Source organism: Isoptericola sp. NPDC056605 (genome assembly GCF_042792795.1).
Taxonomy (GTDB): domain Bacteria; phylum Actinomycetota; class Actinomycetes; order Actinomycetales; family Cellulomonadaceae; genus Isoptericola.
On the sequence record NZ_JBHTVT010000008.1, the window covers coordinates 1 to 41,283 of the forward strand.

The 41,283-nt window shown below is 75.7% G+C and carries 34 protein-coding genes; 13 read left to right on the forward strand and 21 right to left on the reverse strand.

All coding sequences use genetic code 11. The annotated features are described in order from the left end of the window. Window positions 1-224: 224 nt before the first annotated feature. From ACFQ8Y_RS10020 to ACFQ8Y_RS10040, 5 genes are all read right to left on the reverse strand, one after another. Complete coding sequence (locus ACFQ8Y_RS10020; protein ID WP_430585356.1) at window positions 225-764, reverse strand: regulatory protein RecX; 540 nt, start codon at window positions 762-764, stop codon at window positions 225-227. 283 nt (window positions 765-1,047) lie between these two features. Then, on the reverse strand, window positions 1,048-2,169 hold the full coding sequence (recA, locus tag ACFQ8Y_RS10025) for a recombinase RecA (protein WP_430552607.1): 1,122 nt from the start codon (window positions 2,167-2,169) through the stop codon (window positions 1,048-1,050). A 158-nt stretch (window positions 2,170-2,327) separates the two neighbouring features. Further along, window positions 2,328-3,257 carry an MBL fold metallo-hydrolase gene (locus tag ACFQ8Y_RS10030; RefSeq protein WP_430585357.1) on the reverse strand — a complete coding sequence of 310 codons (930 nt, stop codon included), beginning with the start codon at window positions 3,255-3,257 and terminating at the stop codon, window positions 2,328-2,330. Continuing rightward, a complete protein-coding gene (locus ACFQ8Y_RS10035; protein WP_430585358.1) occupies window positions 3,254-5,317 on the reverse strand; it encodes an alkaline phosphatase family protein in 2,064 nt (687 codons plus the stop codon). The genes ACFQ8Y_RS10030 and ACFQ8Y_RS10035 overlap by 4 nt, the downstream gene beginning before the upstream one ends. A 48-nt stretch (window positions 5,318-5,365) precedes the next feature. Continuing rightward, window positions 5,366-5,599 (reverse strand): DUF3046 domain-containing protein, encoded by a 234-nt coding sequence (locus tag ACFQ8Y_RS10040; protein ID WP_430552604.1) that lies wholly within the window; start codon window positions 5,597-5,599, stop codon window positions 5,366-5,368. Window positions 5,600-5,824: 225 nt separating this feature from the next. On the opposite strand from ACFQ8Y_RS10040, the gene ACFQ8Y_RS10045 reads away from it, so the two are divergent. Both ACFQ8Y_RS10045 and ACFQ8Y_RS10050 read left to right on the forward strand, forming a co-directional pair. Further along, window positions 5,825-10,861, forward strand: a complete 5,037-nt coding sequence (locus ACFQ8Y_RS10045; RefSeq protein WP_430585447.1) for a DEAD/DEAH box helicase — start codon at window positions 5,825-5,827, stop codon at window positions 10,859-10,861. Window positions 10,862-10,870: 9 nt separating this feature from the next. Next, window positions 10,871-11,674: a DNA-formamidopyrimidine glycosylase family protein gene (locus ACFQ8Y_RS10050; RefSeq protein WP_430585359.1), complete on the forward strand. Its 804-nt coding sequence runs from the start codon at window positions 10,871-10,873 to the stop codon at window positions 11,672-11,674. A gap of 122 nt (window positions 11,675-11,796) precedes the next feature. Here the strand turns inward: ACFQ8Y_RS10050 and ACFQ8Y_RS10055 are convergent, their stop codons facing one another. The 3 genes from ACFQ8Y_RS10055 to pgsA form a co-directional block, all read right to left on the reverse strand. Beyond that, on the reverse strand, window positions 11,797-12,144 hold the full coding sequence (locus tag ACFQ8Y_RS10055) for a helix-turn-helix domain-containing protein (protein WP_430552602.1): 348 nt from the start codon (window positions 12,142-12,144) through the stop codon (window positions 11,797-11,799). Between the two features lie 246 nt (window positions 12,145-12,390). Then, entirely contained in the window at window positions 12,391-12,945 is a 555-nt protein-coding gene (locus ACFQ8Y_RS10060) for a CinA family protein (RefSeq protein WP_430585360.1), read from the reverse strand. After that, window positions 12,942-13,544, reverse strand: coding sequence for a CDP-diacylglycerol--glycerol-3-phosphate 3-phosphatidyltransferase (pgsA, locus tag ACFQ8Y_RS10065; RefSeq protein ID WP_430552601.1), 603 nt, complete (start codon window positions 13,542-13,544; stop codon window positions 12,942-12,944). The genes ACFQ8Y_RS10060 and pgsA overlap by 4 nt, the downstream gene beginning before the upstream one ends. Window positions 13,545-13,618: 74 nt before the next feature. Here pgsA and ACFQ8Y_RS10070 point away from each other — a divergent pair, with 74 nt between their 5' ends. Further along, on the forward strand, window positions 13,619-14,917 hold the full coding sequence (locus tag ACFQ8Y_RS10070; RefSeq protein ID WP_430585361.1) for a CapA family protein: 1,299 nt from the start codon (window positions 13,619-13,621) through the stop codon (window positions 14,915-14,917). A 9-nt stretch (window positions 14,918-14,926) separates the two neighbouring features. On the opposite strand, the gene ACFQ8Y_RS10075 is transcribed toward ACFQ8Y_RS10070, so the two are convergent. After that, complete coding sequence (locus ACFQ8Y_RS10075) at window positions 14,927-17,749, reverse strand: DNA translocase FtsK 4TM domain-containing protein (protein WP_430585362.1); 2,823 nt, start codon at window positions 17,747-17,749, stop codon at window positions 14,927-14,929. Between the two features lie 77 nt (window positions 17,750-17,826). Continuing rightward, a complete protein-coding gene (locus ACFQ8Y_RS10080) occupies window positions 17,827-18,240 on the reverse strand; it encodes a hypothetical protein (protein ID WP_430552598.1) in 414 nt (137 codons plus the stop codon). Between the two features lie 96 nt (window positions 18,241-18,336). On the opposite strand from ACFQ8Y_RS10080, the gene ACFQ8Y_RS10085 reads away from it, so the two are divergent. Continuing rightward, the gene (locus ACFQ8Y_RS10085) at window positions 18,337-18,918 is read left to right on the forward strand and encodes a TetR/AcrR family transcriptional regulator (protein WP_430565147.1); all 582 of its coding nucleotides are present in this window, start codon (window positions 18,337-18,339) and stop codon (window positions 18,916-18,918) included. A 23-nt stretch (window positions 18,919-18,941) separates the two neighbouring features. On the opposite strand, the gene add is transcribed toward ACFQ8Y_RS10085, so the two are convergent. The 5 genes from add to ACFQ8Y_RS10110 form a co-directional block, all read right to left on the reverse strand. Next, window positions 18,942-19,985: an adenosine deaminase gene (add, locus tag ACFQ8Y_RS10090; protein ID WP_430585363.1), complete on the reverse strand. Its 1,044-nt coding sequence runs from the start codon at window positions 19,983-19,985 to the stop codon at window positions 18,942-18,944. A 31-nt stretch (window positions 19,986-20,016) separates the two neighbouring features. Then, on the reverse strand, window positions 20,017-20,589 hold the full coding sequence (locus ACFQ8Y_RS10095; protein WP_430585364.1) for a DUF4328 domain-containing protein: 573 nt from the start codon (window positions 20,587-20,589) through the stop codon (window positions 20,017-20,019). Window positions 20,590-20,899: 310 nt separating this feature from the next. Next, window positions 20,900-22,585 (reverse strand): ribonuclease J, encoded by a 1,686-nt coding sequence (locus ACFQ8Y_RS10100; protein WP_430565051.1) that lies wholly within the window; start codon window positions 22,583-22,585, stop codon window positions 20,900-20,902. 22 nt (window positions 22,586-22,607) lie between these two features. After that, entirely contained in the window at window positions 22,608-23,546 is a 939-nt protein-coding gene (gene dapA, locus ACFQ8Y_RS10105) for a 4-hydroxy-tetrahydrodipicolinate synthase (RefSeq protein WP_430549935.1), read from the reverse strand. 43 nt (window positions 23,547-23,589) lie between these two features. Further along, the gene (locus ACFQ8Y_RS10110) at window positions 23,590-24,129 is read right to left on the reverse strand and encodes an AAA family ATPase (protein ID WP_430585365.1); all 540 of its coding nucleotides are present in this window, start codon (window positions 24,127-24,129) and stop codon (window positions 23,590-23,592) included. 84 nt (window positions 24,130-24,213) lie between these two features. Between ACFQ8Y_RS10110 and ACFQ8Y_RS10115 the strand changes: the two genes are divergently transcribed. The 5 genes from ACFQ8Y_RS10115 to ACFQ8Y_RS10135 all read left to right on the forward strand — a co-directional run bounded on the left by ACFQ8Y_RS10115 (window position 24,214) and on the right by ACFQ8Y_RS10135 (window position 29,742). Further along, complete coding sequence (locus ACFQ8Y_RS10115; protein ID WP_430585366.1) at window positions 24,214-25,680, forward strand: NAD-dependent succinate-semialdehyde dehydrogenase; 1,467 nt, start codon at window positions 24,214-24,216, stop codon at window positions 25,678-25,680. 48 nt (window positions 25,681-25,728) lie between these two features. Then, complete coding sequence (locus tag ACFQ8Y_RS10120) at window positions 25,729-26,439, forward strand: AzlC family ABC transporter permease (RefSeq protein WP_430585367.1); 711 nt, start codon at window positions 25,729-25,731, stop codon at window positions 26,437-26,439. Further along, window positions 26,436-26,756, forward strand: coding sequence for an AzlD domain-containing protein (locus tag ACFQ8Y_RS10125; RefSeq protein WP_430549931.1), 321 nt, complete (start codon window positions 26,436-26,438; stop codon window positions 26,754-26,756). Before ACFQ8Y_RS10120 ends, ACFQ8Y_RS10125 begins: the two co-directional genes overlap by 4 nt. Before the next feature lie 38 nt (window positions 26,757-26,794). Beyond that, entirely contained in the window at window positions 26,795-27,304 is a 510-nt protein-coding gene (locus ACFQ8Y_RS10130; RefSeq protein ID WP_430585368.1) for a GNAT family N-acetyltransferase, read from the forward strand. A gap of 110 nt (window positions 27,305-27,414) precedes the next feature. Then, window positions 27,415-29,742 carry a glycoside hydrolase family 3 C-terminal domain-containing protein gene (locus ACFQ8Y_RS10135; RefSeq protein WP_430585369.1) on the forward strand — a complete coding sequence of 776 codons (2,328 nt, stop codon included), beginning with the start codon at window positions 27,415-27,417 and terminating at the stop codon, window positions 29,740-29,742. A 71-nt stretch (window positions 29,743-29,813) separates the two neighbouring features. On the opposite strand, the gene ACFQ8Y_RS10140 is transcribed toward ACFQ8Y_RS10135, so the two are convergent. Continuing rightward, window positions 29,814-30,449 carry a TetR/AcrR family transcriptional regulator gene (locus tag ACFQ8Y_RS10140; protein ID WP_430549928.1) on the reverse strand — a complete coding sequence of 212 codons (636 nt, stop codon included), beginning with the start codon at window positions 30,447-30,449 and terminating at the stop codon, window positions 29,814-29,816. Window positions 30,450-30,628: 179 nt separating this feature from the next. Between ACFQ8Y_RS10140 and ACFQ8Y_RS10145 the strand changes: the two genes are divergently transcribed. From ACFQ8Y_RS10145 to ACFQ8Y_RS10160, 4 genes are all read left to right on the forward strand, one after another. Then, window positions 30,629-31,939, forward strand: a complete 1,311-nt coding sequence (locus ACFQ8Y_RS10145) for an MFS transporter (RefSeq protein ID WP_430565055.1) — start codon at window positions 30,629-30,631, stop codon at window positions 31,937-31,939. After that, on the forward strand, window positions 31,939-33,807 hold the full coding sequence (locus tag ACFQ8Y_RS10150; protein ID WP_430585370.1) for a glycoside hydrolase family 3 protein: 1,869 nt from the start codon (window positions 31,939-31,941) through the stop codon (window positions 33,805-33,807). Before ACFQ8Y_RS10145 ends, ACFQ8Y_RS10150 begins: the two co-directional genes overlap by 1 nt. A 51-nt stretch (window positions 33,808-33,858) precedes the next feature. Beyond that, a complete protein-coding gene (locus ACFQ8Y_RS10155) occupies window positions 33,859-35,049 on the forward strand; it encodes an MFS transporter (protein ID WP_430549925.1) in 1,191 nt (396 codons plus the stop codon). Between the two features lie 96 nt (window positions 35,050-35,145). Next, complete coding sequence (locus ACFQ8Y_RS10160) at window positions 35,146-35,733, forward strand: hypothetical protein (RefSeq protein WP_430585371.1); 588 nt, start codon at window positions 35,146-35,148, stop codon at window positions 35,731-35,733. On the opposite strand, the gene ACFQ8Y_RS10165 is transcribed toward ACFQ8Y_RS10160, so the two are convergent. From ACFQ8Y_RS10165 to rpsO, 5 genes are all read right to left on the reverse strand, one after another. Next, complete coding sequence (locus ACFQ8Y_RS10165; RefSeq protein WP_430549923.1) at window positions 35,711-36,187, reverse strand: tetratricopeptide repeat protein; 477 nt, start codon at window positions 36,185-36,187, stop codon at window positions 35,711-35,713. The genes ACFQ8Y_RS10160 and ACFQ8Y_RS10165 overlap by 23 nt on opposite strands. Next, window positions 36,184-36,957 carry a 4-hydroxy-tetrahydrodipicolinate reductase gene (gene dapB, locus ACFQ8Y_RS10170; RefSeq protein ID WP_430585372.1) on the reverse strand — a complete coding sequence of 258 codons (774 nt, stop codon included), beginning with the start codon at window positions 36,955-36,957 and terminating at the stop codon, window positions 36,184-36,186. Before dapB ends, ACFQ8Y_RS10165 begins: the two co-directional genes overlap by 4 nt. 74 nt (window positions 36,958-37,031) lie before the next feature. Continuing rightward, window positions 37,032-38,360 carry a M16 family metallopeptidase gene (locus ACFQ8Y_RS10175; protein ID WP_430585373.1) on the reverse strand — a complete coding sequence of 443 codons (1,329 nt, stop codon included), beginning with the start codon at window positions 38,358-38,360 and terminating at the stop codon, window positions 37,032-37,034. Between the two features lie 7 nt (window positions 38,361-38,367). Continuing rightward, window positions 38,368-40,602 (reverse strand): polyribonucleotide nucleotidyltransferase, encoded by a 2,235-nt coding sequence (locus ACFQ8Y_RS10180; RefSeq protein ID WP_430585374.1) that lies wholly within the window; start codon window positions 40,600-40,602, stop codon window positions 38,368-38,370. 209 nt (window positions 40,603-40,811) lie between these two features. Beyond that, window positions 40,812-41,081, reverse strand: a complete 270-nt coding sequence (gene rpsO / locus ACFQ8Y_RS10185) for a 30S ribosomal protein S15 (protein WP_429762254.1) — start codon at window positions 41,079-41,081, stop codon at window positions 40,812-40,814. Between the last annotated feature and the right edge of the window lie 202 nt (window positions 41,082-41,283).

A 41,283-nucleotide genomic window follows, 5' to 3' on the forward strand; every position in this document is an offset into this window, starting at 1 on the left:
CGCCCCGGGGACCCCCAGCGGGGCCCCGGGGCACCCGCGCCCCCCCTGCCGCGCCGCCACCCCCGCGGGTCCCCGGCCCGCCGCCCCCCCCGCCCGTTACGGGCGGCGGGGGGCGACGTCGTCGAAGTGCCTGCGCGTGAGGTCCAGGTGGGTCCGACTCCGTGGCTGACACGACCGTCGGACGACGTCACGCGTGCCGGCAGGACCCGTGAGATGGGTGCCGGTCAGTCCTCCACACCGGGGTAGTCGTCAAACTCGTCCTCGCCCTCCTGCGCGAGGGCGTCGCGCACGACGCCGAAGGAGACGCCCGTCGCATAGCCCTTGCGCCCGAGCGCCCCGACCGCGCGGCGCACGCGCACGTCGCGGTCCAGCCCACGGGTGCGCGCCACGTGCTTGCGGGCCAGGGCCAGGGCCGCCGCGCGCTCGTCGTCGGGGTCCACCTGCTCGAGGGCGTCCGCGGCGGTCTCCTCGGCGATGCCGCGGCGGCGCAGCTCCATCGCCAGCGCGCGCCGCGAGAGCCCCCGCTCGGCGTGCCGCGTCCGCACCAGCATGTCGGCGTACGCGGCGTCGTCGACCAGCCCTACCTCGTCGAACCGGTCGAGCACCGGCCCCACGACGGCCTCCGGGTAGCCCTTGCGCGCGAGCGACTGCTCGAGCTCCGCGCGGCTCTTCGGAGCGGCCGTGAGGATGCGCAGCAGCGTCTCGCGGGCCTTCTCCGTCGCGTCCTCGACGGTCAGCTCGCCGGCCTCGAGACGCTCCGCCACCGTGCGGCGCGGCTGTCGCCGGCGTGACCTCCCGCCGTCCTCCGCGCCGTCCTCCGGGCCGTTGTCCGAGCCGGTCCCGGGGTGGTCCGCCCAGCTGTCGTGTGGCCGCGCCGAGCCACCCTGACGGCGGCCGCGACGCTTCCCCACGCCGCGACCGCCCGGGGCAGTATCCCCCGACGTCATGCGAGCCCTCCCTCGGCGGCCACGACGAGCACCGTCCCGGTCGGGGCGGCGCTCACCCGAGCGAGCGCGACCCGAACGGTGCCGGAATCGGCGGCGCCCGTCAGAACGGCGCCTTCTTGCCCTTGGCGCCCGCCTTGGCGGCCGCCGGTGCCGGGTCCACGCTCAGCCCGGTCGCGGAACCCGCGGCCCCCTCGACGGGAGCCTCTGCCGCGGGGGCGTCCAGCTTGGCGCCGACGCCGAGCTTCTCCTTGACCCGCTTCTCGATCTCGTTCGCCAGGTCGGGGTTGTCGCGCAGGAACGCCCGCGCGTTCTCCTTGCCCTGGCCCAGCTGGTCGCCCTCGTAGGTGAACCACGAGCCGGACTTGCGCACGAAGCCGTGCTCCACGCCCATGTCGATCAGGCCGCCCTCGCGGGAGATGCCCACGCCGTACAGGATGTCGAACTCCGCCTGCTTGAACGGCGGCGCCATCTTGTTCTTGACCACCTTGACGCGGGTCCGGTTACCGACCGCGTCCGTGCCCTCCTTGAGGGTCTCGATGCGGCGGATGTCCATGCGCACCGAGGCGTAGAACTTCAGCGCCTTGCCACCGGTGGTGGTCTCCGGGGAGCCGAAGAACACACCGATCTTCTCGCGGAGCTGGTTGATGAAGATCGCCGTGGTGCCCGACGCGCTCAGCGCGCCGGTGATCTTGCGCAGCGCCTGCGACATCAGGCGGGCCTGGAGGCCGACGTGGCTGTCGCCCATCTCGCCCTCGATCTCGGCCTTGGGCACGAGCGCGGCGACGGAGTCGATGACGATGATGTCCAGCGCGCCGGAACGGATCAGCATGTCCGTGATCTCCAGCGCCTGCTCGCCGGTGTCCGGCTGCGAGACCAGCAGGGCGTCGGTGTCGACGCCGAGCTTCTTGGCGTACTCCGGGTCCAGCGCGTGCTCGGCGTCGACGAACGCCGCGATGCCGCCGGCCCGCTGGGCGCTGGCGACGGCGTGCAGGGCGACGGTGGTCTTGCCGGAGGACTCCGGGCCGTAGATCTCCACGACGCGGCCGCGCGGGAGGCCGCCGATGCCGAGCGCGATGTCCAGCGCGATCGAGCCGGTGGGGATGACCTCGACGGGCGCACGACCCTCGTCGCCGAGGCGCATGACCGAGCCCTTGCCGAAGCTGCGGTCGATCTGGGCGAGCGCGGCCTCGAGTGCCTTCTCGCGGTCTGCCGTTGCGGGCATGTCGGTCACCTTTGCGTTCTGGGCGCGGCGGCTGCGCGCCGGCGTTCGTGGCTGCGTGCTCATGTTGTCGTCGACCGTACGTGCCGCCACCGACACGGTCGGGGCGGTCCGTCACGGCTGTGGAGGACGACTTCCGAGGACCCTCCTGGGGGCAGACTCTACCCGAACACGTGTTCGAGGCCGTCGTCGTCCCCGGGCGTGTCGCGCCACGTGCCGCCGGGTTGCAGGACCACCACGCGCACGTCCGGCGCCGCCCGGCGGCACGCCGCCGCGAAGGCCTCCCCGGCATGGTCCATCCACCCGCGCGGCAGGTGCTGCCCGCCCGGCACGTGCAGCGTGCCCCAGTGCACCGGGACCGCCACCCGCGGGCGGACCTCCGCGCACACCTCGGCGGCGCCGCGGGGGCCGAGATGGCCGCCCGAGAGCCGCGGGCCCCAGCCGGACACGGGTACGAGGGCCACGTCCACCCGCCCGCCGGCCAGCTCGCGCACCCGCCCCATGCCCGCGTGGTGCTCGGTGTCCCCCACGGCCCACACCGTCGTGCCGCGCCCGCGCACCAGGTGCCCGCTCGCGGCGTTCGGGCGGTGCGGCATCGGCCGGTCACCGTGCACCGCGGCGGTCAGGCGCACCTCCACGCCCGCGACGTCGTGCCAGTCGCCGTGCTGCGGGACGTGCTGCGCGGCGTGGTGCGCGGCGTGGTGCGCGGCGTCGCGGCCGGGCGGGTGGCCCGCCGCGGGGGGCAGGTCGAGGCCGACGCCGCGCAGGCCCTTGCCGCGCAGCCAGCGGGCGTTGGCGGGCGCCGTGAGCACCGGCACGTCGCCGAGCAGCCGCAGCGAGCCCAGCTCGGCGTGGTCGTGGTGCAGGTGGGACAGCAGGGCGGCGTCGGCGCCCCGCCAGGCGTCCGTGTCCGGACGGTCGCCCCGGCGCCGCAGGAGACCCGCATGCCGGCGCAGCAGCGGGTCCGTCACGAGCCGGGCGGTGCCGCCACCCGCGCGCGGGACGTCGAGGACGACGGTCGAGTGCCCGAGCCACGTCACCCGGAGCCCCGACGGGCCGGCGGGGTCGCGCCCTCCCGGTGCCCCGGTCACGGGCCCTCCCGCAGCCCCAGGGCGGCGAGCCACGCCACGAGCCGGCGGTGCACCGCCTCGGCGCCAACCAGCACGCGCGCGCCGTCCACGTCCTCGCGCTCGTCGTCGGGCACGACGAGGTCGGCGGGGTGCAGCAGCAGCGCCTCGCTCTGCGCGCCGCCGAGCCCTCCGTGCGAGCCCACGAGCCCCTCGAGCGCGTGCACCCGGCCCATCGGGCCGACCGCCGAGACGACCACCAGGTCGCCGGCGTCCTCCAGCCCGGCGACGCGCAGCAGGTCGGCGCGGGCCCGCGAGCCGTAGCCGGCCAGGGGGTCCCGGCCCGTCACACGGCCGGTCGCGAGCTCGTGCGAGCCGAGCCGCCCGCGCGCCACCGGTCCGTGCGCGCCGTGGACCACGACGAAGCCGACGGCCGGCGACTCGACCAGGCCGGGCACGAGCGCGGGCCATCGGGCCGCCACCTCCGCGGCCGACCGCCGGCGCGGCTCGCGGCAGAACCACACCATCCCGAGGTTGCCCGACCCGATCACCTCGACCTCGGGCAGGTCCGTCCGGACGGTGTCGCGGTCCGGTCCGACCAGGAGCTGGCCGTCGCCGTCGCCGTCCCGGCGCAGCGCGTGCAGCGCGGTATTCGCCGGGCCCCACGCCTCGCCGTCCGCCCGGTCGCCCCGCGCCGGGGCGGGGATCGCCATGAGCCGGTGCACCTCGTCGGCGAACGACCACCCCACGACCTGCTCGAAGGTGGCCCCCAGGGACTGCCCGTGGTCCGACACGACCACCGTGCGGTAGCGGCGCGGGGCGCCGCGCGCGATCTCCTCCCACAGCCCGACCACCCGGTCGAGCCCCTCCAGCGCGCGCAGCGCCTCCGGCCGCAGGGGGCCGGCGTGGTGCGCGATCTCGTCGTAGTCGACGAGGTCCACGCACACCACGGGCGCGCCGCGCACGAGCTGCTCGGCCACGAGCGAGGTGTTGAGGTCGCGCAGCAGCACGTTGGTCACCGCCCGCAGCACCGGGTACCAGCCCCGCCGCGCCACGCGGGGACGCACCCCGCGCACCACCTGCTGCCACCCCTGGTACACCTCCTTCAGCGCCTCGCCGACCGTGCCGGCCACCGCCCGCACGAGCACGAACGGGCTGGAGAAGAAGCGGACGAACAGCTGGCCGGGACCCAGACCCTCCGCCGCGCGGCTCATCACGAGCAGGCTGGTCGGCGCGTCGCCGGAGAACATCGTCGACACCGCCACCCCGCCGTCGGCGAGCAGCCCGCGACCGTCGGAGGCCGACCGCTCGACCTCGGCGGCGTCCGCCGGACGGTTCGTCACCACCAGGCGACCGAGCCGCCGCGACCACCAGCGGAAGGCCGGGACGGCGTCGGTGGTGCCGTGGAGCAGGCCGAGGGTGCTGGCCGGGGTGGTGCACGGGACGCGCGCCCACCACGACTCGAGCCGGTGGCTGCCCGACCCCAGCCAGCGCTCCATCGTGGGCACGAGCCCCGCCTCCAGCGCGTGGTCGAGCGTCGGGCGGGCCACGCCGTCGAGCATGACGACGAGCACGCCCGGGGGCCGGTCGTCCGCACCGCCGTCCCCGGCGTCGTCCCCTGCGTCGTCGCGATCGGCCCGGCGCGGGAGACCGGCGCGCCGGCTGGCCCGGCCCAGCAGGTCGCCGACGACGTACGCGTTGTCGCGCGCCCCGACCACCCAGTGCCCGCAGGCCATCACCACCGCGGCGACGAGGAGCACGGCGAGCACGTCCGCCCACGCGTCGCTCGTCACGCCCGGGAGCAGCGTCAGCGCGGCCCAGACGACCAGCACCTGCGCGGCCAGGCCGAGCAGGAGCGCCACGACCGCCCCGCCGGCGCGCGCGAGTCGCCGCAGCGGTGCCCGCAGCAGCGCGTCGCCGAGGCCCACCACGAGCGCCGCGAGCAGCACGTCCCACGGGGACGTCACGCGCACGCCGTCGACCAGGGCGATCGCGACCCCGAGCCCGGCGGCCGTCGAGACCAGGGACCAGAGGGCGGCGCGGACGTCGACCACCGTCACGAGCGGGGGCCGGTGGTCGCGCATGGCGCCATGATGCACCGCCCGCCCGACGTCGGCCCGGGCGCCGGGCGGTCAGCGGGCGGGCGGCGCCTGGCGGCGGTCGTCGCGACCCCAGCGGTCCGGCTCGGGGACGTCGAGCGCGTCGCACAGCGCGTGCCAGACGTCGCGGGGCTCCAGCCCGGCCTCGAGCGCCTCGGCAGGGGTGCGGCCGTCGAGGCGCGGCAGCACCTGCTCGCGCACGAGGGCGCGCCCGTAGGCGGGCCCGAAGACCTCGTCGACCAGCTCGGCGAACTCGCGATAGCGCACGCCCCCAGCCTCGCACGGCCGGGAGGGTCGCCGGCACGCCGGACGCCGCGACCGGCGGCGCGCAGGGCCGCGCAGTGCCGCCTCGCCCTGCGGGCTGTCGGTGCTCCCTGCCAGGATGACGACGTGGTCGTCCCCCCGTCCGGCGTTCCCGCCGACCCCGCCGCCGACCCCGCCGCCGACCCTGCCGCCGACTCTGCCGCGGGGCACGACGGCGGGCACGACGGCGTGCTCGCGCGGTTCGGCCCCGCCACCCGCGCCTGGTTCGCCGGGGCGTTCGCGGCGCCGACGGCGGCGCAGGCCGGGGCGTGGGAGGCGATCAGCTCCGACCGGCACGCGCTCGTCGTCGCCCCGACCGGCTCCGGCAAGACCCTGGCGGCGTTCCTCTGGGCGATCGACCGGCTCACCACCGCGCCGCCGCCCGAGCGCGCCCGACGCTGCCGGGTGCTCTACGTCTCCCCGCTCAAGGCCCTCGCCGCCGACGTGCAGCGCAACCTGCGCTCCCCGCTGGCCGGCATCCGGCAGGCCGCCGCCCGCGGGGGGCTCACGGTCGAGGAGGTGACCGTCGGCGCGCGCACGGGCGACACGCCCGCCTCGGAACGCCGCGCGTTCGCCACCCGCCCGCCGGACGTGCTGGTCACCACCCCCGAGTCGCTCTTCCTCGTCCTCACGTCGCAGGCGCGCGCGGGCCTGGCGGGCGTCGAGACCGTGGTCCTGGACGAGATCCACGCGGTGGCGGGCACCAAGCGCGGCGCCCACCTGGCGCTGAGCCTCGAGCGCCTCGACGAGCTGCTGGACCGGCCGGCGCAGCGGATCGGGCTGTCCGCCACGGTGCGCCCCGCGCAGACGGTGGCCGAGTTCCTCGCCGGCCACCGCACGCCCGAGGACGGCGGCCGGGAGGTCGTGGTCGTGCAGCCCGAGGCCACCAAGAAGTGGGCGATCGACGTCGTCGTGCCCGTGCCCGACCTCGCGGACCTCGACTCCGGCGGGGTGCCGGACCCGACCGCCCCGCAGCCGGCGACCCCGGGGCCGGCCCCGGGCCACGGCGGAGGGCCGGGCGACGAGGAGGTGGACCTCACCGGCGACGCCGCGTCCCCGCTGCGCCGCGCCTCCGTGTGGCCGCACGTCGAGGAGCGGGTCGTCGACCTGGTCGCCGACCACCGCTCCACGCTCGTCTTCACGAACTCCCGCCGGGGCGCCGAGCGGCTCACCGCCCGGATGAACGAGATCTGGACCGAGCGCTCCGGGGTCGACCTCCCCGAGCCCGGCACGCAGTGGCCGGCGCAGACCCAGGGGCAGTCGGGCGCCTCGGTCGGCCTCCCGGACGGCGACGGCGCCCCGGTGCTCGCCCGCGCGCACCACGGCTCGATGAGCCGCGTCGAGCGCACCCGCACCGAGTCGGACCTCAAGGCGGGGCGGCTGCCGGCCGTCGTCGCGACGTCGTCCCTCGAGCTCGGCATCGACATGGGCGCCGTGGACCTGGTGGTGCAGGTCGGGGCGCCGCCGTCGGTCGCGAGCGGGCTGCAGCGCATCGGACGTGCCGGGCACCAGGTGGGCGCGGTGTCGCACGGCGTCGTCTTCCCGACGTTCCGGGGCGACCTGGTGCCGGCCACCGTGGTGGCGCAGCGCATGCGCGCGGGCGAGATCGAGCACCTGCACGTCCCGGCCAACCCGCTGGACGTGCTCGCCCAGCAGGTGGTGGCGGCCCTCGCGACGGACGACTGGCAGGCCGACGACCTCCTCGCCGCGTTCCGTCGGGCCCACCCGTTCCGTGCCCTCGGCGACGCGACGTGGCGGGCCGTGCTCGACATGCTCGCCGGCCGCTACCCCAGCGAGGAGTTCGCCGAGCTGCGCGCCCGCATCGTGTGGGACCGCGCCACAGGCCGCCTGTCCGGGCGGCCCGGCGCGCTGCGGCTCGCCGCGACCAGCGGCGGCACCATCCCCGACCGCGGGCTGTACGGCGTCTACCTCGCCACGGAGGCGCCGACGGCGGGCGCGCCGGCGGAGGGGGGCGGCGCGGCCGACCGGCCCCGCGGCGGGAAGCGCGTGGGCGAGCTGGACGAGGAGATGGTCTACGAGTCGCGCGTCGGCGACACGTTCACCCTCGGCTCCTCGACCTGGCGCATCGAGGAGATCACGCCCGACCGCGTGCTGGTGACCCCCGCGCCAGGCCTGCCCGGGCGCCTGCCCTTCTGGAAGGGCGACTCCCCCGGTCGTCCCGCGGAGCTGGGCCGCGCGGTGGGCGCGTTCGTCCGCGAGACCGACGCGCTGCTGGCCGACGACGAGGAGCGCGGCACCGCGCGCGGCCGGGACGTGCTGCGCGACGCCGGGCTCGACACCTGGGCGGCGGACAACCTCGCCGCGTACCTGGGCGAGCAGCGCCGCGCGACGGGGCGGCTCCCCGACGACCGCACCGTGGTGGTGGAGCGGTTCCGCGACGAGCTGGGCGACTGGCGCGTCGTGATCCACTCCCCGTTCGGGGCGCCCGTGCACGCGCCGTGGGCGCTGGTCGTCGCGGCGCGCCTGCGCGCGCGGTACGGCACGGACGTCGCGGCCATGCACGCCGACGACGGGATCGTGCTGCGGCTGCCCGACGCCGGCGACTCCGGCTGGGACCTCGGCGGCCCCGGCTGGGGCGGGTCCGACGGCACCGGGCACGGCACGGCGGGGCACGGCGACGCGCCGGCGGTCACCGCCGAGGACCTGCTCGTCGACCCGGACGAGGTCCTCGACGCGGTGCGCGAGGAGCTCGGCGGCTCGGTGATGTTCGCCGCGCGGTTCCGCGAGGCCGCGGCGCGCGCGCTGCTCCTGCCCCGCCGCCGCCCGGACCGGCGGCAGCCGCTGTGGCAGCAGCGGCAACGGGCGTCGCAGCTGCTGCAGGTGGCGTCGCAGTTCCCGGACTTCCCGATCATGCTCGAGGCGGCGCGGGAGTGCCTGCGCGACGACTTCGACGTCGCGGCGCTCACCGAGCTCATGCGCAACCTGCAGGGCGGCCGGGTGCGGCTGGTCGAGGTCACCACCTCGACGCCGTCCCCCTTCGCGCAGGCGCTGCTGTTCGGCTACACCGCCCAGTTCCTCTACGACGGCGACGCGCCGCTCGCGGAGCGGCGCGCGGCCGCGCTGTCCCTGGACCCGGACCTGCTGACGGAGCTGCTCGGCGAGCAGGGCGCCACCCCGCTCGCGGACCTCCTCGACCCCGGCGCCGTCGAGCGCACCGAGGCGGAGCTGCAGGCGCTGGCGCCCGACCGTCAGGCGCGGGACGCCGAGGGCCTGTGGGACGTGCTGCGGCGCACCGGGCCGCACCCCCTCGGCGCCCTGCGGGACCGCACCCGCGAGGACGCGCGCGCCCGGGTCGGCGAGTGGCTGGCCGACCTGGAGGGCGCCCGCCGCGTCCTGCGGGTCCGGGTCGGGGGCCACGGGGGCGACGACGCCGAGCAGTGGGCGGTGGTCGAGGACGCCGGCCGGCTGCGCGACGCGCTCGGCGTGGCGCTGCCCGTCGGCGTCCCCGAGACCTTCACCGAGCCGGTGCCCGACCCCCTGGGCGACCTCGTCCGACGCCACGCCAGGACGCACGGCCCGTTCCCCGCCGCGGACGTCGCACGCCGCTTCGGCCTCGGCATCGCGGTCGTGACCCAGGTGCTCGCGCGGCTGGAGGCGGCGGGCGCGGTGGCGCGCGGGGCGCTGCGGCCGTCCTCGCTGGGCGGCACGGGCGACGAGTGGTGCGACCCGGAGGTGCTGCGCACGCTGCGGCGCCGGTCCCTCGCCGCGCTGCGCGCCGAGGTCGAGCCGGTGGAGCCGGAGTCGCTCGGCGTCTTCCTCCCGCGCTGGCACGGGATCGGCACCCGGGTGGGCGGCGCCGGGTCGGGCGGCGGCACGCTGCGCGGCGCGGACGGGGTGCTCCGCGCGGTGGAGCAGCTCTCGGGGGCGGCCGTGCCGGCGTCGGCGCTCGAGACGCTCGTGCTGCCCGCCCGCGTCTCCGACTACTCCCCCGCGGTGCTCGACGAGCTCACCACCGCCGGCGAGGTGCTCTGGTGCGGGCACGGCCGGCTCCCGGGCTCGGGCGGCGGCGACGGCATGGTGAGCCTGCACCTGGCCGACGGCGCGCCGCTCACGCTGCGCGACCCGGACCCGGTGGACGAGGGCGGCCCGCTCGACAGCGACCTGCACCGGGCGGTGCTCGACCTGCTCACCGGCTCGGGCGGGTACTTCCTGCCCCGCCTCGCGGAGCTCGCGGACGCGGGCCAGGCGGCGACCCTCGACGCGTTGTGGGACCTGGTGTGGGCGGGCTGGGTGACGAACGACCGCCTGGGTCCGCTGCGCGAGTCGCTCGGCGGGTCCACGCGGCGCGGGGCCAGGCAGGGCGGCGGCGCGCACCGCGCTCCCGCCGCACCCGGCCGGGCCCGCCCGGTGCGCCCCTCCCGCTTCGGGCTCGCCCGTCCGACGTCGGCTGCCGCCGTGCCGCGCACCGGTGGCGGGCGATGGTCCGCGCTGCCGGCCGTGGAGCAGGACCCGACCGTGCGGGCGCACGCCCTCACCCAGGTGCTGCTGGAGCGGCACGGCGTCCTGACGCGCGCGGCGGCGCCCGCGGAGGGCGTGACCGCCCGCTTCCGCGACGTGTACCGGGTGCTCCGGGTGCTCGAGGAGCGCGGGGCCGTGCGGCGCGGATACTTCGTCGAGGGCCTGGGCGGCTCGCAGTTCGCGCTGCCCGGTGCGGTCGACCAGCTGCGCACGGACGCCGCCGACCGCGCCCGGGCCCGGGACGCGCTCGTCGAGAGCTCGGGCGGCGCCGGTGGCGGCCGGGTCGAGCCCGGTGCCGTCCTCCTCGCCGCGACCGACCCGGCCAACCCGTACGGCGCGGCGGTCGCCTGGCCGCGCACGGCGTCACCGAACGCGGCGTCACCGCGCGCGTCGTCGTCCGGCGCCCGCGTCCCGGGTCCGGGGGACGACGGCGCGGGCTCGCACCGCCCGGGGCGCAAGGCCGGCGCCGTCGTCGTGCTGGTCGACGGCGAGCTGGTGCTGTTCGTCGAGCGGGGCGGGCGCACGGTGCTGTCCTTCGGCCGCGGAGACGCGGGCGACGGCCCTCGGCTCGCCGCCGCGGCCCGCCTGCTCGTGGCCGAGACGCGCGCCGACCGGCTGGGGCGCGTCACCGTGCAGCGGGTCGACGGCGTCCCCGCGCTCACCGCGGCCCGCGACCGGACCCCCGCCGCGGCCGCGCTGCTCGACTCCGGCTTCGGCGTGACGCCGCGCGGCCTGCGCCCGGCCTAGGCTCCGACCGTGCCCGAGGGAGACGTGCTGCGCCTCACCGCCGAACGGCTGGGCGCCGCGCTGCGCGGCACACCTCTGGTGCGCGCGGACCTGCGCTGGCCCTCGGCGGCGGGCGTGGACCTCGTCGGGGCCACCGTCCGCGAGTCGGTCGCGTACGGCAAGCACCTGCTCACCCGGTTCGACGACGGCCGCACCCTGCACACCCATCTGCGGATGGACGGCTCCTGGCGGGTGTACCGCACGGGGGCCCGCGAGGCGGCCGGTCGCTCCCCCGCCGTCCGCGCCGTGCTGGCCACCGCGTCGTGGACCTGCCTCGGCCTCCGGCTCGGCATGCTCGACGTGCTGCGCACCCGTGACGAGCCGCGCCTGCTGGGTCACCTGGGCCCCGACGTCCTCGCCGACGACTTCCCGGATCGGGTCGACGAGGGCGCGCTCCGGCTCGCCGCGGACCCCGCGCGTCCGCTGTGCGTCGCCCTGCTCGACCAGCGCACCGTCGCCGGGCTCGGCACCATCTGGACGGCGGAGTCGCTGTTCGCCACCCGGCGGTGGCCGTGGACCCCCGTCGGCGACCTGGACGGCGACGCCCGCCGTGCGCTGCTCCTCACGGCCCGGCGCCTCATGGCGCGCAGCGTCGAGACGGGGCGACGCTCCGGGCTGGGGGCCGTCGAGCTCGCCGTGCACGGGCGGCACCACAAGCCGTGCCGACGCTGCGGGACCCCCGTCGCGTTGGGCAGCACCAGCGGCCCGGGCAGCCGACCGGACGGGGGCGAACGGGCGATCTACTGGTGCCCGACCTGCCAGGCCACGCCCTGAACGTCCCCCTTTTCACCCGGGTACACACAGATCCGGCCCCGCGGGCAACGCCCGCGGGGCCGGATCTGTGGATCTGGAGCAGCTGTGGATCTGAAGCTGTGGGTCCGAGTGGTGGGTCCTGGTCAGCCGACCGGTGCGAGGTCTCCTCGCATCGACTCGGCGTCGCGCGGCTCGCCGGCACGGCTGAGCAACCCGGCGTAGACGTCCGCCGGGATCGTGTCGGGGATGTGCAGGCCCTCGGCCACCGCGATCCGGTCGCTGACCTCACGCAACACGAGGGACATCGGTACGTCGAGCGCCTCGCAGATCGACGCCAGCAGCTCCGACGACGCCTCCTTCTGCCCGCGCTCCACCTCGCTCAGGTATCCGAGCGAGACCCTCGCTGCGGACGACACCTCACGCAGGGTGCGCCCCTGGCGCTGCCGCGCGTCGCGCAGCACGTCGCCGATCTCACGTCGCAGTACGACCATCTCGCGCCCCCTCTCCGTGTCCGATCGTCCCGGCACCGGACCGGTCGTGACCGGGTTCCTCGTCCGTCCTGTCGTTCCCCTGGCTGCAGGGGTGGCACTACCGTACCGCGCGCGCGGCATGCCCGGCCTGGTGTGGCGCGCATCGAGACGGCTTCGTGCCCTGTCGGTCATCACACCCTTCGCAACGCGGGCACCCGGGGGCTTGTTCCCGCGGTCACGACCCGCGACAGGCTCGTCACGCACCCTTCACAGGCCTGTCGTGCGGCGGGGCGTCGCCGCGGACGCCGGGTCGCCCCAGGCTTCGAGCGCCAGGGTCAGCACGGCCCGCACCACGCCGGACCGCACCTCGGCGCGAGTGCCGGCGAGGTCGAGGCGGAGCACCCGGTCGCCCGCCGGGGTGCTCACGGCGGCGTACGCCTCGCCCGGCGCGTGCCCGTCCTGCGGGTCGGGCCCGGCGACGCCGGTGGTCGCGAGGCCGACGTCGGCGCTCAGCGCCCGGCGCACGCCGGACGCCATCTGGCCGGCGACCCCGGGGTCCACCGGCCCTCGTCGCGCCAGGAGGTCCGGGTCGACGCCGAGCACCGCGGCCTTGAGGTCGGTCGCGTAGGCGACCACGCCGCCGCGCACGACGGTCGACGCCCCCGGCACGTCGACGAGGGTCGCCACGACCAGCCCGCCGGTGAGGGACTCCGCCGCGGCCAGCGTCCAGCCCCGGGCGCGCGCGCCGTCGAGCACCGCCCGCGCGAGCAGCCCCGTCCCCGACTCCGTCGGCGGCACCCGTCCCTCGCCGCCCTGCGTCACGCGGCGGGCCTGGGCCCGGCCTCACGCCGGCCGGCCGCGAGGAGGCGCGCCCCCTGCGCGAAGTAGTCGACCCCGGTCACGACGGTCACCGCGATCGCGGCCCACAGCACGATCCACGCCACGACGTGCACGACGCCGGGGAGGGCCGCCAGGGGCAGCAGGAAGAGCGTGATCGCGACCGCCTGCAGCACCGTCTTCAGCTTGCCGCCGCGCGACGCCGGCATCACGGCGTACCGCAGCACCACCATCCGCAGCACCGTGACGGCCAGCTCGCGCGCGAGGATGACGGTCGGCACCCACCAGGGCAGCTCGCCCAGCGGCCAGCAGAGCAGGATCAGGGCCGCGCCCACGAGCGCCTTGTCCGCGATGGGGTCGAGGATCTTGCCGAGGTCGGTCACGAGGTTGCGCGACCGGGCCAGGTAGCCGTCGACGCGGTCGCTCACGGCGGCGACCACGAACACGCCCGTCGCCACGAGGCGCCAGGTGACGGAGTCGCCACCCTCCATGAGCAGCGTCCAGGCGAACACCGGGACGAGCGCGATGCGCACGAGGGTCACCGCGTTGGCGACGTTCCAGGGCGAGGGCGCTTCGTTGACCACCGACCCACCCTATCGGGGCGACGGGCGTCGGACGCCCGTGGGCCGGCAGGCCGCGCGGGCAGTACTCTCCTCGCGTGCCGCGCCACGCGTCCGACGACGGACGACCCTCACGACGACGTCTCGTCGTCCTCGCCGCGCTGTGCGGTACGGCCCTCGGCGTCGGCGGGGTGCTCGCCGCCGGGGGGCTCGGGGGCGCGGGGACCGCGCCCACCCCTGGCGCGGACGCGCCGTCGGCGGGTGCGTCCCCCGTCCGGAGCCCGTCGCCGACCCCGAGCCCGACTCCCCGGCCGGTCGAGCTCACCCTGCTGGCCGCGGGCGACCTCCTCACGCACGACCCGGTCGTCAGGTCCGCCGGCGGGCCGCGGGACGCCGACTTCACCCCCCTGCTGGACGGCCTCGACGCCTGGGTGCAGGGCGCCGACCTGGCGCTGTGCCACCTCGAGGTCCCGGTGGCGCCGAAGGGCACCGACCCCAGCGGCTACCCGCTCTTCGGTGCGCCCCCGGGGCTGGTGCGCGACCTCGAGGAGCAGGGCTGGGACGGGTGCTCGACGGCCTCCAACCACTCCGTCGACCGGGGCTACGACGGCGTGACCGCCACGATCCGGCGCCTGACCGCCGCCGGGATGGGGTTCGCGGGGACGGCCCGCAGCGCGACGCAGCAGGACGAGCCCCAGCGGTACGTGCTGACCCGCGAGGGCCGGGAGATCACGGTCGCGCACCTGGCCGCCGCCTACGGGCTCAACGGGCTCCCGATGCCCGCGGACGCGCCCTGGGCGGTCGACCTCATCGACGCCCACCGCCTCGTGCGGCAGGCCCGCCAGGCCCGCGACGAGGGCGCCGACGTCGTCGTCGTGAGCCTGCACGCCGGGGTCGAGTACACCGAGACCCTGACCGACCAGCAGGAGGACGTCGTGCGGCGGCTCGCCCGGTCCGGCGAGGTCGACCTCGTCATCGGGCACCACGCGCACGTGCCCCAGCGGATCGACCGCGTGGGCAAGGGCCCCGACGGCGAGGGGATGTGGGTCGCCTACGGCCTCGGCAACCTGCTGTCGAACCAGAGCGCCGCGTGCTGCGACGCACGGACCAGCAACGGCGTCCTGCTCACGGCGACCCTGACCCAGGACACCCCGGACGACCCCGCGCGGGTGACGGGAGTGACCTGGACGGGCACCACCGTGGACATCGGTGGCGGGCACGACGTGGTCGCGCTCCCCGACGCCCTGGACGACCCCGGCACGACCACCCTGTCCGCCGGCGAGCTCGAGGCCCGCGAGGACCGGGTCCGGGACGCGGTGGGCGACGTCGCCCAGGAACGACAGGAACCGCCCGTCGCCACGGGCCCGCCGCCCGAGGTGCTCCCCCGCGACGACTGACCCCGACCCTCAGCGCCAGCCGTTCTCCGGGTCGGTGTCGGCGTCGTCGTGGTAGTCCTTCGCCACGGGCGGGGCGTGCCCGTCGGTGCCGTCGGCGTACGGGTCCGCCGCGCCGCCGTCCGCGGACCCGCCGTCGGCGTCCTGGTCGTACGCCTGCGGCGTCTCGCCGCGGATGAGGGCGAGCGCGGACGGCAGGTCGTCCGGGGTCACCAGCACCTCGCGCGCCTTCGACCCCTCGGACGGGCCGACGATCTCGCGCGACTCGAGCAGGTCCATGAGGCGGCCCGCCTTGGCGAATCCCACCCGCAGCTTGCGCTGGAGCATCGACGTGGAGCCGAACTGCGTGGTCACCACGAGCTCGGTGGCCTGGAGCAGCAGGTCGAGGTCGTCGCCGATGTCCTCGTCCACCTGCTTCTTGGCCGCCGCCGGCGCGGTGACGTCCTCGCGGTAGACGGGCTTGAGCTGCTCCTTCACGTGCTCGACGACGCTGTGCACCTCGGACTCGGTGACCCACGCGCCCTGCACGCGCATGGGCTTGGCCGCGCCCATGGGAAGGAAGAGGGCGTCACCCTGGCCGATGAGCTTCTCGGCGCCCGGCTGGTCGAGCACGACGCGCGAGTCGGCCAGCGACGAGGTCGCGAAGGCGAGCCGCGACGGCACGTTCGCCTTGATGAGACCCGTGACGACGTCCACCGACGGCCGCTGCGTGGCGAGCACCAGGTGGATGCCGGCGGCGCGCGCGAGCTGGGTGATGCGCTGGATCGAGGCCTCGACGTCTCGCGGCGCGACCATCATGAGGTCGGCGAGCTCGTCGACGACGACCAGCAGGTACGGGTACGGGGCGATCTTGCGCTCCGAACCCGGCAGCGGCTTCACCTTGCCCGCCCGGACGGCGGTGTTGAAGTCGTCCACGTGCTTGTAGCCGAAGGTCGCGAGGTCGTCGTAGCGGGCGTCCATCTCGCGGACCACCCAGTCGAGGGCCTCGGCGGCCTTCTTGGGGCTGGTGATGATCGGCGTGATGAGGTGCGGGATGCCCTCGTAGATCGTCAGCTCGACGCGCTTGGGGTCGACGAGCACCAGGCGCACCTGCTCCGGCGTCGCGCGCATGAGGATCGACGTGATCAGCGAGTTGATGAAGCTGGACTTACCGGCGCCGGTCGCGCCCGCGACGAGGATGTGCGGCATCTTCGCGAGGTTCGCGACGACGTAGCCGCCCTCCACGTCCTTGCCCACGCCCATGACCATCGGGTGCTCGGTGCGGCGGGCCGCCGACGAGCGCAGCACGTCGCCCAGCACGACCGTCTCGCGGTCGGAGTTCGGGATCTCGATGCCGATCGCGGACTTGCCCGGGATGGGCGACAGGATCCGCACGTCCGCGCTGGCCACCGCGTACGCGATGTTGTTCGACAGCGACGTGATGCGCTCGACCTTGGTCTTCGCACCGACCTCGACCTCGTACCGCGTGACCGTCGGCCCGCGGGTGAAGCCCGTTACCTGCGCGTCGACGCCGAAGTCCTCGAAGACCTTGGTCAGCGACTCGACCACCCGGTCGTTCGCCGCGGACCGGGTCTTGTGCGGCGCGCCCTTGCCGAGCGACTCCTCGCTGGGCAGCAGGTAGACCGTGTCCCCGTCGAGCATCGGCTGCTCGGCGCGGCCCATCGGCGGCAGGTCGCCGGCGGGCGCGGGGGCGGGCTCGTCGGGCACCACGGCGGCGACCGCCTCGGTGGGCGCGGTCGCGGCGGCGCCGACGCGCTGGGTGGCCTTGCCTCGGCCGGCCTTCGCCCCCTTGCCGGCGGCCTCCTTCTCGAGCGTGGCCGCCTTCTCGAACGCCTCGTCGCCGGCGTACCCGTCCAGTCCGTCGGCGGCGGCCGCCTCCGCGGCACGCTCCGCCTTCGTCCTGCGGGAGCGCTTCTTGCGCGGCGCCGGGTCGGTGCCGTCGTGCCGGGAGACACCCTCGGCGAGCGCGAGCCCGTCGTCGTCCACGGCCTCGTCGGGGCGGTGGTTGCCGGTGAGGCGGTCGTACAGGCCCCGCAGCCGCTCGGGGATGCGGTGCACCGGGGTGGCCGTGACCACCAGGAGCCCGAAGAAGCCCAGGAGCAGGAACAGCGGGACGGCGACCCACTCGGTCAGCCCGGTCACGACCGGGGTCGCGGCCAGGTAGCCGATGATGCCGCCCGCGTCCTGGAGCGCCTCGAAGCCGTCGGACGGGGCCGGGGTGCCCTCCGCGATCGCGACGAGCGCGCACACGGACACGACGACGAAGATCAGGCCGATGGCGACGCGGGAGTTCGCCTGCCCCCGCTCGGGGTGCCGCATGACGCGGAACCCCAGCCACAGGAGCAGCACGGGGACGGCCACGCCGGCCAGCCCCACGGTGCCGGCGACGACGGCGTGCACGACGGTGCCGAAGGTGCCGGAGATCCCCCACCACTCGCGCGCGGCCACGACCAGCGCGAGGGCGATGAGGAAGAAGGCGACGCCGTCTCGGCGGTGCTCGGGTTCCAGGTCTCTTGCTCCCTTGGTGATGCTGCGGGTCAGGCCGCCGATCCCGTGCGCGACGCCCAGGTAGAGGCCGCGCACCGCCCGGACGGGCCACGACTGGCCCGACGGGCCCGACCGTACCGGTCGTCGTGCCGGCTGCTTGCGCGTGCCGGTGCCCCGGCCCGGGCTCCGGCCCGACCCCTTGCCCGACGACCGGGTGGAGGACGACCGGGCGGGCGCGCGCCGGGTCGGGGCGGCCACGGATGCGGTCCGCCCCGTTCGCGAAGTCCCCCGCGCAGTCCCGGTGATCGGGGTCCCGGTGATTCTGCGGGCGGGTGTCCGGGTCGCCATGATGCCCCCACGGTACCCGCGCCACGGGCCACGACGCCGCAGGTCCCGGGCGCGTGTTGCCGCCGCCGGGCGGGCCCTCAGCCGGCTGTGAGAAGCCCCACGGCCAGCGTCACGACGCCGAGGGCGAGGACGACCGCGCCGGCGGGGAGCAGCAGGACGGCCCGGTTCGGCGACGTGCGCCCCGCCCCCACGGCGGAGAGGAAGAAGCCGGCGGGCAGGAGGATCGCGGCGACCAGCACGCCGGTCGCGGCGACCCACCGCCAGACGCCGACGAGGTCCGTCGCCTCGGCCAGGACGACGCAGAGCAGCCCGAGGATGACGAGGACCCCGGCGTGCGCGTGACCCGCCCGGAAGAAGGACGTCTGGAACGGCGTCGCGGGCGCCTTCCCGGTGACCACCTTGACGAGGAACCAGCCGCCGGACTCGATGCCGACCACGGTCAGGAGGACGACCCCCGCGGTGATGCGGGCGGCGTCGGTGAGCTCGAGCACGGGGACCTCCGGTGACGGGGACGGCGTCGGAACGTTTACGAACACTGTTATGGAACACCGTTCGCAAACGCGCGTCAAGGGGTCTACGCTCGCCGCATGGCTCGCCCCCGCCTGCACGACGACGCCCTGCGCACCCGCCTGCTGGAGGTCACCTCCGAAGCCCTCTCCACGGGGGGCGAGCAGGCCGTGACGGTCCGGTCGGTCGCGGCCTCCGCCGGCACCAGCGCGTCGGCGGTCTACGCCCTGTTCGGCTCGCGCGAGGAGCTGCTCGCCGCCGTCAGCGCCGAGGGCTTCCGCCGGTTCGCCACGCACCTGGCCGCCGTCCCGCGCACGGACGACCCCGTCGCCGACCTGCGCGCCCTCGGGGTGGCGTACCGGCGCAGCGCGCTGGCCGACCCGCACTTCTACCGGACGATGTTCGACCGCGCCGTGCGTCCCGGCGCCGACGCCCCGCCCGCCACCGAGCAGCCCACCTTCCGTGTGCTGCTCGCCGCCTCCGCGCGCGTGCTCGGCGTCGGGCCCACCGACGCCGAGCCCGTCGCCGTCGGGCTGTGGGGGCTCGTGCACGGCCTCGTGTCGCTCGAGCTTGCCGGGCTGCTTCCCGGGGACGAGCCCGCCCGCGCCGCACGCTACGACGCCGCCGCGGGCGCCGTCGGCCCCGCGCTGCTCGCGCGCTGAGGCACGGGGTCCGGACGCGCTGCTCAGCCCGCCCGGCGCCAATCCTCGACGTCGGCCACGTGGCGCGCGACCGTCCCGGCCGGCAGGAACGACCCGCGGAACGACGCCGCCGCGAGGTCGGCGCGCTGGTCGCGGGTCAGGCGGAACTGCGCGGTCACGGCATCGTCGACCTCGTCGACGTAACCGCCGAAGTACGACGGGTCGTCGGAGTTCAGCGAGACGTTCAGGCCCGCCTCGAGCATCGCCGGCAGCGGGTGCTCGGCGAGGGACGGCACGGCACGCAGCCGCACGTTGGAGACGGGGCACACGGTGAGCGGGACCTGGTCGCGCACCAGGCGCGCCACGACGTCCGGGTCCTCGAGCGCGCGGATGCCGTGGTCCACGCGCTCCGCGCCGAGCACGTCCAGGACCTCGGTCACGTGCCAGGCCGGGCCCTCCTCGGCCGCGTGCGCCGTACGCCGCAGCCCGTGCGCGGCGGCCTTCGCGAACGCGGGCGCGAACGGGGCGGCCGAGAACCCGACCTCGGTGGACGCGAGCCCGACGCCGGCGACCGGCGCGTCGAGGGCCAGGAGGTCGTCGAGCAGCTCCTCCGCCTCCGCCCCCGGCCGGTGCCGCAGGAAGGCCGCGATCAGCAGGCCGCTGACGCCCAGCTCGGCCTCGCCGGCCTCGAGGCCCTGCGTCACGCCGCCCACGACCTCCGCCAGGGGCACGCCCCGCGCGACGTGGGTCTGCAGGTCCACCATGAGCTCCGCGTGCCGCACCCCGCCCGCCGCGGCCCGGCGCAGGTACGCGACCGTGAGGTCCGCGAAGTCCTCCGCCGTGCGGAGCACCTGCGACGTCGCGTGGTAGAGGTCCAGGAACGACTGCAGGTCGGTGAAGGCGTACGCGGTGCGCAGCGCGGCCGGGTCCTCGAACGGCAGGGCGATCCCGTTCCGCTCGGCGAGCGCGAAGGCCAGCTCCGGCTCGAGGGTGCCCTCCAGGTGCAGGTGGAGCTCGGCGCGCGGGGGTCGCTGCGCGGTCGACGAGGTCGGGGTCGACGAGGGTGAGGTCGACGGCGATGGGGTCATGCCAGGCAGCGTACGGGCCCGTGACCGCCGGTCAGGCGACCGGGGCGAGCCGGGCCCGCAGGCCCCCTGTGATCTCGCGCACCAGGCCGACCCAGAGCAGGCCGCCCGCCACCACGGCCACGGTGGCGAGGCCCTCGAACACGGGGATGGTCTCCGGGTCGCGCGAGGCGAGACCGAGGGACAAGAAGGCCGCCTGGTTCGACGCCCACAGGCCGACGAGCCAGCACGCCCACCACCAGCCGAGGCGGCCCGGCGTCCGCCCGCCCACCACGGCGGCGCGCACGTCGCGCACCACCTGGAACGGGAACCAGAGGGAGACGACGGGGACCGCCCAGCCCAGCCAGACCCACACCGGCCCGCGCACCTGCCGGACCGTCGGGGACAGCACCACCGCGGCGCGACGGCACTGCTGGAGCCAGAGGCACGCGACGACGAACGCCGCGACCTGGAGCGGCAGGAGGAGGTTGCCGAGCTCGTCGTACGGCGTCGAGACCTCCAGGAGGGACCCGCCCGCCGCGAGCGCCGCCTCGTAGGGCGCGACCGCCTGGAACGAGGCGGCCAGGAGCACCACCTGGATCACGCACCAGGCCACGGCGAGGGCCACCGCGGCCGTCGCGAGGCCCGTCGGTGCGGCCGGCGCGGGTACCGGCGAGGCCCAGCCCGCCGGGACCGCGAGGGCGCCCGCCGACGGCGGCGTGTACCCGGGCGGCGCGTACGCGCCGAACCGCGGCTGCGGCGGGGCCGCGGGCGCGGTCGCGGGGGGGGCGGCGGGGGTCGCCTGGGGGGGGGGGGGGCGGCCGGGGGGGGCCCCGGGGTGGGGCGGGTTCACCGCCCCCCCGGGGCCGGGGGGGGGCCGGCGCCAGCATACTGGCGCGGCCCGCCGCTCGTGCGCCCTGACCAGGGCGTCCGGCCCGTCAGGCCTCTACGACCACCGGCACGATCATCGGCCGGCGGCGCAGGCGGCGGTTGACCCACTGCCCGATGACGCGGCGCATCACCTGCTGCAGCTGGTAGGTGTCGGTGGCGCCGCCCGCGATCGCGTTCTCGAGCGCGGCGACGACGTCGGGCTGGATCTCCTCGAAGACCGCATTGCCCTCCGCCATGCCGCGGGCGAGGATCTGCGGGCCGGCGATCACCTTGCCGGTCGCGGTGTCGACGACGGCGAAGACCGAGACGAAGCCCTCCTCGGACAGCGTCCGGCGGTCCTTGAGCTCGTTCTCCGTGACCGCGCCCACGGTCGAGCCGTCGACGAAGACGTAGCCGCAGGGCACCGCGCCCACGACGGACGCCTTGCCGTCCACGAGGTCGACGACGACGCCGTCCTCGGCGAGGATCACGCGGTCGGCGGGCACGCCGGTGCGGACGGCGAGCGCGCCGTTGGCGACGAGGTGACGCACCTCGCCGTGCACCGGCATGACGTTCTTCGGCTTGAGCACGTTGTAGCAGTACAGGAGCTCGCCGGCGCTCGCGTGGCCGGACACGTGCACCTTGGCGTTGCCGGAGTGCACGACGCGCGCGCCGAGACGGGTGAGCCCGTTGATGACCCGGAACACGGAGTTCTCGTTCCCCGGGATGAGCGACGACGCGAGGATCACCGTGTCGCCGTGGCCGACCTGGACCTTGTGGTCGCCGTTGGCCATGCGGCTCAGGGCCGCCATCGGCTCGCCCTGCGACCCGGTGGACATGTAGACGATGCGGTCGTCGGGCAGGCTCGCGGCCTGCTTGAGCTCGACGAGGACACCCGGGGGGACGTCGAGGTAGCCGAGCTCCGCGGCGATGCCCATGTTGCGCACCATCGAGCGGCCGACCAGGGCGACCTTGCGCCCGTGGGCGTGGGCGGCGTTGAGCACCTGCTGCACGCGGTGCACGTGCGAGGAGAACGACGCGACGACGATCCGCTTCTCCGCCTGCGCGAAGGCGGCGTCCAGCGCCGGGCCGATCTCGACCTCGTTGGTGACGAACCCGGGCACCTCGGCGTTGGTGGAGTCGACCATGAACAGGTCGACGCCCTTCTCGCCCAGCCGGGCGAAGGCGCGCAGGTCCGTGATGCGGCCGTCGAGCGGCAGCTGGTCCATCTTGAAGTCGCCGGTGTGCAGCACCGTGCCGGCGCCGGTCGTGACGGCGACGGCGAGCGCGTCCGGGATGGAGTGGTTGACGGCGACGAACTCGCAGTCGAAGGGGCCGAACCGCTCGGTCTGGTCCTCGGCCACGACGCGCAGCACCGGCTTGATGCGGTGCTCCTTGAGCTTGGCCTCGACGAACGCGAGGGTGAGCCGCGAGCCGACGAGCGGGATGTCCCGGCGCAGCCGCAGCAGGTAGGGCACGGCGCCGATGTGGTCCTCGTGCCCGTGCGTGAGGACGATCGCCTCGATGTCGTCGAGGCGGTCCTTGATGTACTCGAAGTCCGGCAGGATCAGGTCCACGCCGGGCTGGTGGTCCTCGGGGAAGAGGACGCCGCAGTCGATGACGAGCAGGCGCCCCTCGTACTCGAGGACGGCCATGTTGCGGCCCACCTCGCCCAGGCCGCCGAGGGCCACGATGCGCAGCCCCTTCGACGGCAGGGCGGGGGGCAGGGGAAGTTCGGGGTGAGGGTGGCTCACGGGGCCTCCAGGCCGGTCGGTCTTACGGAAGTGTGGTGGCGCCCGCACGGACGCCGTCGTTCAGGTAGCCCGCCGTCGCGAGGGCGTCGCGCAGCTGCGCGACGTCGTCCTCGGAGGCGGCCACGTTGGGCAGACGCAGCTCGCGGTTGTCGAGCACGCCGAGCACCTCGAGCGCGGCCTTGGCCATGACGGCCTGGGCGCCGGCGCCGTTGAGCGCCTCGATGACGGGCACGGTGGGCAGGTACGCCTGCAGGGCGCCCGCGGTGTCACCGGCGTCCCAGCGGCGCACGACCTCGGCGAACGCCCCGCCCACGACGTGCGCGGAGACGGACACGACGCCGGCGCCGCCCATGGACAGGAACGGCAGCAGCAGGCTGTCGTCGCCCGAGTACCAGGCGAGGCCCGTCGCGGCCGCCAGGGGGGCGACGGACGACACGTCACCGGTGGCGTCCTTCGTCGCGACGACCTGCGGGTGCCGCGCGATGCGCTCGTAGGTCGACGCCGCGATCCGCACGCAGGTGCGCCCCGGGACGTCGTACAGCATCACGGGGAGCTCGGTGGCGTCGGCGACCGTCGCGAAGTGCCGGTACAGGCCCTCCTGCGACGGACGCGAGTAGTACGGCGAGACGACGAGCAGCCCGTGGGCGCCCGCCTCCGCCGCCTGCTCCGCCATCCGCACGGCGTGCACGGTGTCGTTGGACCCGGCGCCCGCGAGGACGTACGCCCGGTCGCCGACCGCGTCCACGACGGCGCGCACGAGGTCCGCCTTCTCCGGGGTGTGCGTCGTCGGCGACTCGCCGGTGGTCCCCGACAGCACGAGCCCGTCGTTGCCGTCGTCCACCAGGCGCTTCGCCACCTTGACCGCCGCATCCAGATCCAGGTCGCCCGAGGGCGTCATGGGGGTCACCATCGCGGTGAGGACGGCGCCGAAAGGGCGCGCGGCGGCAAGGGCGAGCGTCATGAGGTCAACCGTACCGGGCGCGACCGCGCCCGACGGACCGGACTCACCCGTCGAGCAGCCGCCCCAGCCGGGCCGCCAGGTCGGCGACGCCCGCCGCGTCGGCGTCGACCTCGACCGCGCCCGCCGTGCGGACCACCTCGCGCAGGCCCGCCGCGTAGGCGCCCAGGGCGGCGGCGTCGAGGTCGGCGCGGTGCGCCGCACGGCCGGCAGCACCGTCCGCCGCCACCCGGTGCCCGAGCGTCGCCGGCGAGACCCGCAGGATCGCGTGGACGAACCGCGCCCCGCCGTCCGCCGCGGCGTCCGCGAAACGGGCCACCTGGTCGGGTCGCGCCACGAGCTGCGGGACGACGACGCCCGCGCCGGCCCGCAGGTGCGAGCGCGCCATGTCGAGGGCGAGGCGCCGGGCGGGCTCCGCCGCGCGGGCGGGGTCGCCGGAGATCAGCGTGCGGACCACGTCCACGTCGAGGACGAGCGTGCCGGGCCGCCCGGCCGCGAGCGCCGCCGCGACGGTCGACTTGCCGGCGCCCGGCAACCCGTTGAGCAGGAGCAGCGTCACCTCGCCCCCGTCCCGCCCGTCGCCCATCCGCCGATCGTAGGGAACGGCGCCGGGGGCGAAGGTCGTCCGCTCCCCGTGTCGAGCGGACCGACCCCTGTGCATACTCGGGGCATGAGCTCGCTGTCCCCCGCGCTCGTGGCCCACCTGCCGACCGGCATGCTCGCCGACGGTCAGTGGACCGCGGCCTCGGGCGGGCGGACGTTCGAGGTCACCGACCCCGCGACGGGCGAGGTGCTGTTCGACGTCGCCGACGCCTCCCCCGAGGACGGTCGCCGCGCGCTCGCCTCGGCCGCCGACGCCGCACCCGCGTGGCGTGCCGTCGCGCCGCGCGAGCGGTCGGAGCTGCTGCGCGCCGTCTACGAGCGGCTCGTGGCGCGCAGCGGCGCCGTCGCCTCGCTCATCACCGCCGAGTGCGGCAAGCCGCTCGCGGAGGCGCGGGCGGAGGTCGCGTACGGCGCCGACTTCCTGCGCTGGTACGCCGAGCAGGCCGTCCGGGCCGACGGCCTGGTGCGCACGGCTCCCGCCGGCGCGAACCGGCAGCTCGTGCACCGGCGCCCCGTCGGCCCGGCGCTGCTGGTCACGCCGTGGAACTTCCCCATCGCCATGGCGACGCGCAAGATCGGCCCGGCGCTCGCGGCGGGCTGCACGGTCGTGATCAAGCCCGCCCACCAGACCCCGCTCACGACGATGCTGGTCGCCGAGGTGATCCGCTCCGAGGCGGCCGACCGCGGGCTCCCGCGCGGCATCGTCAACGTCGTGCCCACGGCGAGCTCGGGCGACCTCGTGGCGCCGCTGCTCGCCGACGACCGGCTGCGCAAGCTGTCCTTCACCGGCTCCACCGCCGTCGGGCGCGCGCTGCTCAAGCAGTCCGCCGACCAGGTGCTGCGCACGTCGATGGAGCTCGGCGGCAACGCGCCGTTCGTGGTCTTCGCCGACGCCGACCTCGACGCCGCCGTGGACGGCGCGACCGTCGCGAAGCTCCGCAACGCCGGCCAGTCGTGCGTCGCGGCCAACCGCTTCCTCGTGCACGACTCCGTCGCCCGCGAGTTCGCGCAGCGCCTCGCCGACCGGTTCGCCGGCCTGCGCGTCGGGCGCGGCGACACGGACGGCGTCGACGTCGGCCCGCTCATCGACGCCGGGGCCGTCGAGAAGGTGGCCGGGCTCGTCGACGACGCCACGGACCGTGGCGCGCAGGTGCTCACGGGCGGCGGCCGCCCCGACGGTCCCGGCACGTTCTTCGAGCCGACCGTGCTCGCCGGGGTGGACCGGGACGCGCGGGCGGTGCGCGAGGAGATCTTCGGCCCGGTGGCGCCCGTCGTCGGGTTCGCCGACGACGACGAGGCGTTCGCCCTCGCGAACGACACCGAGTACGGGCTCGCCGCGTACGCCTACACCACCTCCCTGGAACGGGCCCTGCGCGTCGGGGCGGAGATCGACGCCGGGATGATCGGGATCAACCGCGGCATGGTCTCCGACGCGAGCGCCCCGTTCGGGGGCATGAAGCAGTCGGGGCTGGGCCGCGAGGGCGGGGAGGCGGGCCTCGAGGAGTTCCTCGAGACCGTGTACGTGGCGCTCTGAGCGACGGACGTTTTCCCGCGCCGGGGCGGGCCGTGGTTTCCTACCGGCGTGACACGTGGAGAGGGGCGCGACCCGGCGGTGCGGTCCGCCGTCCGCCAGGGGGCGAGCGTGGCGCTCGCCACCGGCCTGTACGGCATCTCGTTCGGGGCGCTCTCGGTCGTGGCCGGTGTCAGCGTGCCGCAGACCATGGCGCTGAGCCTGCTGCTCTTCTCCGGCGGGTCGCAGTTCGCCCTCATCGGCGTCGTCGCCGCGGGCGGCTCCCCCGTCGCCGCCGTGGCCACCTCGACCCTGCTGGGCGTACGCAACACGCTGTACGGCGCCGTCGTCGCGCCGCTGCTCGAGGTGCGCGGCTGGCGACGGCTCGCCGCGGCGCAGCTCACCATCGACGAGTCGACGGCGGTGGCCGTGGGCCAGCGGGAGCGGGCCGCCACCCGGGCCGGGTTCTGGGTCACCGGGGTCGGCGTCTTCGTGCTGTGGAACGCGTTCACGCTGGTGGGCGCGCTCGCCGGGGACGCGCTCGGCGACCCCCGCGCCTGGGGGCTCGACGCCGCCGCCGGGGCCGCGTTCCTGGCCCTCGTGTGGCCGCGGCTCGCCGCGCGGCGCGCGCAGGTCGTCGCGGCGCTCGCCGTCGTCGTCACCGCCGCGCTGATCCCGGTCGTCCCGGCGGGCGTGCCCGTGCTCGCCGCCGCGGCGGTCGCGATCGCCGTGGGCGTGGTCGCGACGCCGCGCACCCCGGACGGCCGGACGGAGGCCGCATGACCACCACCGTGCTGTGGGTGACCGTCCTCGCCGCCTCGCTGCTCAGCTTCGCGCTCAAGCTCGCCGGCCACCTCATCCCCGAGCACTGGCTCGCGACGGACCGCGTGCAGCGCACCTCGACGCTCGTCACGGTGGCGCTCCTGGTGTCGCTCGTCGTCGTGCAGACGTTCGCCGACGGGCAGGCCCTCGTCGTCGACGCGCGCGTGCCCGCGCTCGCCGTCGCGGCGATCGCCCTCGCGCTGCGCGCGCCGTTCATCCTCGTGGTGGTGCTGGCGGCCGCCACCGCGGCGGGGCTGCGCGCCCTCGGCTGGGGCTGACGACCCGCACGGGGTCGCCCGGTCACTAGGGTGGCCGGATGGCACTCTTCCGCGAGGCGGCCGACGTCTCGGTCCGCCCGGCAGTCCCCGGCGACGAGGACGCCGTCACGCGTGTCCAGGTGTCCGCCTGGCGCGCGACCCACGAGGTGGCGCTGGGCGACGGCGTCGTCGACGCGCTCGACACCGACGCGATGCGCGACCGCTGGGCGCGCGCGATCACGGCACCGCCGGGCCCGGGATTCGTGGTGCTCGTCGCCCTCGACGGGCCGGAGATCGTCGGCTTCGCGGCGGTGGGCCCCGGCCAGCTCGTGGCGCTCGAGGTGGAGCCACGGCACCAGCGCGGCGGCCACGGCTCGCGGCTGCTGTCCGCCGCGGTCGACCGGCTCCGCACGGACGGCGCCGAGCAGGTCGTCACCTGGGTGCTCGACGACGACTCCGCGCGCGAGCGCTTCCTCGGCTCGGCGGGCCTGGGGCCGGACGGCACGTCCCGCACCCTGGCGACCGGCGTGCGCGACGTCGTCGAGCGGCGCTGGTCCGCCGCCATCTGACGCCTGCGGGGCTCCCCCCGACCGCGGGCGGCCGCTCCAGTTGCCTACCGAACGGTAGGTTTTTTGCTAGGCTGCAGGCGTTGCACCGTCGCCGACCCCTGGAGCGCCCCGTGACCCTCGACCAGACCGTGCCCGCCACCGCAGCGGACGGCACCCCCGAGCACCCCGCCGACCCGTTCGACGTCGAGCGCGTGCTCGCGTCGCTCACGCTCGAGGAGAAGGCCTCCCTGCTCTCGGGAGTCGACTTCTGGCACACGCAGCCGGTCGAGCGCGACGGCGCGACCGTCGTCCCGTCGATCATGGTCACGGACGGCCCCCACGGCCTGCGCAAGCAGGACGAGACCGCGGACCACCTCGGCCTCGGCAACAGCGTGCCCGCCACCTGCTTCCCGACCGCCGCCGCGCTCGGGTCGAGCTGGGACGCCGACCTGCTGCGCCGCGTCGGCGAGGCCCTCGGCCGGGAGACCCGCGCGAACGACGTCGCCGTCCTCCTGGGCCCCGGCGTGAACATCAAGCGGTCGCCGCTGTGCGGGCGCAACTTCGAGTACCTCTCCGAGGACCCGGTGGTGGCCGGCGAGCTCGCGACGGCCCTGGTCGAGGGCATCCAGTCCCTCGGCGTCGGCACGTCGCTCAAGCACTTCGCCGCCAACAACCAGGAGGCCGACCGGATGCGCGTGTCGGCCGACGTCGACGAGCGCACCCTGCGCGAGATCTACCTGCCGGCGTTCGAGCGCGTCGTCACGAAGGCGCAGCCCTGGACCGTGATGTGCGCCTACAACAAGGTCAACGGGGTGTACGCCTCGCAGCACGACTGGCTGCTCACCACGGTGCTGCGCGACGAGTGGGGCTTCGAGGGCCTCGTCGTCTCCGACTGGGGCGCCGTGCGCGACCGGGTCGCCGGGGTCGCCGCCGGGCTCGACCTCGAGATGCCGTCGTCCGGCGGCCGGACCGACGCCGAGGTCGACGCCGCCGTCCGCTCCGGCGCGCTCGACGAGTCCCTCGTCGACGCCGCCGCGCGCCGCGTGCTGCAGCTCGTCGCGCGCTCGCTCCCGGCGCAGGACGCGCCCGGCACCTTCGACGTCGACGCCCACCACGCGCTGGCCCGCGAGGCCGCCGCCGCGGGCACGGTGCTGCTGAGGAACGACCCCGTCGACGGCGCACCCCTCCTGCCCCTGGCGCCGGACGCCCTCGCGGGTGCCGCCGTCGTCGGCGAGCTCGCCCGCACCCCGCGCTACCAGGGCGCCGGGTCCTCGCAGGTCAACCCGACCCGCCTCGACGACGCGCTCACCGCGCTGCGCGCGGCCGCCGGCGCCGACCTGCCGTTCGCCCCGGGCTACGCGCTGGCCGAGGGCCCGGCCGAGGACCGCTCCCCCGAGACCCTCGTCGCCGAGGCGGTCGACGCGGCGCGCGGCGCGGGCACCGTGCTCGTGTTCCTCGGCCTGCCCGCCGCGTACGAGTCCGAGGGCTACGACCGCGACCACCTCGACCTGCCCGCCGACCAGGTCGCGCTGCTGCGCGCCGTCGCGGCGGCGAACCCGCGGGTCGTCGTCGTGCTCGCCGGCGGCTCGGCGATCTCGGTGGCCCCCTGGCAGGAGGCCACCCCCGCGCTGCTCACCGGCTGGCTGGGCGGCCAGGCCGGCGGCTCCGCCGTCGCCGACGTCCTCACGGGCGCCGTGGCGCCGTCGGGCCGGCTCACCGAGACGCTCCCGCTGCGCCTCGAGGACACCCCCGCCTTCGGGAACTTCCCCGGCGAGCTCGGCCACGTCCGGTACGGCGAGGGCGTCCTCGTGGGCTACCGGTGGTACGACGCCCGCAAGGTCGACGTCGCCTACCCGTTCGGGCACGGCCTGACCTACACGACGTTCGCGTACGACGACGCCACGGCCGAGGTGACCGGCTCCGGCCCCGACACCCGCGTGCGCGTGTCGGTCCGGGTGACCAACACCGGCGCCGTCGCGGGCGCGGAGGTCGTCCAGGTGTACGTCGGGGACCCGCAGGCCCAGGTGCAGCGGCCCGAGCGCGAGCTCAAGGCGTTCGCCAAGGTGCACCTCGAGCCGCACGCGTCGCGGGTCGTGACGTTCGACCTCGACGCCCGCGACCTGTCGTACTGGCACCCCGTGCTGCGCCGCTGGGCGCTCGAGGGCGGCGAGTTCCGGGTCGCCGTGGGCGCCTCGTCGCGCGACCTGCGCGCCGAGCTCGTGGTCGACGTCGTCGGCGAGGACGTCACCCTCCCCCTGCACGAGCTGTCGACGCTCGGCGAGGCGCTGGACCACCCGGTCGCCGGGGCGATGATCCGGCCCGCCCTCGAGGCGACGCCGATCGACCCGTCGATGCTCGCCATGGCCACGGACATGCCGCTCGCGGTGATCGCCGACTTCGGCCTGGCAGGCTTCGACCGGGGCACCCTCGAGCAGCTCGTGGCAGCCGCCGACGCCTGACCCCCCGAACCCTGTGGGCGCTCGATCGGTGCCGGCCGGACCACGACCACACCGATCGAGCGCTCACGACATCACGCCGCGTCGACGACGATCAGGTCGAGGTAGGCCCGCAGGTCGGCGGACATGTCGACGCGCTCGGCGCGCGGCCGCTCGAGCGAGTACAGCCACTGGATCTGCAGCCCGTCCATGAGCGCCACGACGGTGCGTGCCGCCACCCCGGCGTCGACGCCGTCGCGCAGCCGGCCGTCGGCCGCGAGCCGCTCGAGCTCCGTGCGGACCCGCTCGAGGGTGTCCGCGTACCGTCGCGCGAAGTAGTCGTGCGCGGGATGGTCGGTGGACGTGGCCTCGGCGGCCAGACCCGTGAAGACCTCGACGACGGGGCGTCGCAGCGCGTTGCGCTGGACGAGGCGCACGAGTGCCTCGAACATGGTGCGGCCCTGCTCGACGTCGGTGTCGAAGTCCGCGAAGTCCACCGCGTCGCGGTGCTCCAGCACCGCCTCCAGCAGCGCGGCCTTGGTCGGGAAGTGGTGCAGCAGCCCCGGGTGCGAGATGCCGACGCGGGCCGAGATCTCCCGCAGGGAGGCGCCGTGGTACCCGACCTCGGCGAACGCGACGATCGCCGCCTGGAGGATCTCCTCGCGCTTGGCCCGTCCCTTGGCGTAGCCCCGGCGGGGCGCGGCCTCGTCCTGGATCGTCGTGTCGCTCACGTCGGCCATTCTCCCTCGTTCGCCCGCCGCGTCGGACGGGACGGTTCACCCGCACGCGCCCCAGCAGGACCCTTGGCACCAATACCTACCATGCGGTAACCTCACTTGCCGACCGGCCGGTAGGCATTGGTCGCCAGGCGGGTCCGACGGCGGGCCCGGCAGAGAATCAGGAGTCGTCCATGGCAGACGTTCAGGCCCCCGCACCGACCGGCCCGTCCCCGGCGTCCCCGACCCGCAGCCCGGAGGCCGGCCGCGCCGCCGCGGGCACCGGGACGGTCGTCGCCTACGTCCTCGCGTTCTTCACGCTGTACATCGCGGTGCTCACGCCGGTGGTCAGCACGCTGGCGCTCAAGGTCGACGCCCTGTCCACGCCCGAGACCCGCGCCACGAACCTGGCCCTCGTCACCGGCGTGGGTGCGTTCTTCGCGTTCGTCGCGAACCCGGTCGCGGGCGCCCTGTCCGACCGCACGACGTCGCGGCTCGGCATGCGGCGGCCCTGGCTGCTGTGGGGCGTGCTGCTCGGCGCCGTCGGCCTCCTGCTCATCGCGTTCGCGCCCGCGATCTGGATGGTCGTGATCGGGTGGGCCGTCACGCAGGCCGCGATGAACGGCACCCAGGCCGCGCTCCAGGCGCTGCTGCCCGACCAGGTGGCCGAGACCCAGCGCGCCCGCGTCTCCAGCCTGCTCGGCATGGCCCAGCAGCTGGCGCCGCTGGTCGGCATCGCGCTCGCCTTCGCGTTCACCGCGGCCGGGGCGGACGAGATCTGGATCTTCGTCGTCCCCACGGCCCTGGCCGTCGTCGGCGTGCTCGCCCTCGTGGCCGTCCTCCAGGACCGCCACCTCGACCGGGCCGACGTCGCCCCCTTCCGCCTCGGCGCGTTCCTCAAGGGCTTCTGGGTCTCGCCGCGGCAGCACCCCGACTTCGCGTGGACCTTCCTCGGCCGCTTCCTCATGCTCTTCGGCTTCGCGCTGTACAACACCTACCAGCTGTACTTCCTCATCGACCGGTTCGGCTTCGACACCGCGACGGCGCTGAGCTGGCAGTTGCGGCTCATGGTCGTGCAGGCCGTCGTCATGGTGGTCGCCTCCCTGCTGGGCGGCGTGCTGTCCGACCGCACGGGCCGCCGCAAGGTCTTCGTGGTCGTCGCCACCCTGCTCGCGGGGGCCGGCCTGCTGACCTTCGCCCTGGTCCAGGGCCCCGCGATGCTCTACCTGGGCGCCTCGCTGTTCGGTGCCGGCCTCGGCGCCTACTTCGCCGTCGACCTCGCGCTGGTCACGGACGTGCTGCCCAACGCCGAGACCGAGGCCGCCAAGAACATGGGTGTGTTCAACATCGCCAACGCGCTGCCGCAGTCCGTGGCCCCGGCCCTCGCCCCGGCGTTCCTCGCCATCGGCACCGGCGGCAGCAACTACACCGCCCTGTTCGCCGTCTCCGCGGTCATCGTCGCCCTCGGCGCCGTGGCCACCCTGTTCATCCGAGGAGCCCGCTGATGACCGACGACACCGACGCCACCGCCCCGGCGCCCGGCGACGCCCCGTACCGCGACGCGTCGCGCCCCGTCGCCGAGCGCGTCGCCGACCTGCTCGGACGCATGACCCTCGAGGAGAAGGCGGGCCAGCTCTTCCAGACCATGATCGAGGTGGGCTCCGGCGGCGAGCTGTCCGAGGGGCCGTCCGCGATGGGCGTGCCCGCCACCACCGACATGGTCGTGAAGCGGCAGATGACGCACTTCAACGTGCTCGCGGCGCCCCCGACCGCGCGCGAGTTCGCGCGGTGGCACAACCGGCTCCAGGAGCTCGCGGCGTCCACCCGGCTCGGCATCCCGGTCACGGTGTCCACCGACCCGCGGCACGCCTTCACGGACAACCCCGGCACCGCGCTGCTGTCCGGGCCGTTCTCGCAGTGGCCGGAGACGCTCGGCCTCGCCGCCACCCGCGACGAGCGGCTGGTCGAGGAGCACGCCGACGCCGCGCGCCGCGAGTACCTCGCCGTCGGCATCCGGACGGCGCTGCACCCGCAGGTCGACCTCGCCACCGAGCCCCGCTGGGCCCGCGCGAACGGCACGTTCGGCGAGGACGCGGAGCTCACCGGCCGGATGGGCGCCGCGTACGTGCGCGGGTTCCAGGCCACCGGCGACGTCGCCCGCGAGGCGGGCCTGCCCGGCACGTTCGGCGAGCGGTCGGTCTCGACGATGACCAAGCACTTCCCGGGCGGCGGGCCCCAGCAGGACGGCGAGGACCCGCACTTCGCCTACGGCCGGGAGCAGGTGTACCCGGGCGGCCGCTTCGCCGAGCACCTCGAGCCGTTCAAGGCGCTGCTCGACGCCGGGACGCGGCAGATGATGCCGTACTACGGCATGCCGGTGGGCCTCGACGCGGACCTCGGCGACGGGCCCGAGACGGTCGAGCCGGTCGGCTTCGGGTTCAACCGTCAGATCCTCACGCGCCTGCTGCGCGACGAGCTCGGCTTCGACGGCGTCGTGTGCACCGACTGGGGCCTGGTGTCCGACGCCGAGATCCTGGGCCAGCCGTTCCCCGCCCGCGCCTGGGGCGTCGAGCACCTGGCGCCCGTCGACCGGCTGGAGAAGATCCTCGCGGCCGGCGCGGACCAGCTCGGCGGCGAGTCGTGCCCCGAGCTCGTCGTGGAGCTGGTGCGCGCCGGGCGCGTCGCCGAGTCGCGGATCGACGAGTCGGTCGCCCGCCTGCTGCGCGAGAAGCTCGAGCTGGGACTGTTCGACGGCGCCCGCTACGTCGACCCCGACGCCGCCGCGTCCGTCGTCGGGCACCCGGACCTCGTGGCCGCCGGGCGCCGCGCCCAGTCGCGGTCCGTGACCCTGCTGGCGTCCGCGGCCGGCGGCGCGGCACGCCTCCCCCTGGCCCGCGGCCTGCGCGTCCACGTGGAGGGCGCGTCCGACGTCGACGGCATCGGGGGCGTGACCGTCGTCGCCTCCCCCGCCGAGGCGGACGTCGCGCTGCTGCGCCTCAAGGCGCCGTACGAGGACCGCGGCCCCGGCTTCGAGGGCTTCTTCCACGCCGGCTCGCTCGACTTCCCCGCGGACGTCGTCGCGCACGTGGCCGAGGTCGCGGCGCAGGTGCCGACGGTCGTGGACGTCTACCTCGACCGGCCGGCGATCCTCGGCCCGGTGCTCGAGGCGCTGGGCGACGGCGGGTCGCTGGTCGTGAACTTCGGGGCCTCCACCCCCGCGCTGCTCGACGCCCTCACCGCCGCCGTGCCCGCGGAGGGCCGCCTCCCGTTCGACCTGCCCCGCTCGACGGCCGCCGTCGAGGCGTCCCGCGAGGACGTCCCGTTCGACACCGCCGACCCGCTGTTCCGGTTCGGCCACGGCCTGCCGGTCTGACGGTGGTGGGCGCCCACGACGCACGACGACCGCCGATGGGAGGATGAGGCGGTGACGTCCTCCTCCCCTGCCCCCGCCCGCACCGTCCGGGACGCGGCGGCGGGGATCGCCGTCCTCGGCGTCGCCAACTTCGTGGCCATCACCACGGAAGTGCTGCCGGTCGGCCTGCTGCCGCAGGTCGCGCGCGGCGTCGGGGTGAGCGAGTCGACGGCGGGGCTGCTCGTCACCGTCTACGCGTTCGTGGTCGCCGCCTGCGCGGTGCCGCTGACGATCGCGACCCGCTCGCTCGCCCGCAAGCCCCTGCTGCTCGCCACGCTCGCCACCTACGCGGCGAGCAACCTGCTGGTGGCCGTCGCGCCGTCGTACGCCGTGGTGGCGGGCGCGCGGGTGCTGGGCGGCCTGGGGCACGCGGTGTTCTTCTCGGTGTCGATCGCCTACGCCGCGCGCCTCGTCAGCCCGCTGTACACCGGCCGCGCCCTCACGCTCGTGACCGCGGGCGGCACGCTCGGATTCGTGCTCGGCGTCCCGCTGTCCACGTCCCTCGGCGCCGCCGTGGGCTGGCGCTGGTCGTTCGGCGTGCTCGCGGCCGTCTGCGCGGTGACCGCCCTGCTCGTGGCGCGGCTGCTGCCGTCGGTCGCCGTCGAGCCCGCCGCCCCGCGCGACGCCGCGGCCGCCCGCCGCGGCCGTGCCCGGCTCGGGCTCGTGGTGGGCACCAACACCGTGCTCTTCGGCGGGCAGTACACCGTGTACACGTACATCTCCGTGCTGCTCCTCGCCGCCGGGCTGTCCGAGCCGGCCGTCGGCCCCGCGCTGCTGGTGTTCGGCGCTCTCGGGCTCGTCGGCCTCTGGGGCGCCGCCCGCTACCTCGACCGGAGCCCGCGCGCCCTGACGATCGTCGCGATGGCAGCGATCGCCGTGTCCCTGGTCGCGCTCGCCCTCGCCCTCCCGGGCACCGTCGGCGTGCTCGTGGCCGCGGGCGTGTGGCTCGCCGCCTTCGGCGCGATCCCCGCCACGTTCCAGGCCGCGGCGCTGCGCACCCAGGGCGCCACCGCGGACGTCGCCGGGGCGTTCGTCAACGCGACCTCGAACTTCGGCATCGGGCTCGGCGCCGCGGTGGGGGCGGCGGTGGTCGCCGGTCCCGGGGCACGCGCCCTGGCGCTGACCGGCGCTGCGATCGTCGCCGTCGCGCTCGTCGCGGTCCTCGTCGCCCGCCAGGCGTTCCCGCGCCACGCGTCGTCGTAGGGCCGGCGGCCGGGGGCGTCTCCGTCCCGACGAGCCGTTCCCGAGCCGTCACGACGCCGTGACGCGCCCGTAGCACCCGGGTGCGACCGTGTCCCCATGAACCTGTCGGGGGCGCTGCCAGGAGCCTCGCGCGGTGGCCGTGCTGACGGTGCCGCGCCGCTCGTGACCGACTACTTCGCGGCGCCCACCGACGCCGTCGCCGCGACGGTGGTCCACCAGGAGGCGGGGCCGTCCGTGCTGGCGCGAGGCTCGGGCCGGCCGCTCTTCGACACCGTCCGGCTGCCCGCGGTGGAGCCGTTCGTGATGCTGGGGCGCGTCGCGGAGGCGCTGTGCGCGCGGCCGTACGCCGAGGTCACGGCGCACCCGCGGCACGGCGCCCTGGTCGACGGCGCGGACGAGGGACCCTGGGTGGTGGCCGTCTCGGACGAGCTCGCGGAGGCGCTGGCCGCCGCGGACCCGGACCGGCTGGTCGCCGTCGCGCGCTCCTGGGCGACCTCGAGCGGCGGGGCCGTACCCGCCGCCGACCGGTTCGCACCCGCGCTCGTCGCGCTGGGCGAGCTCGCCGACCGTGCGCGCCAGGTGCGCCACGGGCTGTACTGCTGGGCGCGGCTGGCGCCCCTGGGCCCGCCGGCCGTCCCCGGGGGGACTGCCGGCGGGCGGGTCAGGACGTCGCGTCCGGCCTGAACATCGACGACGCCTTGCGCAGCATCTCGCGAGCGCGGCGACGGTCGCCGGCCGCGTCGTAGGCGAACGCCAGGTGGTACCAGACCTTCCAGTCGTCCGGGTCGCGCTCCACCGCAGCGCGCCGCTCCTCGAACGCGGCGTCGGCGGCCGTGCGGTCCACCCGGCCGCCGGGCGAGCGCGGCAGGTCGTCGACCGGCAGCTCGCCCGCGGCCGCGAGCAGGTCAGCCATGTGCTGCACCCGCGTCGCGAGACGGTACTCGCGCGCGATGAGCACGATGACGAGCAGCGGGATCACCAGCACGGCCAGGCCGATGGCGATCAGCACCGGCTCGCCGGTCCCGATCATCGAGACGCCGCGCCCGGCGATCTGCCAGACGTACAGCGCGAGCAGCGCGGTGACGGCGACCGCCCCCGCGAGCCCCCGCGGCAGGCGCCGGCGCGGCGCGTCGCTCACGACAGGTCCAGCACGTTCTCGAGGCCCACGGTCAGCCCGGGCCGGGAGACGACCTCGCGCACCGCCAGGAGCACGCCGGGCATGAACGACACCCGGTCGAACGAGTCCTGCCGGATCACCAGCTGCTCGCCGACGTTCCCGAACAGGATCTCCTCGTGCGCGACGAGCCCGCGCAGCCGGACGGCGTGCACGCGCACGCCGTCGACGTCGGCGCCGCGCGCCTCGAGGCCCGTCTCGGTGGCGTCCGGCATCGCGGCCAGGCCCGCCTCCCGACGCGCCCGCGCGATCGCGGCGGCGGTGTGCCGCGCCGTGCCCGACGGGGCGTCCACCTTGTCGGGGTGGTGCAGCTCGACCACCTCGGCCGACTCGAAGTACCGCGCCGCCTTCGCGGCGAACGTCATCGCGAGCACGGCGGACAGCCCGAAGTTCGGCGCGATGAGCACACCGAGCCCGTCCTGTCCGTCCCGCGTCGCGTTGACGCGCTCCAGGTGCTCCGTGACGCGGCCGCGCGAGCCGTCGTCCCATCCGGTCGTCCCGACGACGGCGTGGGCGCCGGCGTCGAGCACCGCGTGCACGTTGGCCTCCGTGGCGGCCGGCACGGTGAAGTCGATCGCGACGTCGGCGCCCGCCAGGGCGTCGGCGTCCACCGCGTCGCCCGCGTCGAGGCGCGCGACCAGCTCGAGGTCCGCCGCCTCCTCGACCGCCCGGCACACGGTGGCGCCCATGCGCCCCGCCGCGCCGAGCACGGCCACCCTGAGGGTCCTGCTCATGAGTCTGGTCTCCATTCGATGAGGTCGGCGGCCGTCGCCCGGCCGCCGCACGGCACTCGGTCGCGGGACGGCGGTCAGTCGCCGAAGGGTCCCACGCGGACGACGGACCGCGGCCGCGCGGCCAGGTCGGCGGCGAGCTCGCGGACGTCGTCGACGGTCACGGCGCGGACCCGCTCGAGGGACTCCTCCAGGGTCAGCAGCTCGCCGTACACCAGCTCCGCCTTGCCCAGCCGGCTCATGCGCGACCCGGAGTCCTCCAGGCCCAGCACGAGCCCGCCGGAGAGCTGGCCGATGCTGCGCGCCAGCTCGGCGTCGGTGATGGGCTCGGTCGCCATGCGCTCCAGCTCGGCGACCAGCAGCTCGGTGACCTGGTCGACCTTCGCGGGCGAGCAGCCCGCGTACAGGCCGAACGTGCCGAGCCCGCCGTGACCGGAGGCGAACGAGTACGTGGTGTACGCCAGGCCGCGACGCTCGCGCACCTCCTGGAAGAGGCGCGACGACATGCCACCGCCCAGGACGGCGTTGAGCACGGACAGCGTGAAGCGGCGGTCGTCGGTGGCCGCGAGGCCCGTGGACCCCACGATGACGTTCGCCTGCTCCACCTGGCGCCGCACCGTGAGCTCGACGCCCTCGGTGGGGACGCCGACGGGGTCCGTGGCCGTCGGCCGCCGGTCGCGCGGGGCCGCCCCGGCGGCCAGGTCCCAGCCGCCGGTGCTCAGCGCGTCGGCCACCTGCCCGACGAGGGCGTCGTGGTCGACGCCGCCCGCGGCGGAGACCACCAGGGTCTCGGGCCGGTAGTGCCAGCGGTAGTGCTCCCAGACGGCGTCGCGCGGCACGGCACGGATCGTGTCCGGGGTGCCGCCGATCGGCCGGCCGAGCGGGTGCGTGCCGAGCACGGCGGCGGAGAACTCCTCGTGCACGACGTCGCCCGGGTCGTCGTCGTTCATCGCGAGCTCTTCGAGGATCACGCCGCGCTCGGTCTCGAGCTCGCCCTCGTCGAGGCGCGCCGAGGTGACCATGTCGGCGATGACGTCGACCGCCATCGGCAGGTCGGCGTCGAGCACGCGGGCGTAGTAGCAGGTGTGCTCCTTGCCCGTGGCCGCGTTGGCCTCGCCGCCGACGGCGTCGAAGGCCTCGGCGATGTCCATCGCGGAGCGCCGGGGCGTGCCCTTGAACAGCAGGTGCTCGAGGAAGTGCGTGGAGCCGAAGTGGCCGTCGGTCTCGTCGCGGGAGCCGACGCCGACCCAGGCGCCCACCGTGGCCGAGCGCAGGCCCGGCATCGACTCGGTGAGCACACGAACACCGCCGGGCAGGACGGTGCGACGGATCGTCGCACCGTCCTGCCCGGCGGTCAGGTCGGCACCGGGCTCGCCCGCGTGGACGAGCGGAAGGTGCCAGGACATCAGAGCGTCAGGCCTCCGCAGGGGTCTCGGCCGCGGCGTCGGCGGCCTCGTCGGCCTTCTCGTCCTCGGTCACGGCGACGAGCGAGAGCTTGCCGCGCGGGTCGATCTCACCGATCTCGACCTGGACCTTCTGGCCCACGGACAGCACGTCGTCGACGTTCTCGACGCGCTTGCCGCCCACGAGCTTGCGGATCTGGCTGATGTGCAGCAGTCCGTCCTTGCCCGGCGAGAGGGAGATGAACGCGCCGAACGACGTCGTCTTGACGACGGTGCCGACGAAGCGCTCGCCCACCTCGGGGACGTGCGGGTTGGCGATCGCGTTGATCGCCGCGCGGGCGGCCTCGGCCGAGGGGCCGTCGGTGGCGCCGATGTAGACGGTGCCGTCGTCCTCGATGGAGATGTCCGCGCCCGTCTCCTCCTGGATCTGGTTGATCATCTTGCCCTTGGGCCCGATGACCTCGCCGATCTTGTCGACCGGCACCTTCACGGAGATGACGCGCGGGGCGTTCGGGGACATCTCGTCGGGCACGTCGATCGCCTCGGCGAGCACCTCGAGGATGGTCAGGCGCGCGTCGCGGGCCTGGGTCAGCGCGCCGGCCAGGACCGAGGCGGGGATGCCGTCGAGCTTGGTGTCGAGCTGGATGGCCGTGACGAACTCGCTGGTGCCGGCGACCTTGAAGTCCATGTCGCCGAACGCGTCCTCCGCGCCCAGGATGTCGGTCAGCGCGGCGTAGCGGGTCTCACCGTCGACGGTGTCGGAGATGAGGCCCATCGCGATGCCCGCGACCGGGGCCTTCAGCGGCACGCCGGCGTTGAGCAGCGAGAGCGTCGAGGCGCAGACGGAGCCCATCGAGGTGGAGCCGTTCGAGCCCAGCGCCTCGGACACCTGGCGGATCGCGTAGGGGAACTCCTCGCGCGAGGGCAGCACGGGCACGAGGGCCCGCTCGGCCAGCGCGCCGTGACCGATCTCGCGGCGCTTCGGGCTGCCGACGCGGCCCGTCTCGCCCGTGGAGAACGGCGGGAAGTTGTAGTTGTGCATGTAGCGCTTGCGCGTGACCGGCCCGAGCGAGTCGATCTGCTGCTCCATGCGCAGCATGTTCAGCGTGGTGACGCCCAGGATCTGGGTCTCGCCGCGCTCGAACAGGGCGGAGCCGTGCACGCGCGGGATGACCTCGACCTCGGCGGACAGGGTGCGGATGTCCGCGAGCCCACGACCGTCGATGCGGACGCCCTCGGTGAGGACGCGCTGGCGGATGAGCTTCTTCTGCAGCGCGCGGTACGCGGCCGACAGCTCCTTCTCGCGGCCCTCGAAACGCTCGCCGAGCGCACCCAGCAGGCCCTCCTTGAGCTCGTCCAGGCGGTTCTCGCGGTCCTGCTTGTCCGCGATCGCGAGCGCGTCGCGCAGCGTCGTGGAGACCTCGTCCTCGACGGCGGCGAACGCGTCGTCCTGGTAGTCGAGGAAGACCGGGTAGTCCTTGACCTCCTTGGCCGCCTGGGCGGCGAGCGAGGCCTGGGCCTCGCACAGGGCCTTGAGGAACGGCTTCGACGCCTCGATGCCCTGGGCGACGACCTCCTCGGTCGGCGCGGCGACGCCCTCGGTCTTGATGAGCTTCCAGGCGTCGTCGGTCGCCTCGGCCTCGATCATCGCGATGGCGACGTCGTCGCCCACGATGCGGCCGGCCACGACCATGTTGAACACGGCGCGCTCGAGGTCCGAGTACTTCGGGAACGCGACCCACTGGCCGTCGATCAGCGCGACGCGCACACCCGCGACCGGGCCGGAGAACGGCAGGCCGGAGATCTGCGTGGACGCCGACGCGGCGTTGATCGCCAGCACGTCGTAGGCGTCGTCCGGGTGGATGGCCAGGACGTCGATGACGACCTGGACCTCGTTGCGCAGGCCCTTGACGAACAGCGGGCGCAGCGGGCGGTCGATGAGGCGGCAGGCCAGGATCGCCTCCGTCGAGGGACGACCCTCACGACGGAAGAACGAGCCGGGGATCTTGCCGGCGGCGTACTGCCGCTCCTCGACGTCCACCGTGAGGGGGAAGAAGTCGAACTGGTCCTTGGGGTGCTTGCCGGCCGTCGTGGCCGACAGCAGCATCGTCTCGCCGTCCAGGTACGCGGCGACGGAGCCGGCGGCCTGGCGGGCGAGGCGGCCCGTCTCGAAGCGGACGGTGCGGGTGCCGAAGCGGCCGTTGTCGATGACGGCCTCGGCGAACTGGATCTCGGGACCCTCCACGGGTGCCCTCCTTGATCTCGAGGGCGCCGCCGCGGCTCGGCGGTCTTCGATCGAGGCCCACGGAGCCGGGCCCGACCCGATGGTCGGACGGTTCGGGAGGCCACTACCGAGGACCGGACGAGGATCCGGCGGCGCGATGGTGGTTATGACAGGGACATCACACCAGACCAGCCCGGCCCCCGCGAGGGTGACCGGGCTGGTCGGCAGAGTCAGCGGCGCAGGCCGAGGCGCTGGATCAGCGCGCGGTAACGCTCGATGTCGATCTTCTGCAGGTAGGCCTGCAGGCGGCGGCGCTGGCCGACGAGGAGCAGCAGGCCACGACGCGAGTGGTGGTCGTGCTTGTGCTCCTTGAGGTGCTCGTTCAGGTCGTTGATGCGCTGCGTGAGGAGCGCGATCTGCACCTCGGGCGAGCCGGTGTCGCCCTCGTGAGTGGCGTACTCGGTGATGATGGACTGCTTGGTGGCAGCGTCGAGCGGCATGGCTCTCCTTCGGTGTCGTTGCGCGGTGCTCCGGGACTCGTTCACCGGGGCGCTCTGGATCCGCGGCCGTTCGTACGGCCCCACCATGCTACCAGCGCGGCGCCCCCCCGGGGACCGGGGGGGGCGCGCCCGGTGGCCCCCCACACCCCGGGGCGGGTGAGTGGCCCGGGTGTACCGCCCGGCCGCCGGCGGCCAGGCGGGA

What these genes read in the sequence shown, in the direction of transcription:
- ACFQ8Y_RS10145 (WP_430565055.1), top strand. Translation starts at nt 30,629, where the DNA reads ATGGCAGACGTTCAGGCCCCCGCACCGACCGGCCCGTCCCCGGCGTCC.
- ACFQ8Y_RS10150 (WP_430585370.1), top strand. Translation starts at nt 31,939, where the DNA reads ATGACCGACGACACCGACGCCACCGCCCCGGCGCCCGGCGACGCCCCG.
- ACFQ8Y_RS10175 (WP_430585373.1), bottom strand. Translation starts at nt 38,360, where the DNA reads ATGTCCTGGCACCTTCCGCTCGTCCACGCGGGCGAGCCCGGTGCCGAC.
- rpsO (WP_429762254.1), bottom strand. Translation starts at nt 41,081, where the DNA reads ATGCCGCTCGACGCTGCCACCAAGCAGTCCATCATCACCGAGTACGCC.
- add (WP_430585363.1), bottom strand. Translation starts at nt 19,985, where the DNA reads ATGACCCCATCGCCGTCGACCTCACCCTCGTCGACCCCGACCTCGTCG.
- ACFQ8Y_RS10115 (WP_430585366.1), top strand. Translation starts at nt 24,214, where the DNA reads ATGAGCTCGCTGTCCCCCGCGCTCGTGGCCCACCTGCCGACCGGCATG.
- ACFQ8Y_RS10160 (WP_430585371.1), top strand. Translation starts at nt 35,146, where the DNA reads ATGAACCTGTCGGGGGCGCTGCCAGGAGCCTCGCGCGGTGGCCGTGCT.
- dapA (WP_430549935.1), bottom strand. Translation starts at nt 23,546, where the DNA reads ATGACGCTCGCCCTTGCCGCCGCGCGCCCTTTCGGCGCCGTCCTCACC.
- dapB (WP_430585372.1), bottom strand. Translation starts at nt 36,957, where the DNA reads ATGAGCAGGACCCTCAGGGTGGCCGTGCTCGGCGCGGCGGGGCGCATG.
- ACFQ8Y_RS10125 (WP_430549931.1), top strand. Translation starts at nt 26,436, where the DNA reads ATGACCACCACCGTGCTGTGGGTGACCGTCCTCGCCGCCTCGCTGCTC.
- ACFQ8Y_RS10130 (WP_430585368.1), top strand. Translation starts at nt 26,795, where the DNA reads ATGGCACTCTTCCGCGAGGCGGCCGACGTCTCGGTCCGCCCGGCAGTC.
- ACFQ8Y_RS10035 (WP_430585358.1), bottom strand. Translation starts at nt 5,317, where the DNA reads ATGCGCGACCACCGGCCCCCGCTCGTGACGGTGGTCGACGTCCGCGCC.
- ACFQ8Y_RS10075 (WP_430585362.1), bottom strand. Translation starts at nt 17,749, where the DNA reads ATGGCGACCCGGACACCCGCCCGCAGAATCACCGGGACCCCGATCACC.
- ACFQ8Y_RS10055 (WP_430552602.1), bottom strand. Translation starts at nt 12,144, where the DNA reads ATGGTCGTACTGCGACGTGAGATCGGCGACGTGCTGCGCGACGCGCGG.
- recA (WP_430552607.1), bottom strand. Translation starts at nt 2,169, where the DNA reads ATGCCCGCAACGGCAGACCGCGAGAAGGCACTCGAGGCCGCGCTCGCC.
- ACFQ8Y_RS10085 (WP_430565147.1), top strand. Translation starts at nt 18,337, where the DNA reads ATGGCTCGCCCCCGCCTGCACGACGACGCCCTGCGCACCCGCCTGCTG.
- ACFQ8Y_RS10110 (WP_430585365.1), bottom strand. Translation starts at nt 24,129, where the DNA reads ATGGGCGACGGGCGGGACGGGGGCGAGGTGACGCTGCTCCTGCTCAAC.